This window comes from Mycobacterium palustre (assembly GCF_002101785.1).
Classification (GTDB): domain Bacteria; phylum Actinomycetota; class Actinomycetes; order Mycobacteriales; family Mycobacteriaceae; genus Mycobacterium; species Mycobacterium palustre.
Map to the genome: position 1 here is coordinate 1 of NZ_LQPJ01000151.1, position 56,460 is coordinate 56,460.

55 protein-coding genes, 1 tRNA gene and 1 pseudogene (1 of these 57 only partly in view) are annotated in these 56,460 nt (G+C 71.2%); 37 read left to right on the top strand and 20 right to left on the bottom strand.

From position 1 onward, the window contains the following. The 5 genes and pseudogenes from AWC19_RS29775 to AWC19_RS26850 form a co-directional block, all read left to right on the top strand. Positions 1-699: pseudogene (locus AWC19_RS29775) on the top strand (hypothetical protein); the annotation flags it as partial. A gap of 81 nt (positions 700-780) precedes the next feature. Next, positions 781-2,199 (top strand): PE family protein, encoded by a 1,419-nt coding sequence (locus tag AWC19_RS31330; RefSeq protein ID WP_085081108.1) that lies wholly within the window; start codon positions 781-783, stop codon positions 2,197-2,199. Positions 2,200-2,290: 91 nt separating this feature from the next. After that, positions 2,291-3,496: an 8-amino-7-oxononanoate synthase gene (locus AWC19_RS26840; RefSeq protein WP_085081109.1), complete on the top strand. Its 1,206-nt coding sequence runs from the start codon at positions 2,291-2,293 to the stop codon at positions 3,494-3,496. Next, on the top strand, positions 3,493-4,173 hold the full coding sequence (gene bioD, locus AWC19_RS26845) for a dethiobiotin synthase (protein WP_085081110.1): 681 nt from the start codon (positions 3,493-3,495) through the stop codon (positions 4,171-4,173). The genes AWC19_RS26840 and bioD overlap by 4 nt, the downstream gene beginning before the upstream one ends. After that, a complete protein-coding gene (locus AWC19_RS26850; RefSeq protein ID WP_085081111.1) occupies positions 4,173-4,682 on the top strand; it encodes a 2'-5' RNA ligase family protein in 510 nt (169 codons plus the stop codon). The genes bioD and AWC19_RS26850 overlap by 1 nt, the downstream gene beginning before the upstream one ends. A gap of 12 nt (positions 4,683-4,694) precedes the next feature. Here AWC19_RS26850 and AWC19_RS26855 read toward each other — a convergent pair whose 3' ends face one another. The 4 genes from AWC19_RS26855 to AWC19_RS26870 all read right to left on the bottom strand — a co-directional run bounded on the left by AWC19_RS26855 (position 4,695) and on the right by AWC19_RS26870 (position 8,597). Next, positions 4,695-5,987 carry a hypothetical protein gene (locus AWC19_RS26855; protein ID WP_276043476.1) on the bottom strand — a complete coding sequence of 431 codons (1,293 nt, stop codon included), beginning with the start codon at positions 5,985-5,987 and terminating at the stop codon, positions 4,695-4,697. A 68-nt stretch (positions 5,988-6,055) separates the two neighbouring features. Beyond that, a complete protein-coding gene (locus tag AWC19_RS26860) occupies positions 6,056-6,442 on the bottom strand; it encodes a hypothetical protein (RefSeq protein WP_085081113.1) in 387 nt (128 codons plus the stop codon). A 3-nt stretch (positions 6,443-6,445) separates the two neighbouring features. Further along, on the bottom strand, positions 6,446-8,299 hold the full coding sequence (locus AWC19_RS26865) for a hypothetical protein (protein ID WP_372508701.1): 1,854 nt from the start codon (positions 8,297-8,299) through the stop codon (positions 6,446-6,448). 106 nt (positions 8,300-8,405) lie between these two features. Next, the gene (locus tag AWC19_RS26870; protein WP_085081114.1) at positions 8,406-8,597 is read right to left on the bottom strand and encodes a hypothetical protein; all 192 of its coding nucleotides are present in this window, start codon (positions 8,595-8,597) and stop codon (positions 8,406-8,408) included. Positions 8,598-8,733: 136 nt separating this feature from the next. Here AWC19_RS26870 and bioB point away from each other — a divergent pair, with 136 nt between their 5' ends. Genes bioB through AWC19_RS26885 form a run of 3 tightly spaced genes read left to right on the top strand, consistent with a single transcriptional unit; the run spans position 8,734 to position 10,653 of the window. Continuing rightward, positions 8,734-9,771: a biotin synthase BioB gene (gene bioB / locus AWC19_RS26875; protein WP_085081115.1), complete on the top strand. Its 1,038-nt coding sequence runs from the start codon at positions 8,734-8,736 to the stop codon at positions 9,769-9,771. Between the two features lie 10 nt (positions 9,772-9,781). Then, positions 9,782-10,021 (top strand): biotin synthase auxiliary protein BsaP, encoded by a 240-nt coding sequence (gene bsaP / locus AWC19_RS26880; RefSeq protein ID WP_142281441.1) that lies wholly within the window; start codon positions 9,782-9,784, stop codon positions 10,019-10,021. After that, positions 10,018-10,653 carry a DUF2567 domain-containing protein gene (locus tag AWC19_RS26885; protein ID WP_211285009.1) on the top strand — a complete coding sequence of 212 codons (636 nt, stop codon included), beginning with the start codon at positions 10,018-10,020 and terminating at the stop codon, positions 10,651-10,653. The genes bsaP and AWC19_RS26885 overlap by 4 nt, the downstream gene beginning before the upstream one ends. A gap of 22 nt (positions 10,654-10,675) precedes the next feature. Here AWC19_RS26885 and AWC19_RS26890 read toward each other — a convergent pair whose 3' ends face one another. Both AWC19_RS26890 and AWC19_RS26895 read right to left on the bottom strand, forming a co-directional pair. Further along, positions 10,676-12,016 carry a lipase family protein gene (locus AWC19_RS26890; RefSeq protein ID WP_085081117.1) on the bottom strand — a complete coding sequence of 447 codons (1,341 nt, stop codon included), beginning with the start codon at positions 12,014-12,016 and terminating at the stop codon, positions 10,676-10,678. A 186-nt stretch (positions 12,017-12,202) separates the two neighbouring features. Next, positions 12,203-12,913: an NUDIX hydrolase gene (locus AWC19_RS26895; RefSeq protein WP_085081118.1), complete on the bottom strand. Its 711-nt coding sequence runs from the start codon at positions 12,911-12,913 to the stop codon at positions 12,203-12,205. Positions 12,914-12,961: 48 nt separating this feature from the next. Here AWC19_RS26895 and nadA point away from each other — a divergent pair, with 48 nt between their 5' ends. From nadA to nadC, 3 genes are read left to right on the top strand one after another with little or no spacing between them, the layout of a single operon-like run. Next, positions 12,962-14,011: a quinolinate synthase NadA gene (gene nadA / locus AWC19_RS26900; protein WP_085081119.1), complete on the top strand. Its 1,050-nt coding sequence runs from the start codon at positions 12,962-12,964 to the stop codon at positions 14,009-14,011. After that, the gene (locus tag AWC19_RS26905) at positions 14,011-15,585 is read left to right on the top strand and encodes an L-aspartate oxidase (protein WP_142281442.1); all 1,575 of its coding nucleotides are present in this window, start codon (positions 14,011-14,013) and stop codon (positions 15,583-15,585) included. Before nadA ends, AWC19_RS26905 begins: the two co-directional genes overlap by 1 nt. Beyond that, complete coding sequence (nadC, locus tag AWC19_RS26910) at positions 15,582-16,442, top strand: carboxylating nicotinate-nucleotide diphosphorylase (RefSeq protein ID WP_085081121.1); 861 nt, start codon at positions 15,582-15,584, stop codon at positions 16,440-16,442. Before AWC19_RS26905 ends, nadC begins: the two co-directional genes overlap by 4 nt. Before the next feature lie 17 nt (positions 16,443-16,459). Here nadC and AWC19_RS26915 read toward each other — a convergent pair whose 3' ends face one another. After that, the gene (locus AWC19_RS26915) at positions 16,460-17,026 is read right to left on the bottom strand and encodes a TetR/AcrR family transcriptional regulator (protein WP_085081122.1); all 567 of its coding nucleotides are present in this window, start codon (positions 17,024-17,026) and stop codon (positions 16,460-16,462) included. Positions 17,027-17,067: 41 nt separating this feature from the next. Between AWC19_RS26915 and AWC19_RS26920 the strand changes: the two genes are divergently transcribed. Beyond that, positions 17,068-18,096 carry a zinc-dependent alcohol dehydrogenase gene (locus AWC19_RS26920; protein ID WP_085081123.1) on the top strand — a complete coding sequence of 343 codons (1,029 nt, stop codon included), beginning with the start codon at positions 17,068-17,070 and terminating at the stop codon, positions 18,094-18,096. A gap of 31 nt (positions 18,097-18,127) precedes the next feature. Here AWC19_RS26920 and AWC19_RS26925 read toward each other — a convergent pair whose 3' ends face one another. After that, positions 18,128-18,550: a nitroreductase family deazaflavin-dependent oxidoreductase gene (locus AWC19_RS26925; RefSeq protein WP_085081124.1), complete on the bottom strand. Its 423-nt coding sequence runs from the start codon at positions 18,548-18,550 to the stop codon at positions 18,128-18,130. A 47-nt stretch (positions 18,551-18,597) separates the two neighbouring features. Between AWC19_RS26925 and hisD the strand changes: the two genes are divergently transcribed. From hisD to hisI, 8 genes are read left to right on the top strand one after another with little or no spacing between them, the layout of a single operon-like run. Continuing rightward, positions 18,598-19,944, top strand: a complete 1,347-nt coding sequence (gene hisD, locus AWC19_RS26930; protein WP_085081125.1) for a histidinol dehydrogenase — start codon at positions 18,598-18,600, stop codon at positions 19,942-19,944. Continuing rightward, a complete protein-coding gene (locus AWC19_RS26935; RefSeq protein ID WP_085081126.1) occupies positions 19,941-21,131 on the top strand; it encodes a histidinol-phosphate transaminase in 1,191 nt (396 codons plus the stop codon). Before hisD ends, AWC19_RS26935 begins: the two co-directional genes overlap by 4 nt. After that, positions 21,128-21,760 carry an imidazoleglycerol-phosphate dehydratase HisB gene (gene hisB, locus AWC19_RS26940; RefSeq protein WP_085081127.1) on the top strand — a complete coding sequence of 211 codons (633 nt, stop codon included), beginning with the start codon at positions 21,128-21,130 and terminating at the stop codon, positions 21,758-21,760. Before AWC19_RS26935 ends, hisB begins: the two co-directional genes overlap by 4 nt. Beyond that, on the top strand, positions 21,757-22,386 hold the full coding sequence (hisH, locus tag AWC19_RS26945) for an imidazole glycerol phosphate synthase subunit HisH (protein WP_085081128.1): 630 nt from the start codon (positions 21,757-21,759) through the stop codon (positions 22,384-22,386). Before hisB ends, hisH begins: the two co-directional genes overlap by 4 nt. A gap of 2 nt (positions 22,387-22,388) precedes the next feature. Then, a complete protein-coding gene (priA, locus tag AWC19_RS26950; RefSeq protein ID WP_085081129.1) occupies positions 22,389-23,132 on the top strand; it encodes a bifunctional 1-(5-phosphoribosyl)-5-((5-phosphoribosylamino)methylideneamino)imidazole-4-carboxamide isomerase/phosphoribosylanthranilate isomerase PriA in 744 nt (247 codons plus the stop codon). A gap of 13 nt (positions 23,133-23,145) precedes the next feature. Then, entirely contained in the window at positions 23,146-23,946 is an 801-nt protein-coding gene (locus tag AWC19_RS26955) for an inositol monophosphatase family protein (RefSeq protein ID WP_085081130.1), read from the top strand. Then, positions 23,947-24,750 (top strand): imidazole glycerol phosphate synthase subunit HisF, encoded by an 804-nt coding sequence (hisF, locus tag AWC19_RS26960; RefSeq protein ID WP_085081131.1) that lies wholly within the window; start codon positions 23,947-23,949, stop codon positions 24,748-24,750. Further along, on the top strand, positions 24,747-25,094 hold the full coding sequence (gene hisI / locus AWC19_RS26965) for a phosphoribosyl-AMP cyclohydrolase (RefSeq protein WP_085081132.1): 348 nt from the start codon (positions 24,747-24,749) through the stop codon (positions 25,092-25,094). Before hisF ends, hisI begins: the two co-directional genes overlap by 4 nt. Positions 25,095-25,101: 7 nt before the next feature. Here the strand turns inward: hisI and AWC19_RS26970 are convergent, their stop codons facing one another. Beyond that, positions 25,102-26,682 carry a serine/threonine-protein kinase gene (locus AWC19_RS26970; RefSeq protein WP_085081133.1) on the bottom strand — a complete coding sequence of 527 codons (1,581 nt, stop codon included), beginning with the start codon at positions 26,680-26,682 and terminating at the stop codon, positions 25,102-25,104. 93 nt (positions 26,683-26,775) lie between these two features. Between AWC19_RS26970 and AWC19_RS26975 the strand changes: the two genes are divergently transcribed. Next, entirely contained in the window at positions 26,776-27,870 is a 1,095-nt protein-coding gene (locus AWC19_RS26975) for a calcium:cation antiporter (protein ID WP_085081134.1), read from the top strand. A 24-nt stretch (positions 27,871-27,894) separates the two neighbouring features. Here AWC19_RS26975 and AWC19_RS26980 read toward each other — a convergent pair whose 3' ends face one another. Next, entirely contained in the window at positions 27,895-28,359 is a 465-nt protein-coding gene (locus AWC19_RS26980; RefSeq protein WP_085081135.1) for a peroxiredoxin, read from the bottom strand. A 53-nt stretch (positions 28,360-28,412) separates the two neighbouring features. On the opposite strand from AWC19_RS26980, the gene AWC19_RS26985 reads away from it, so the two are divergent. The 13 genes from AWC19_RS26985 to AWC19_RS27045 all read left to right on the top strand — a co-directional run bounded on the left by AWC19_RS26985 (position 28,413) and on the right by AWC19_RS27045 (position 41,959). Continuing rightward, on the top strand, positions 28,413-29,951 hold the full coding sequence (locus AWC19_RS26985; RefSeq protein WP_085081136.1) for an anthranilate synthase component I: 1,539 nt from the start codon (positions 28,413-28,415) through the stop codon (positions 29,949-29,951). Further along, positions 29,944-30,621: a TIGR02234 family membrane protein gene (locus AWC19_RS26990; RefSeq protein ID WP_085081137.1), complete on the top strand. Its 678-nt coding sequence runs from the start codon at positions 29,944-29,946 to the stop codon at positions 30,619-30,621. Before AWC19_RS26985 ends, AWC19_RS26990 begins: the two co-directional genes overlap by 8 nt. A 108-nt stretch (positions 30,622-30,729) precedes the next feature. Then, positions 30,730-31,548: an indole-3-glycerol phosphate synthase TrpC gene (trpC, locus tag AWC19_RS26995; RefSeq protein ID WP_085081138.1), complete on the top strand. Its 819-nt coding sequence runs from the start codon at positions 30,730-30,732 to the stop codon at positions 31,546-31,548. Positions 31,549-31,597: 49 nt separating this feature from the next. Beyond that, complete coding sequence (gene trpB, locus AWC19_RS27000; RefSeq protein ID WP_085081139.1) at positions 31,598-32,863, top strand: tryptophan synthase subunit beta; 1,266 nt, start codon at positions 31,598-31,600, stop codon at positions 32,861-32,863. Then, on the top strand, positions 32,860-33,675 hold the full coding sequence (trpA, locus tag AWC19_RS27005) for a tryptophan synthase subunit alpha (protein WP_085081140.1): 816 nt from the start codon (positions 32,860-32,862) through the stop codon (positions 33,673-33,675). Before trpB ends, trpA begins: the two co-directional genes overlap by 4 nt. Continuing rightward, positions 33,672-35,018: a prolipoprotein diacylglyceryl transferase gene (locus AWC19_RS27010; RefSeq protein ID WP_085081141.1), complete on the top strand. Its 1,347-nt coding sequence runs from the start codon at positions 33,672-33,674 to the stop codon at positions 35,016-35,018. Before trpA ends, AWC19_RS27010 begins: the two co-directional genes overlap by 4 nt. A 54-nt stretch (positions 35,019-35,072) precedes the next feature. Then, positions 35,073-35,471 (top strand): TM2 domain-containing protein, encoded by a 399-nt coding sequence (locus tag AWC19_RS27015; RefSeq protein WP_085081142.1) that lies wholly within the window; start codon positions 35,073-35,075, stop codon positions 35,469-35,471. Beyond that, complete coding sequence (locus tag AWC19_RS27020; RefSeq protein ID WP_085081143.1) at positions 35,461-35,856, top strand: DUF2752 domain-containing protein; 396 nt, start codon at positions 35,461-35,463, stop codon at positions 35,854-35,856. The genes AWC19_RS27015 and AWC19_RS27020 overlap by 11 nt, the downstream gene beginning before the upstream one ends. A gap of 52 nt (positions 35,857-35,908) precedes the next feature. Continuing rightward, positions 35,909-37,327: a pyruvate kinase gene (gene pyk / locus AWC19_RS27025; RefSeq protein ID WP_085081144.1), complete on the top strand. Its 1,419-nt coding sequence runs from the start codon at positions 35,909-35,911 to the stop codon at positions 37,325-37,327. 21 nt (positions 37,328-37,348) lie between these two features. Further along, on the top strand, positions 37,349-38,236 hold the full coding sequence (locus AWC19_RS27030; RefSeq protein WP_085081145.1) for an acyl-CoA thioesterase II: 888 nt from the start codon (positions 37,349-37,351) through the stop codon (positions 38,234-38,236). Between the two features lie 144 nt (positions 38,237-38,380). Next, positions 38,381-39,778, top strand: coding sequence for a bifunctional lysylphosphatidylglycerol flippase/synthetase MprF (locus tag AWC19_RS27035; RefSeq protein ID WP_085081165.1), 1,398 nt, complete (start codon positions 38,381-38,383; stop codon positions 39,776-39,778). Positions 39,779-39,879: 101 nt separating this feature from the next. Beyond that, positions 39,880-40,908 carry a fused (3R)-hydroxyacyl-ACP dehydratase subunits HadA/HadB gene (locus AWC19_RS27040; protein WP_085081166.1) on the top strand — a complete coding sequence of 343 codons (1,029 nt, stop codon included), beginning with the start codon at positions 39,880-39,882 and terminating at the stop codon, positions 40,906-40,908. 133 nt (positions 40,909-41,041) lie between these two features. Next, positions 41,042-41,959 carry an LLM class F420-dependent oxidoreductase gene (locus AWC19_RS27045; RefSeq protein ID WP_085081146.1) on the top strand — a complete coding sequence of 306 codons (918 nt, stop codon included), beginning with the start codon at positions 41,042-41,044 and terminating at the stop codon, positions 41,957-41,959. On the opposite strand, the gene cydC is transcribed toward AWC19_RS27045, so the two are convergent. The 8 genes from cydC to AWC19_RS27085 all read right to left on the bottom strand — a co-directional run bounded on the left by cydC (position 41,943) and on the right by AWC19_RS27085 (position 50,570). Then, positions 41,943-43,721, bottom strand: a complete 1,779-nt coding sequence (cydC, locus tag AWC19_RS27050) for a thiol reductant ABC exporter subunit CydC (RefSeq protein WP_085081147.1) — start codon at positions 43,719-43,721, stop codon at positions 41,943-41,945. The two genes, AWC19_RS27045 and cydC, sit on opposite strands and share 17 nt — an antisense overlap. Continuing rightward, on the bottom strand, positions 43,708-45,321 hold the full coding sequence (gene cydD / locus AWC19_RS27055; protein ID WP_085081148.1) for a thiol reductant ABC exporter subunit CydD: 1,614 nt from the start codon (positions 45,319-45,321) through the stop codon (positions 43,708-43,710). Before cydD ends, cydC begins: the two co-directional genes overlap by 14 nt. A 65-nt stretch (positions 45,322-45,386) precedes the next feature. After that, entirely contained in the window at positions 45,387-46,436 is a 1,050-nt protein-coding gene (cydB, locus tag AWC19_RS27060) for a cytochrome d ubiquinol oxidase subunit II (RefSeq protein WP_085081149.1), read from the bottom strand. Between the two features lie 28 nt (positions 46,437-46,464). Next, positions 46,465-47,940: a cytochrome ubiquinol oxidase subunit I gene (locus AWC19_RS27065; protein WP_085081150.1), complete on the bottom strand. Its 1,476-nt coding sequence runs from the start codon at positions 47,938-47,940 to the stop codon at positions 46,465-46,467. A gap of 77 nt (positions 47,941-48,017) precedes the next feature. Next, on the bottom strand, positions 48,018-48,608 hold the full coding sequence (locus AWC19_RS27070; RefSeq protein ID WP_372508703.1) for an HdeD family acid-resistance protein: 591 nt from the start codon (positions 48,606-48,608) through the stop codon (positions 48,018-48,020). Between the two features lie 27 nt (positions 48,609-48,635). Continuing rightward, the gene (locus AWC19_RS27075) at positions 48,636-49,964 is read right to left on the bottom strand and encodes an adenylate/guanylate cyclase domain-containing protein (RefSeq protein ID WP_085081151.1); all 1,329 of its coding nucleotides are present in this window, start codon (positions 49,962-49,964) and stop codon (positions 48,636-48,638) included. A 24-nt stretch (positions 49,965-49,988) separates the two neighbouring features. Further along, the gene (locus AWC19_RS27080; protein ID WP_085081152.1) at positions 49,989-50,486 is read right to left on the bottom strand and encodes a DUF488 domain-containing protein; all 498 of its coding nucleotides are present in this window, start codon (positions 50,484-50,486) and stop codon (positions 49,989-49,991) included. 10 nt (positions 50,487-50,496) lie between these two features. Continuing rightward, positions 50,497-50,570 (bottom strand) — tRNA-Leu (locus AWC19_RS27085). Between the two features lie 122 nt (positions 50,571-50,692). Between AWC19_RS27085 and AWC19_RS27090 the strand changes: the two genes are divergently transcribed. Next, the gene (locus tag AWC19_RS27090; RefSeq protein ID WP_085081169.1) at positions 50,693-51,316 is read left to right on the top strand and encodes an ANTAR domain-containing response regulator; all 624 of its coding nucleotides are present in this window, start codon (positions 50,693-50,695) and stop codon (positions 51,314-51,316) included. Positions 51,317-51,397: 81 nt separating this feature from the next. Here the strand turns inward: AWC19_RS27090 and AWC19_RS27095 are convergent, their stop codons facing one another. Next, positions 51,398-52,600, bottom strand: coding sequence for a lipid-transfer protein (locus AWC19_RS27095; RefSeq protein ID WP_085081168.1), 1,203 nt, complete (start codon positions 52,598-52,600; stop codon positions 51,398-51,400). Continuing rightward, positions 52,597-53,040 carry a Zn-ribbon domain-containing OB-fold protein gene (locus AWC19_RS27100; protein ID WP_085081153.1) on the bottom strand — a complete coding sequence of 148 codons (444 nt, stop codon included), beginning with the start codon at positions 53,038-53,040 and terminating at the stop codon, positions 52,597-52,599. The genes AWC19_RS27095 and AWC19_RS27100 overlap by 4 nt, the downstream gene beginning before the upstream one ends. 130 nt (positions 53,041-53,170) lie before the next feature. Between AWC19_RS27100 and polA the strand changes: the two genes are divergently transcribed. Beyond that, positions 53,171-55,834 carry a DNA polymerase I gene (gene polA / locus AWC19_RS27105; protein ID WP_142281446.1) on the top strand — a complete coding sequence of 888 codons (2,664 nt, stop codon included), beginning with the start codon at positions 53,171-53,173 and terminating at the stop codon, positions 55,832-55,834. Positions 55,835-55,988: 154 nt separating this feature from the next. Further along, positions 55,989-56,460, top strand: the 5' end (the start) of a protein-coding gene (gene rpsA, locus AWC19_RS27110; protein WP_085081155.1) for a 30S ribosomal protein S1. 977 nt of this gene lie beyond the right edge of the window; the window shows 472 of its 1,449 coding nt (coding positions 1-472); it begins with the start codon at positions 55,989-55,991; the stop codon falls past the right edge of the window.

The following is a 56,460-nucleotide window of genomic DNA, read 5'->3' on the forward strand; positions in this document are numbered from 1 at the left end:
GGGATCGGCCAGGCGGGGGTGAACGGCGGTAACGGCGGCAACGGCGGCAACGGGGGGGCCGGCGGTTTCCTGCTCGGTGACGGCGCGGCCGGCGGCGCCGGCGGGGCAAGTTCGTTCGGCAACGGCGGTAACGGCGGCGCCGGCGGCGGCGCCGGCTACGCACACCTCGGCGGGCCCACCGACTTCATGGCCAGACCCGGGAATGGGGGCAATGGCGGCGCCAGCACCAGCGCGAGCGGCACCGGCGGCGCCGGCGGCACCGGCGGGTCCGGCATCTTCCTCGCCGGCAACGGCGGCGACGGGGGCGACGGCTTCAACGGCGGTAACGGCGGCACCGGCGGATCGGTCTTCAACAACGACCTGGGCGGCTTCTTCGCCGTCAATGGCGGCACCGGCGGCGCCGGCGGGGACGGCCTCGGCGGCCACGGCGGCAACGGCGGCAACGGCGGCAACGCGTTCCTGGGCGGCTACAACTTCCTGCATCCCTTCTACGTCGAGGCCCAAGAAAGCGACAACGCGGTCAACGACCTCTTCGCCGCCATCCTCACGAACTACCTGAACGGGGGCGTCGTCACCGGTGGTGCCGGCGGTGCGGGCGGTGCCGGTGTGCCTGGTGGTGCCGGCGGTGCCGGCGGCCTGGCCATCAATTTGATGGGCGGCATCGCGATAAATGGAGCCCCGGGTGCACCGGGATTGTGAGCGATCTGCGTTTCGATCGCGTCGGGTCATGACGGCTACGCGGCGGCCTAACGGCGGCGCGGCGGCCATCGGAGGTCGACGATGGCCCTGATCGCCGCGCCAGGCGCGCTGGCCGCGGCGGCGGCGGATCTGGCGGGTTTGGGCTCGTCGATCGAAGCGGCTCACGCGGCGGCTGCGGCGGCGACGACGTCGGTGGTCGCCGCGGCGGGCGACGAGGTGTCGGCGGCGATCGCAAAGGTGTTTTCTGATGTCGGGGCGCAGTTTCAGGCGTTGAGCGCGCGGGCCGCGGCGTTTCACAGCGACTTCGTCCAGTTGTTGGCCGGTGCGGGCGGTTCGTACGCGAGCGCGGAGGCGGCGAACGTCTCGCCGCTGAATGCCGTCGCGGCCGCGATCAGCGCTCGGGCGGCCGCGGCGGATCCGATCATCGGCAACAACCTGATGGACGTGGGCATCCGGATCAACGAGATCGGCGGCGTGCTTCAACAGGGTGACCTGATCGAGCTGACCGGCGGCATGATTGGCAACGGCGCCAACGGCACGGCCGCGCACCCCAACGGCTACAACGGCGGATGGCTGTTCGGCAACGGCGGAAACGGGGTCAACGGCGGCAACGGAGGAAACGCCGGTTTCTTCGGCAACGGCGGAGCCGGGGCCCCCGGCGCCCCCGGACAGGCCGGCGGGAACGGTGGGGACGCGATTTTCATCGGCAACGGCGGGCCCGGTGGCGCCGGCGGGGCCAACGGCCTTCTCGGCGGCGGTGCCGGCGGTAACGGCGGTAACGGCGGGTTCCTGTTCGGCAACGGCGGCGCCGGTGGCGCCGGCGGCGCCGCGAGCCTGGGCAACGGCGGGGCCGGCGGCAACGGCGGCAGCATCGGCCTATTCGGCACGCCGGGCAACGGCGGCGCGGGCGGATCCAGCGCGGCCGGCATCGGCGGCGCCGGCGGGAACGGCGGCAACGGCGACTACAGCGGCGGTCATGGCGGGACCGGTGGGGACGGCTTCCTCGGCGGCGGGGCCGGCGGCAACGGCGGGAGCGCGTTCGCCGACGGCTTCGGCTTCTCTATCACCGGCGGGGACGGCGGCAACGGCGGTAACGGCACCGGCCCGGTCGCGTCCGGCGGCGCCGGCGGCAACGGTGGTGACGCGGTGATGGGAAACTATCCCTTCGGCACGCTGGGCAGCGCCACCGGCGGCGACGGCGGCACGGGCGGGATCGGCGGCACGAATGGCGGCGCCGGCAACGGGGGCCCCGGCGGCAACGGCGGCGCGGCCTTCGACTACGCCGGGGGAACGGCCACCGGCGGCCACGGCGGGGCCGGCGGCGCCTCGGCCAACGGCGGGCTGCTCGGGACGTTCGGGGTCGGCGGCAACGGCGGTACCGGCGGCAACGCCTACGCGATCTCGGGGGCGACCGCCATCGGCGGGACCGGCGGGGCCGGCGGCCAAGGCCCGAACGGCAACGGCTCCGCGGGCGCCGACGGCACCCCCGAGACGGTGTAGCGACCCGGCACCGACGGAAGCGCGTAGAGCTCGGCTGGCCGGATCACCTCGGCGACGGTCGCCGTTCGCGCGCCTCGTAGGCTGAGCGTCGATGAGGGCACCGATCGAGACTTCCCCGTTGGCCTGGCTGGAGGCGGTGGAACGGCAGCGCCGCGAGGCCGGGCTGCGCCGCTCCCTGCGGCCGCGTCCGGCGGTCGGCACCGAGCTCGACCTGGCGTCCAACGACTACCTGGGCCTCTCGCAGCACCCCGACGTGATCGAGGGTGGGGTTGCGGCGCTGCGCATGTGGGGGGCCGGCGCCACCGGGTCGCGCCTGGTCACCGGCGACACCGAGCTGCACCAGGAATTCGAGTCGGAGCTGGCCGGATACGTCGGCGCCGCCTCGGGCCTGCTGTTCTCCTCGGGATACGCCGCCAACCTCGGCGCCGTCGTCGGCTTGTCCGGGCGCGGCTCGCTGCTGGTGTCCGACGCGTACGCGCACGCCTCGCTGGTGGACGCCTGCCGGCTGTCGCGGGCCCGGGTGGTGGTGACGCCACACCGCGACGTCGCCGCGGTGGACGCGGCCCTGGCGTCGCGCGACGAGGAACGCGCCCTCGTCATCACGGAGTCGGTCTTCAGCACCGACGGTGCGCTGGCGCCGCTGCGCGAACTGCACGACGTGTGCCGCCGGCGCGGCGCGCTGCTGATCGTCGACGAGGCGCACGGCCTGGGCGTGCGGGGTGGCGGGCGCGGGCTGCTGCACGAGGCGGGGCTGGCGGGGGCCCCCGACGTCGTGATGACCACGACGCTGTCCAAGGCCCTGGGCAGCCAGGGCGGCGCGGTGCTCGGACCGGCGGCGGTGCGCGCGCACCTGATCGACGCGGCCCGGACGTTCATCTTCGACACCGGCCTGGCGCCGGCGGCGGTGGGCGCCGCGCGGGCCGCGCTCGAGGTGTTGCGCGCCGAGACGTGGCGGCCGGAGGCGGTGCTGCGGCACGCGCGGTTCCTCGCCGAGGTCTGCGATGTGGCGCGCGGCGACGATGCGGGCCGCGCAGCGGCGCGAGGCGGAGGCGGGCAATCGGGCTCCGACGCGCCGCAGTCCGCGGTGGTGTCGGTGATCCTGGGCGACCCGGGGGTGGCGGTGGCCGCCGCGACGGCCTGCCTGGACGCCGGGGTGAAGGTGGGCTGCTTCCGGCCCCCGACGGTGCCCGCCGGGACGTCGCGGCTGCGGCTCACCGCGCGGGCGTCCCTGGACGCCGCCGAACTCGAGACCGCGCGCCGGGTGCTGACGGACGTGCTCACCGCGGGTCGCCGTTGACCGTCCTCGTCGTCACCGGCACCGGCACCGGGGTCGGGAAGACGGTCGTCACCGCGGCGCTGGCCAGCCACGCCCGCCAGGCGGGCCTCGACGTGGCGGTGTGCAAACCCGTCCAGACCGGCACCGAGGCCGGCGACGACGACCTCGCCGAGGTGGCGCGGCTGTCGGGGGTCACCGAGCTATCCGGGCTGGCCCGCTACCCGCAGCCGCTGGCGCCGGCGGCCGCCGCCGAGCTCGCCGGGAGCCCGCTGCCCACCGGTGAGCAGGTGGTGCGGCTCGTCCGCGGCCTGGACCGCCCCGGCCGGCTGGCCCTGGTCGAGGGGGCCGGCGGGCTGCTGGTGGAACTCGCCGACGGCGGCGTCACGCTCCGCGACCTCGCCGTCGAGCTGCGCGCCGCCGCGCTGGTCGTCGTCGGCGCCGAGCTGGGCACCCTCAACCACACCGCCCTGACGCTGGAAGCGCTTGCGGCACAAGGTGTTCGGTCCGCCGGGCTGGTGATCGGCAGCTGGCCGACAAAGCCCGGGTTCGCGGAGTCCTCCAACCGGTCGGCGCTGGCCCGGCTGGCGCCGGTGCGGGCCGCGCTCCCGGCCGGGGCCGCGGCGCTGGACCGCGCCGCCTTCGCGGCCATGAGCGCCGCGGCGTTCGACCGCGACTGGGTCACCTCGGTGGTGCGCTGATGGTGCACTCGCTCGAGCTGGTCTTCGACGGCGATACCGAGGCGGCGATCCGCCGCATCTGGGAGGGGCTGGCCCGGGCCGGCATCCCCAGCCAGGCGCCGGCCAGCCGGCCGCACGTGACGCTGGCCGTCGCCGAGAACATCGCCCCCGACGTCGACGAGCTGCTGGGCCCGGTCGCCGCACGGTTGCCGCTGCACTGCGCGATCGGCGCGCCGGTGCTGTTCGGCCGCGCCAACGTCGTGTTCGCGCGCCTCATCGTGCCGACCAGCGGGCTGCTGGCCCTGCACGCCGAGGTGCACCGGCTGTGCGCGGCGCACCTGGCGCCGGCGCCGATGTCCAACAGCCTGCCCGGCCAGTGGACCGCGCACGTCACGCTGGCGCGCCGCGTCGGCGGCGCCCAGCTGGGGCGGGCGCTGCGCATCGCGGGCCGGCCGCCGCAGATGAACGGATGCTTCGCGGGCCTGCGCCGCTGGGACGGCAACCGGAAGGTCGAATACCTGCTGGGTTGATGGCGGCGACCGCTAGCCGCCGAACAGCAGATACAGCCCCGTGAACGTGTAGCCCACCATCACCAGCATCATCGTGAGCTGCCCGGTGAGCTGATGACCGGGCGGCAGCAGCCGCACGGCCCTGTCGTGGGCGGCGACGACCGCCACGATGTGGCCGGTGACCACGCAGGCCACCTTGATCGCGGACAGCACCGGCGGATGCATCGACAGCACATAGGCGACGTGCTGGTGCGCCAGCCCGAGCGGGTTCCAGCCGCGGCCGAACGGGTCGGCCAGCGCGAAAACCGCCTGCTGCCCGCGCTCCACCAGGTAGGTCAGGTAGTGGGCGAAGATGTAGCCCACCACGATCGGGATCAACGAATGCGCCATCTGCCCGGGCAGGGCGCGGCGCCGTTCGCGGTCCACGCCACCGGTGGCGCGCGCGGCCAGCGAAAAACTCACCCCCACAACCGAAATGAACACGATCAGCCCGACGGTGCGCAGCACCGACGACGACGTCGTCGGCGACAGGCCAAAGCCGTGGGTGAGCCGATCGGCGAACCCGCGCCACGTGGGCGAGGCCGAGAAGCTGTCGAAGGCGGTCGACCCGAGCAGCACCGCCAGCATCACGACGACGCCGGGCCGCACCGGCAGCGACGGCAGGTGGTCCAGCGGGTTGCCGATCACGACCCTGCCGGTGTCCGGGTTGCGGCGAAACGCGCACAACCGCGACACCGCCATGCTGTACACGCCGAACGGGTCGGCCCGGGCCAGCCACCGCGGCCCGCACAGCCACGCCCCGACCAGCATCACCGCGGCGTACGCCAGCAGCCACGCCTTGACCCCCGGCAGCGACGCCGAGTTCGGGCTGGCCAGCTCCATCCACACGAACGCGAACAGCCCCAGCGCCGCCGGGCGATAGCCCCACCGATCCGGATAGGACAGCCGCGGCCGCCCTAGGCGACCCGGCGCGATTCGTCGCGCCAGCAGGTACACCGAGCGCATCGGGGAGATCACCCGCCACACCGGCCCGAACGTCAGCGACAGCGCCACCAGCCCAACCCACAACAGCACGTAGAACGCGCCGAGCAGGCCGTTGGACTCCGTCTGCGGACCGAACAGGCCGGCCGCCACCACCCAGGCCGCGAACACCAGCGCCACCCCGGCGGCGACCCAGCGGGTCACCCGGGCGTCGACGAACGAGGTCACCCACCCCGGCAGCGGGTGGCCGGGCTTGGCCGGGTCGAACCGCGGCCGCCGCCACGCGAACGCCACCAGCGCGAACGTGAACGTCAACGCCCACGCGGCCCCGACCATCGCGTACATGTACGGCACCGGTAGGTCCCCCGAGCCGCCGAGGCCGTGCGCCAGCACCGCCGTCGCGCCGCGGGCGCTCACGGCTGGACGTGGATCGTCGCGATCGTGCGGTCCAGGTGGTGCAGCTCGACCTCGACGTTGCCGGGGACGTCGACGCTGAACTGGAAGGTTTGGTTGGGCGCGGCCGCGACCTGGAACTTGTGGTCGGGCGTGGAATGCACGTGCAGCTCGTCGGTGGCGTCGCTGGTGACCCGCAGGGTGATCGGCTGGCCCACCCTGGCCTGCAGCGTGGCATTGGTCGGACTCACCTGCCCCTTGGCGACGGTGACGTCGATCGTCGGGCCGGCGGCCGGGGCCTGGCCCTGCGGCTGGCCCTGCGGCTGGTTGTGCGAACCGCCGCACGCGATCGGGGCCCACAGGAGCGCCACGACCCACGCGGCGGCGAGGGCGCTACGAATCCTCATCCGCTACGCCGCCCTGGGAGCGCCCGGCAGTGGCTGCTTTTCCTCGACCGGCTCCGGCTCGCCCACGGCGTTGTTCAGGCGACCGGCACCCCAGGTCAGCGCCGAGATCACCATCAGCGTCAGGACGAGCACCACGATCCCGCCGGCGGTGAACAGCCAGGCCGGCGCGCTCTGGTCGCGTTCGCGCTGCAGGATGGTGACCTCCAGGACGAAGGGCCGGGTGCTGGACGCCAACGCGGGGGCCTCGGGCGCGGGGATGGCGTCGTCGGCCGGCTCGTAGATCGGCACCGCCGTCAACGTGTAGCCGTCCTGAACCCGCAGCAGCGTCTTCCACGATCCCCAGACCGGCACCGGCTGGGTGGACCGATAATGGCCCGGGCCGACCTTGTCGAGCCGGTCGATCGCCAGGCCGCGGTTGTTCTCCATCCGTCCCTGCCAGGACAGGATCGTCAGCCAGTCCGGGTCGTCGCTGACCATGCCCGCCGGGGCGAGCTGCACGTCCGCAGACACCATGCGCTGACCCGGGGGACCGGGCTGGTCCGTCAACGTGACCGCCGCGGAGTTGTGTTGCGGCACGACGATGTGCAGCCCGTTGGCCACCGCGCCGCCGATCACCACGACGGTCAGCGCCACGGCCGCGATGCCGAGCCGGCGCCCGGGCAGCCGCTGCCCGGTGAGCACCATGCCGAACATCGCGCCGCATACCCCGGTCAGCACCGCCACCGGGATCGACATCGCCAGCGCCTCGCCCCACATCCGCGTGGGCCAGGGGTAGTGGTAGACCGCGCCGATCCACAGCGACTCGAGCCACAGCCCGACGGTGGCGACGGCGAGCCCGGACACGGCGCCGAACGCGATCGGGCGCTTGATCAACGGGGTCAGCGCCACCAGCTCGACGACGAGCGCGGGACCGAGGTACAGCGGGAACCAGTTGATCGGGGCGCCCAGGATGGGCCCGACCAGCAGCGCGACGATGCCCCGCAGCGCGATCGCGAACACGGCCGCGACGATCGCGGCGCCGCGGCCCATGGTGATCCGGGCGGCGACGGCGGCAAGCGCGGCCGCCGCGGCGATCAGCATCGGCTGGAACACCAGCCGGAATTGCGGGACGCCGAAGTCGAATTCGATCTGGTAGACCGACAAGCCGATGAACAGCCCGCCGAAGGACAGGTAGCGCAGGAAGGTGATGAACGCGCCGTGGAACACCTCACCGGCCCCGGCATGCTGCGCCTCGCCCTCGCGCTCCAGCATCAGCACCGCGAACAGCGAAAAGCAGGCGCCCCCGATCATCATCAGATGCGTTGGGCCCCAAAGGGTTACGTCCTGCCCGAAGATCCGGTGCCAGATGTCGTCGAGGGGGAACCCGATCATCGCGTACATCCCGCAGCCGGCCATCAGCACGCCGCCGACCGGCGCGTGCCAGTTGCTCGTGATGCGCACCGCGGCCGGGCCCGGTTTGTCGAACGGCAGCACGATCGACAACATGCCCGCCAGGAAGATGCCGAACAGGCCGATGATGATGAAGTAGTGCGCCGGATTGGCCAGCGGGCCGGGATCGCGGCCATTGCCGATGTGCCAGCTGACGTCCCAGATGAATCCGAACAGCGCGCAGATGATGGAAGTGGTGAAGACCAGCACCGGCAGCGCCACCCAATTGGGGCGGTGGAATTTCTCGCCGAACTTGTCGGCGGCCCGGGTCAACCACTGGATCCGGTGCGTGCGGTGCGCGTGGCCGACCCACAGGATCACCGCGGCGATCACGACGGCGGCGATCGACAGCCCGATCACCTGATTGAGGCCGGCGCCGCGCGCCGACGGTTCGGCCAGATACACCATTTCGGTTGCACTCATCGTCATGCCCTCTCAACCGCGCCGGGCCGTCCCGGGACATTGGATCCGACGATCGCTCCTTACTTGGAGGTAAGGTCGCGACCGAGTTGATGATGCCCCGATTCGGCGCTCGTCAATCACGCTTTTCGTCGGCGGCGGCGCTGCGCCGCGCCTTGTCGGGGTCGCCGCCGTCGCGGCGGTCTTTGAGCGCGACGTAGAGGATCACCGCGACGACCACGACCGCGGGCAAGAAGGCGGGGATCGCCAGCAGCAGCATGTGGTGCGCCAGGTACTCGACGTGCGGTTGCGTCTCCCAAGCGGTCATTGTGCTGGCATACCCCGCTGGCGCCGTGTTGTGCGGCCGTTACCCTACTTTGAACACCGTTTCATTCAGGCTGCCACGGTCACGTGGCGGGCGCGGTCGCGTGCGGCCGCGGAACAGACATGCAGGGGAGCACCTGGTGACTCAAGCGGCAACTCGACCGGCGGCCGGCGCCGACCACGACGCGGACATCCTTCAGGTCGCCCGGCGGCAGGTGCTGGAAGGCGGCGAAGGGTTGGGCCGCGAGCAGGTGCTGCAGGTGCTGCAGCTGCCCGACGACCGCCTCGACGAGCTGCTGGCGCTGGCCCACGAGGTGCGGATGCGCTGGTGCGGCCCGGAGGTCGAGGTCGAGGGGATCATCAGCCTCAAGACCGGCGGCTGCCCGGAGGACTGCCACTTCTGCTCGCAGTCCGGCCTTTTCGCGTCGCCGGTGCGCAGCGCCCGGCTGGACATCCCGAGCCTGGTGGAGGCGGCCAAGCAGACCGCGAAGTCGGGCGCCACGGAATTTTGCATCGTGGCCGCGGTGCGCGGCCCCGACGAGCGGCTGATGGCGCAGGTGGCGGCCGGCATCGAGGCGATCCGCGACGAGGTGGAGATCAACATCGCCTGCTCGCTGGGGATGCTGACCGCCGAGCAGGTGGAGCAGCTGTCGGCGATGGGGGTGCACCGTTACAACCACAACCTGGAGACCGCCCGCTCGTACTTCCCCAACGTCGTCACCACGCACACCTGGGAGGAGCGCTGGCAGACGCTGTCGATGGTGCGTGACGCCGGCATGGAGGTGTGCTGCGGCGGCATCCTCGGCATGGGCGAGACGCTCGAGCAGCGCGCCGAATTCGCCGCCGACCTGGCCGAGCTGGGGCCCGACGAGGTGCCGCTGAACTTCCTCAACCCGCGGCCCGGCACCCCGTTCGGTGACCTGGAGGTGCTGCCGGCCAGCGAGGCGCTGAAGGCGGTGGCCGCATTCCGGCTGGCGCTGCCGCGCACCATGTTGCGCTTCGCCGGGGGCCGCGAGATCACCCTCGGAGACCTGGGCGCCAAGCAGGGCATCCTGGGCGGCATCAACGCCGTCATCGTCGGGAACTACCTGACCACGCTCGGGCGGCCGGCCGAGGCGGACCTGGAGCTGCTCGAGGACCTGCAGATGCCGCTCAAGGCGCTCAACGCCAGCTTGTAGAACACTGGGAATCGTGGCCGAAAAGGTGGGCGATCGGGGGGCCCCGGTGACCGCGGGCGTCTACAACGTCTACACCGGGGAATTGGGCGGCACCGCCGTCCCGACGGCGGCCCAGCTGGGCCTGGAGCCGCCCCGGTTCTGCGCGGAATGCGGCCGCCGGATGGTGGTCCAGGTGCGTCCCGACGGCTGGCGGGCCCGGTGCTCGCGGCACGGCGAGGTCGACTCGGTCGACGTGGAGGCGCAGCGATGACGTCAGAGGTGGCCGCTGCCCGCGGGAGCGGGGCCCGCGCCGTCGTCCTCGCGGCGCTGGGTGTGGCCCTGACCGGCGCGGCGCTCGGCGGGCTGTGGGCCTGGATCGCCCCGCCGATCCACGCGGTGGTGGCGATCACCCGCGCGGGCGAACGCGTCCACGACTACCTGGGCACCGAATCGTCGCACTTCTTCGACGCGCCGTGCCTGCTGCTGGGGCTGCTGACGGTGCTGGCGGTGGTGGCGGCGGTGCTGGTCTGGCAGTGGCGCGGGCGCCGCGGGCCGGCGATGGTGATCGCGCTGTCCGTCGGCATGGTGGTCGCGGCCGCGGCGGCGGCGGGCACCGGGGCGCTGCTGGTGTGGCTGGGCTACGGCGCGGTGAACTTCGACGCGGTGCCCCTGGTGGGAAAGCCGTCGGTGGCCTATGTCGTCCAGGCGCCGCCGGTGTTCTTCTCCCGCGGGCCGCTGCAGGTGGCGGTGACGCTGCTGTGGCCCGCCGGCATCGCGGCGCTGATGTACGCCGTGCTGGCGGCCGCCGACGCCCGCGACGACCTCGGGGTGATCCCGGGGGCCGACCGGCCGTCACCAGCGGCGCCGGTGGAGCCGGAGGCCCCGGAAGCCGCGGTGTCCTAGCCGTGGGCGCTCACAGGGGCCCTCACAAAGGGCGATGCGGGATCTTCCTGCCGGTGATCACCTTGGCGGCGATCTTGACCAGCCGCGCCATGCCGACGTAGGTCATCGGGTTGAACATCGTCGGCCACGTGGTCCTGATCAGGTGCTCGGTCAGCGGCCGGCGCGCGAACCGGTCGGTGAGCCAGCGCAGCGCCATCGGCGCCGACAGCGGGTGCAGGCAGATGTGCTCGTTGAACGAGTCGCGGTGGTAGGTGACGCTGGCGCCGCCGGCCGAATAGGCGTGCGCGAGCTGGTCGATGTCGTGCACGTCGATCAGGTAGTCGTGCACGGCCTGCACGATCAGCACCGGCGGGGTCGGCACCGCCGCGCCCAGCTTGATGCTGTCGAAGACGTGGGTGATCTCCGCCGTCGACAGGATGTCTTCGAGCGGCTCGTCCAGGTAGTCGCCCATGTTCTTGCCGGCCATCCGTAGGACCGCCTCCACGGTGGTCATCTTCGCCAGCGAGTCGAGCAGGGCGCGCCCCTCGTCGTTGGTGTGCTCCTTGATGATCCGGTCCAGGTCCGGGTAGATGCGGGCCAGCGCGGCGACGACCAGCGCGGGCAGCCCGGCCAAAAAGGTGCCGTTGAGCCGGCGAAACGTGTGGCCGAGGTCGCCGACGGGCGAGCCCAGCACCGCCCCGACGACGTCGAGTTCGGGCGCGTAGTCCGCGCACATCTCGGCGGCCCACGCGCTGGCCAGCCCGCCGCCGGAATAACCCCACAGCCCGGTCGGCGCCGACGGGTCCAAACCGAGCCGCTCGGAGCTCAGCGCGGCCCGGATCCCGTCCAGGACGCGGTAGCCGGGCTCGTACGGCGCGCCCCAGGAGCCGCGGAGGCCCTCGTGGTCGGGCACCGACACGACCCAGCCCTCGGCGGCCGCGGCGCTGATCAGCAAGTACTCGAACTGGCTCAGCGCCCCGAGCGCCTTGGCCCGGCGCCGCAGCGCATAGGACGGAAAACAGCGCGACGTCATCGCGTCGATCGCGCACTGGTAGGACAGCAGCGGGCAACTCTGGCCGGGGGCCATCCCGGCCGGGACGATCACCGTCGTCACCGTCGCCTCCGGCTCGCCGTCCATGTCCGACGTGCGGTAGAGCAGCTGAACCGCGGTCGTCGGCTGCGGGATCAGGCCCAAAAACGCCAGCTCGACCTCCCGCGAGCGCAAAACGGTGCCCGGCTCGGCATGCTGGTAGCCCGGTGGCGGCTGGTAGAACGGGTCGTCCGAGGGCAGCAGCGGGCGGACCTTGCGCTGCAGTTCCTCGTGCGGCGGCCGAGCGATCCACTGCGCGCCGCGCGTCCCCGCCAGATTGCCGAGCTCAACCATTCAGGTTCCCTTCTTGGCCATCCGGCATTGTCGCGTATGAACGGGCGGTGGCCAAAACGTGATCGCCGCATTGTGAGCCGGTTCTCGTCGGTCCGTGCAGCTCACCGGCGCGTGTGGTGCCAATCTACCGGCGTGTCCCCGGCGGCGTGTCCGCTTCTGCCCAGCCGGGCGCCATTCGAAGCGGGCTCACAGCGGGCCGGGCGGCCGGAACGCGGCGAATTCATCGGTGACCCGCAGCCGGGAGTCGGTGAAGTGATACAGCGCCGCGGGCCGGCCCCCGCTGCGGCCGGACTGCGCCATGGTGCCGGTCTGGGTGATGACGCCGCGGCGGGCCAGGACGCGCTGCAGGTTGGTCGCGTCGACCTGGTAACCCAGCGCGGCGCCGTAGATGTCCCGCAGCGTCGAGAGCGCGAATTCCTTTGGCGCCAAGGCGAACCCGATGTTGGTGTAGGACATCTTGGCCACCAGCCGGGCGCGCGCGTGCTCCACCATCGGGCCGTGGTCGAACGCCATCGGCGGCAGCGAGTTAACCGGATGCCAGCGGGTGTCGGGCGGCAGCTCGGGGGTGGCGGGGGAGGGCACCAGCCCCAAAAACGTCGACGCGATCACCCGGGCGCCCGGGACCCGGTGCGGGTCGGAGAACACCGCCAGCTGTTCCAGGTGGGCCAGCTCTCTCAGGTCGACCTTTTCGGCCAACTGGCGCCGAACCGACGTGGTCAAATCCTCGTCGCTGCGCAGCCGCCCGCCGGGCAGCGCCCACGCGCCGCGCTGCGGCTCGCGGGCGCGTTGCCATAACAGCGCGTTCAACTGCGGTTTTCCCTTCCGGGTGGCGGGCGTCACCTCGCGAACCTGAAACACGACGGCGAGCACTTCGTGTTCAGTGCTAGTATGGCCCATGTTTTCGATTCTAAGTCGAAAACCTTCGGGCGCGAAAGGAGCCGCCGCATGACGGTTTTGGATCGCATGGACACGCTCGCGAACGACATGGCTGCTCGCATTGCCAACACCCCCACCGGCTATGCCGGCGTGGACGGCGACGAACGGTGGGCGGCCGAAATCCGCCGGCTGGCCACGCTGCGCGGGGCCACCGTGCTCGCCCACAACTACCAACTGCCCGCGATCCAGGACGTTGCCGACCACGTGGGCGATTCGCTGGCGCTGTCGCGGATCGCCGCCGAGGCACCCGAGGACACCATCGTGTTCTGCGGGGTGCATTTCATGGCCGAGACCGCCAAGATCCTCAGCCCGGACAAGACCGTGCTGATCCCGGATCAGCGGGCCGGCTGCTCGCTGGCCGACTCGATCACCCCCGACGAGCTGCGCGCCTGGAAGGACGAACACCCCGGCGCCGTCGTCGTCTCCTACGTCAACACCACGGCCGCGGTGAAGGCGCTCACCGACATCTGCTGCACCTCGTCCAACGCCGTCGAGGTCGTCGAGTCCATCGACCCCGACCGCGAGGTGCTGTTCTGCCCGGACCAGTTCCTCGGCGCGCACGTGCGCCGCGTGACCGGCCGGAAAAACCTGCACGTGTGGGCCGGCGAATGCCACGTGCACGCCGGCATCAACGGCGACGAGCTGTCCGACCAGGCCCGCGCCAACCCCGACGCCGAGCTCTACGTGCACCCCGAATGCGGTTGCGCCACTTCGGCTTTGTACCTCGCCGGCGAGGGCTCCTTCCCGGCCGAGCGGGTCAAGATCCTGTCCACCGGCGGCATGCTCGACGCGGCCCACGAGACGCGCGCCCGCAAGGTGCTGGTCGCCACCGAGGTCGGCATGCTGCACCAATTGCGCCGGGCCGCACCACAAGTCGACTTCCAGGCGGTCAACGACCGCGCCTCCTGCAGGTACATGAAGATGATCACCCCCGCGGCGCTGCTGCGCTGCCTGGTCGAGGGCGCCGACGAGGTTCACGTCGACGCCGACATCGCGGCCGCGGGCCGGCGCAGCGTGCAGCGCATGATCGCGATCGGCCAACCGGGCGGCGGCGAATGATGGCCCGTCCCACCTGGAGCGACGACGCCGACGTCGTCGTCGTCGGCACCGGCGTCGCCGGGTTGGCCGCCGCGCTGGCCGCCCACCGCGCCGGGCGCACCGTCGTGGTGCTGAGCAAGGCGGACCAGGCCCGCGGCGCGACCGCAACGCACTACGCGCAGGGCGGCATCGCGGTCGTGCTGCCCGGCAACGACGACTCGGTCGAGGCCCACGTCGCCGACACGCTGGCCGCCGGCGCGGGCCTGTGCGATCCCGACGCGGTGTGCTCGATCGTCGCCGACGGCTACCGTGCGGTGTCCGAATTGGTCGGTGCCGGAGCGCGTTTCGACGAGGCCGCCCCCGGCCGCTGGGACGTCACGAGGGAGGGCGGCCACTCGCGCCGCCGCATCGTGCACGCCGGGGGCGACGCCACCGGCGCCGAGGTGCAGCGCGCGCTCGACCACGCCGCGGCGGCCCTGGACATCCGCACCGGCCACGTCGCGCTGCGGGTGCTGCACGACGGCTGCGCGGTGACCGGGGTGCTGGTCGGCAACCCCGACGGGTACGGGATCGTCAGCGCGCCGTCGGTGATCCTGGCCTCGGGCGGCATCGGGCACCTCTACGGCGCGACCACCAACCCGGAGGGCTCCACCGGCGACGGGATCGCGCTGGCGCTGTGGGCGGGCGTCGCCGTCAGCGACCTCGAGTTCATCCAGTTCCACCCCACGATGCTGTTCGCCGGCGCCGCCGGCGGGCGGCGTCCTCTCGTGACCGAGGCCATCCGCGGGGAGGGCGCGAAACTGGTTGACCGCCACGGTAATTCGGTGACCGCCGGCGTTCACCCGATGGGCGACCTGGCACCGCGCGACGTCGTGGCGGGGGCGATCGACGCGCGCCTGCGGGCCACCGGCGACCCGTGCGTCTTCCTCGACGCGCGCGGCATCACGGGCTTCGCGGCGCGGTTCCCCACCGTGACGGCCGCCTGCCGGGCCGCCGGCATCGACCCCGTCCGCCAACCCATCCCGGTGGTCCCCGGCGCGCACTACAGCTGCGGCGGCGTCGTCACCGACGTGCACGGCCAGACGGAGCTGCCGGGCCTGTTCGCCGCGGGCGAGGTGGCACGCACCGGCATGCACGGCGCAAACCGCTTGGCGTCCAACAGCTTGCTGGAGGGCTTGGTGGTGGGGGGCCGCGCCGGAAGGGCGGCGGCCGAGCACGCGGCGGCGGCGGGGCGGGCGCGCGCGGTGGCGTTCGAGCCCCTGGCCTGCGCCGCGCTGGAGCGCGCCGAGCTGCAGCGGGCGATGAGCCGTGACGCCTCGGTGCTGCGCGAGGCCGCCGGTCTGAACCGGTTGGCGGACAGGCTTTCTCGCGCGCCGGTGCGCCCCGTCGCCGGCCGCCGGGATTTCGAGGACGTCGCGTTGACGGTCACCGCACGGGCGGTGACCGCGGCGGCCTTGGCGCGCACCGAAAGCCGCGGATGCCATCACCGCGCCGAATTCCCCGACCCCGCGCCGGACCAGGCGCGCAGCAGCGTGCTGCGGCTGGCCGACGACCGGTGCTCGGTGCTGGTGGAGGCGCTGGCGGCGGTGGGATGACGATGCTGTCCGACGTTGAACTCGAGGCCGCGCGCGACGTGGTCCGCCGCGGCCTGGCCGAGGACCTGCAATACGGCCTCGACGTCACCACGCTGGCCACGGTGCCCGACGGCGCGGTGGCCACGGCGTCGATGGTGTCCCGGGAGCCCGGCGTCATCGCCGGGGTGGACGTCGCGTTGCTGGTGCTCGACGAGGTGCTCGGCGCCGGCGATTACCAGGTGCTCGACCGTGTGGAGGACGGCGTCCGGGTGCGCCCCGGCGGGTCGTTGTTGACGGTGCGTGCGCAGACCCGCGGCCTGCTGATCGCGGAGCGGACCATGCTGAACCTGATCTGCCACCTGTCGGGGATCGCCACCGCCACCGCGGCCTGGGTCGACGCGGTCCAGGGCACCAAGGCCAAGGTCCGCGACACCCGCAAGACCCTGCCCGGGCTGCGACTGCTGCAGAAATACGCGGTGCGCGTCGGCGGTGGCGTCAACCACCGGATGGGGTTGGGCGACGCGGCGCTGATCAAGGACAACCACGTCGCGGCCGCCGGATCGGTCGTCGACGCGCTGCGCGCGGTGCGCGACGCCGCGCCCGACGTGCCATGCGAGGTCGAGGTCGACTCGCTCGAGCAGCTCGACGAGCTGCTGCCCGAGAAGCCGGAGCTCGTGCTGCTCGACAACTTTCCGGTGTGGCAGACGCAGATGGCCGTGCAGCGCCGCGACGCCCGCGCGCCGTCGGTGCTGCTGGAGTCGTCGGGCGGGCTCACCCTGGACAACGCGGCGACCTACGCCGCCACCGGCGTCGACTACCTGGCCGTCGGCGCGCTGACGCATTCGGTGCGGGTGCTCGACATCGGCCTGGATGTGTAGCGCGGGAACCGGATCCGTCAGCCGCGAAGCAGGGTCCGCGCGGCCGGCTTGGCGGCGTCGAGCGCACCCGCGTCGCCGGAAATCCGGGACAGGATCAGCGCGCCCTCGATCAGCGAGATAACCGCTAACGCAACGGCTTTCGCGTCATCGTCGGGCCAGCCGTCAACGCGCAGCCGCTCTTCGATCGCGGCACACCAGCCGGCGAAGGCGCGCGCCGACGCCGCGCGCACCAGCGGGCTGGCGTTCACCGACTCGGTGGCGATCGGTTCGATGGGGCAGCCGTCGCGCTGGTCGCCGGCCAGCCGGGCGGCCAGCAGGTCGACCCAGCGGTCGACGATGTCGGCCACCGGCCTGCCCGTCGCCAAAAACCGGCGCAACAGTTGCTCGATGCCGGCCCCCTGGCTGTGCACGACCGCGGCGGCCAACTGCTGTTTGCCCTGCGGGAAGTGGTGATACAGCGAGCCGGGTTTGACGCCGGCCTCTTCGAGGATCTGGTTGAGCCCGGTCGCCGCGTAGCCCTGGCGCCGGAACAAGGTCGCGGCGCTGTCGATCAGCGCCGCGCGGCTGCGATCTGGTCTCGGCACGCTATTGACTTTACTTGAGTGATCACTCAAGAATGCTGGGTATGAGGCAGTTGACGTACGAAGAGGTCGGGCGATACGCGTGGCGTGAGGTCCCCGAACCGCAGATCACCGCGCCACAGCAGGCGCTCGTCCGGCCGCTGATGGTGGCCTGCTGCGACCTCGACGTCGCGGTCGCCAACGGGCGGTTGCCGTTGCCGCCGGGGTACGCGGTCGGCCACGAAGGGCTGGCCGAGGTCGTCGCGGTCGGCGACGACGTCACGGGCGTTCGGGTGGGCGACCGCGTCGTGGTGCCGTTCCAAATCAACTGCGGCACCTGCCGCGCGTGCCGCCGCGGCGTGACCGGCACGTGCGGCTCGGGACCGCTCATGGCGATGTACGGAATGGCACCGATCGCCGGCCTGGACGGCGGCGGCTTCATGTCCGATCTGGTGCTGGTGCCGTATGCGGACGCGATGCTGATCCCGGTTCCCGATGCCGTCGACCCCGTTTCGATCGCGTCGCTGTCGGACAACATTCCGGACGGCTGGCGGGCGGTCGGGCCGTTCCGCGACGAGCTGGGCGGGCTTGATCCCGTCGATCGCCGCGTCCTGGTCGTCGGGCGGCTGTCGATCGGGCTCTATTCGGTGGCCTTCGCGGCGGCGCTGGGCGCGCACGTCGACTACGTCGACACCGACCCGCGGCGGCTGGCCGCCGCCGAAAAGCTCGGCGCGGTGGTGCACGACGTCGCCACGCCCGACAAGTCGTGGGACCCCTATCCGGTCACCGTGCACACCACCGGCGATCCGGCGTTGCTGTCCGCCACACTGCGCGCCACCTGGCCGGACGGCGTGTGCACCGACACCGGGATCTACCCCGAATACAAGGTCGAGATGCCGCTGTTGCCGATGTACACCCGTGGAGTGCGGTTCGTCACCGGGCGGGTGAACGCGCGCGCCGCCATCCCGGCGGTGCTCGACCTGCTGTCCGGCGGCTGCGACCTGTCGCCGGCCGTCGACCGGGTGGTCGCGTGGGAGGACGCGCCCTCGGCGTGGCCGGCGATGACCGGCAAGACCGTCTTCACGCGGTCGTAGCCGCCACCCCTCGCCGCCGTCGGAGCGTGCGTCAGGCGATGTCGCCGACGAAAATCCCGATTCGGCGCAGCTGGGCGCGCGCCATGACCGGCAGGTTCTGCACCTCGGGGCCGTCGTAGCCGGCCGGCAGGATCCGCGGGTTGGTGACGTGCACCACGCGGTTGCGGCTGTACGCCACGTCGGCCTCGCCGGCGGCCAGGACGTTCTTCACCCAGTTGGTCTTGCCGTGGGCCAGCGCGACCGCCAGCACGTTTCCCTTGCGCAACGGGGTGATGATGGTCTCGTACGGCGTGCCCGACGTGCGGCCGCGGTGCCTGATGGTCGCGGTTCCGGGCAGAAAGCGGGCGAACGGCTTGACGGCCCGGTTGAAGTACTTGATCTGGAAACGCTCGAACCAGACCGGGAGCACCATCGGGACACCCGGGGCGTTGTTCGGGTGATCCTTCGTCGACATGCCGGCCAGACTACCGGGCCGATATCCACTTGAGCTGCTCTGGGAGAATGGGAAACGTGAACCCCACGCAAACGTCGCCGCTGGCCCGCATTGACCTGCGGGGCGCGGAGCTGACGGGCGCCCGCTTGCGGGCGGCGCTGCCGCGTGGGGGCGCCGACGTGGAGTCCGTGCTGCCCCGGGTGCGCCCGATCGTGGCGGCCGTCGCCGAGCGCGGCGCCGACGCCGCGCTGGAGTTCGGGGCGTCGTTCGACGGGGTGCGGCCCGCGGCGGTGCGGGTGCCCGTGGCGGCGCTGGAGGCGGCGCTGGCCGGCCTGGACCGCGAGGTGGTCGAGGCGCTGCGGGTGATGATCGAGCGCGCCCGCGCCGTGCACGCCGACCAGCGCCGCGCCGACGTCACCACCACGCTCGGCCCGGGCGCGACGGTCACCGAGCGGTGGGTCCCCGTCGAGCGGGTGGGCCTGTACGCGCCCGGCGGCAACGCCGTGTACCCGTCGAGCGTGGTGATGAACGTGGTGCCGGCGCAGGCGGCCGGCGTCGGCTCGCTGGTGGTGGCCAGCCCGCCGCAGGCGCGCTATGACGGCCTGCCGCATCCCACGATCCTGGCCGCGGCCCGGCTGCTGGGCGTCGACGAGGTGTGGGCCGTCGGCGGCGCGCAGGCGGTCGCGCTGCTCGCCCACGGCGGCACCGACACCGACGGCTCGGAGCTGGCGCCCGTCGACATGATCACCGGACCGGGCAACATCTACGTCACCGCCGCCAAGCGGCTGTGTCGCTCGCGGGTGGGCATCGACGCCGAGGCCGGACCGACCGAGATCGCCATCCTCGCCGACCACACCGCCGACCCCGCGCACGTGGCCGCCGACCTGATCAGCCAGGCCGAACACGACGAGCTGGCCGGCAGCGTGCTGGTGACCCCGAGCGAAAACCTGGCCGCGGCCACCGAGGCCGAACTGGCCGCCCAGCTGGCGACCACCGTGCACCGCGAGCGGGTGACCGCCGCGCTGGGCGGTCCGCAGTCGGCGATCATCCTGGTCGACGACCTGGACGCCGGCGTCCGGGTGGTCAACGCCTACGCCGCCGAACACCTGGAGATCCAGACCGAGGACGCGGCGCGCGTCGCCGGCCAGATACGTTCGGCGGGAGCGATTTTCGTCGGGCCGTGGTCGCCGGTGAGCCTGGGGGACTACTGCGCCGGCTCCAACCACGTGCTGCCGACCGCGGGCAGTGCCCGGCACTCCAGCGGGCTTTCGGTGCAGACCTTTCTGCGCGGCATCCACATCGTCGACTACACCGAGGCCGCGCTCAAAGACGTGTCCGGGCACGTGGTCACGCTGGCCAAGGCCGAGGACCTGCCGGCGCACGGCGAGGCGGTGCGGCGGAGGTTCGAGCGATGACCGCCAAGCCGAGGCCGACGCTGGACGACCTGCCGTTGCGCGATGACCTGCGGGGCAAATCCCCTTACGGGGCACCGCAATTGGCCGTGCCGGTGAGGCTGAACACCAACGAGAACCCGCACCCACCGTCCCGCGCGCTGGTCGACGACGTCGTGCGGTCGGTCGCCGAGGCCGCCGCCGACCTGCACCGCTACCCCGACCGCGACGCCGTCGCCCTGCGCCGCGACCTGGCGGCCTACCTGACCATCCAGACCGGCACCCCGGTCGGCATCGAAAACCTGTGGGCCGCCAACGGTTCCAACGAGATCCTGCAGCAGCTGCTGCAGGCGTTCGGCGGTCCGGGGCGCACCGCGATCGGGTTCGTCCCGTCGTACTCGATGCACCCGATCATCGCCGACGGCACCCGCACCGAATGGCTGCAAGCCGCCCGCGCCGACGACTTCGGCCTGGACGCCGACGTCGCCGTCGCCGCCATCGCCGCGCGCCGGCCCGACGTGGTGTTCGTCGCCAGCCCCAACAACCCGTCGGGACAAAGCGTTTCGCTGCCGGATCTGCGCCGGCTGCTCGACGCGACGCCCGGCATCCTGATCGTCGACGAGGCCTACGGAGAGTTCTCCTCGCAGCCCAGCGCCGTCTCGCTGGTCGAGGAGTATCCGGCCAAGCTCGTCGTCACCCGCACCATGAGCAAGGCGTTCGCGTTCGCCGGCGGCCGGCTCGGCTACCTGGTCGCCACCCCGGCGTTGATCGACGCGATGCTGCTGGTGCGGCTGCCGTATCACCTGTCGTCTCTCACCCAGGCCGCGGCCCGGGCCGCGCTGCGGCACGCCGACGACACGCTGGGCAGCGTGGCCACGCTGATCGCCGAACGCGAGCGGGTGTCGACGGCCCTGAGCGGCATGGGTTTTCGGGTGATCCCGAGCGACGCGAACTTCGTGTTGTTCGGGGAGTTCGCCGACGCGCCGGGCACCTGGCAGCGCTACCTGGACGCCGGCGTCCTGATCCGCGACGTCGGCATCCCGGGCTACCTGCGCGCCACCACCGGACTCGCCGAGGAGAACGACGCGTTCCTGCGGGCCAGCGCCCAGATCGCGGCCACCGACCTGGCATCAGCGACCCCCATAGGAGCGATCGCAAGCGCGGCGAGGCCGGGCGCAGCGGGTCGCGACCATGTCTTAGGAGCCCCGTGACCACCACCGACACCGGGAAAGCGACCCGCCGCGCCCGTATCGAACGCCGCACCAAGGAATCCGACATCGTCGTCGAGCTCGACCTCGACGGGACCGGGCAGGTTCACGTCGACACCGGCGTGCCGTTCTACGACCACATGCTGACCGCGCTGGGCAGCCACGCCAGCTTCGATTTGACCGTGCACACCAGGGGCGACGTCGAGATCGAGGGCCACCACACCATCGAGGACACCGCGATCGCGCTGGGTCAGGCGCTCGGGCAGGCCCTGGGCGACAAGAAAGGCATCCGCCGGTTCGGGGACGCCTTCATCCCGATGGACGAGGCGCTGGCGCACGCCGCCGTCGACGTGTCGGGCCGGCCCTATTGCGTGCACACCGGTGAGCCGGATCATCTGCAGCACACCACGATCAGCGGCAGCTCGGTGCCGTACCACACGGTCGTCAACCGGCACGTGTTCGAAACCCTCGCCTCCAACGCCCGCATCGCGCTGCACGTGCGGGTGCTCTACGGCCGCGACCCGCACCACGTGACGGAGGCGGAGTACAAGGCCGTGGCCCGCGCGCTGCGTCAGGCGGTCGAGCCCGACCCGCGGGTGTCGGGCGTGCCATCCACCAAAGGTGTTCTATGACAGCCAAATCGGTGGTTGTCCTCGACTACGGCTCGGGCAACCTGCGGTCGGCGCAGCGTGCGCTGCAGCGCGTCGGCGCGTCGGTCGAGGTGACCGCCGACGCCGGCGCCGCGGCGGCCGCCGACGGTCTGGTGGTGCCGGGCGTCGGCGCGTTCGAGGCGTGCATGACGGGCCTTCGCAAGATCGCGGGGGAGCGGATCATCGCCGAGCGGGTGGCGGCCGGGCGCCCGGTGCTGGGCGTGTGCGTCGGGATGCAGATCCTGTTCGCCCGCGGGGTGGAGTTCGGGGTGGAGACCACGGGCTGCGGGCAGTGGCCGGGCGCGGTCACCCGGCTGGACGCCCCGGTGATCCCGCACATGGGCTGGAACGTCGTGCAACCCGGGCCCGGCAGCGCGCTGTTCGCGGGCCTCGAGGACCTGGATCCCCCGGCCCGGTTCTACTTCGTGCACTCCTACGCCGCCCAGCGCTGGGAGGGATCGCCGCAGGCGGTGCTGACGTGGGCGACCCACCGGGTGCCGTTCCTGGCCGCCGTCGAGGACGGGCCGCTGTCGGCCACCCAGTTTCACCCCGAAAAGAGCGGAGATGCCGGTGCGGCCGTGTTGAGCAACTGGGTCGGGGGGCTGTAGCGATGCCGTTGATTCTGTTGCCCGCCGTCGACGTGGTCGACGGGCGCGCCGTGCGCCTGGTGCAGGGAAAGCCCGGCAGCGAAACCGAATACGGCTCGGCGCTCGACGCCGCGCTGGGCTGGCAGCGCGACGGGGCCGAGTGGGTCCACCTGGTGGACCTGGACGCCGCGTTCGGGCGCGGCTCCAATCGCGAGCTGCTCGCCGAGGTGGTCGGCAAGCTCGACGTGCAGGTGGAGCTCTCGGGGGGCATCCGCGACGACGAATCGTTGGCCGCGGCGTTGGCGACCGGCTGCGCGCGGGTCAATCTGGGCACCGCGGCGCTGGAGAACCCGCAGTGGTGCGCGCGGGCGATCGCCGAGCACGGCGACAAGGTCGCCGTCGGCCTGGACGTGCAGATACTCGAAGGGCAGCACCGGCTGCGCGGCCGCGGCTGGGAGACCGACGGCGGCGACCTGTGGGAGGTGCTGGAACGCCTTGACGGCCAAGGATGTTCGCGATACGTCGTCACCGACGTCACCAAGGACGGCACGCTGGGCGGCCCCAACCTCGAGCTGCTGGGGGCCGTGGCCGAGCGCACCGAGGCTCCGGTGATCGCGTCGGGCGGCGTGTCCAGCCTCGACGACCTGCGCGCCTTGAACAATTTGGCGACGCCGTCCGGCCGCGGCGTCGAGGGCGCCATCGTCGGCAAGGCCCTCTACGCCGGGCGGTTCACGCTGCCGCAGGCCTTGGCCGCGGTGCAGCGGTGAAGGCCGGGGCGCGATGGATCTGAACGCACTGGTGTCGGTGGCATCGTCGATCCTCGACGCCGCCGTGCCGCGGTTTTTGGAGGGCCACCGCGCCGAATCCGCGGTTTCCAAGAAGGGCAACGACTTCGCCACCGAGATCGACCTGGCGATCGAGCGTCAGGTGGTGGCGGCGCTGCAGGCCACCACCGGCATCGGCGTGCACGGCGAGGAGTTCGGCGGCACCGACGTCGACTCCCCGTGGGTGTGGGTCCTGGATCCCGTCGACGGCACCTTCAACTACGCCGCCGGATCGCCGATGGCCGCGATGCTGCTGGCCCTGATGCACGACGGCGACCCGGTGGCGGGCCTGACCTGGCTGCCCTTCGTCAACGAGCGCTACACCGCCGTCGCGGGCGGGCCGCTGATGAAAAACGGTGCGCCGCAACCGGGTTTGGGCACCACCGAGCTGGCGGACAGCCTCGTCGCGGTCGGCACCTTCAGCGCCGACTCGCGCGGCCGGTACCCGGGACGCTTCCGGATGGCGTTTCTGGAGAGCCTCAGCCGGGTGTCGTCACGGCTGCGCATGCACGGCTCCACGGGCATCGACCTGGTCTACGTCGCGGACGGAATCCTCGGCGCGGCCGCCAGCTTCGGCGGCCACATCTGGGACCACGCCGCCGGTGTCGCGCAGGTGCGCTCGGCCGGCGGCATCGTGACCGACCTGGCCGGTAAGCCCTGGACGCCGGCGTCCGACTCGGTGCTGGCCGCGGCGCCCGGCGCGCACGGCGAGATCCTGGAGATCCTGCGCGGCGTCGGCGACCCGGAGGACTACTAAATGTTCTGCGGGACCAACCTTGCCGTCCGCGTGATCCCCTGCCTGGACGTCGACGCCGGACGGGTGGTCAAGGGCGTCAACTTCGAGAACCTCAGGGACGCCGGCGATCCGGTGGAGCTGGCCGCGGCGTACGACGCCGAGGGCGCCGACGAGCTGACGTTTCTCGACGTGACCGCGTCGTCGTCGGGCAGGGCGACGATGCTCGAGGTGGTGCGCCGCACCGCCGAGCAGGTGTTCATCCCGCTCACGGTGGGCGGCGGGGTGCGTACGGTCGCCGACGTCGACACGCTGCTGCGCGCGGGCGCCGACAAGGTCTCGGTCAACACCGCCGCGATCGCGCGCCCCGAGCTGTTGGCCGAGATGGCAACGCAATTCGGCTCGCAGTGCATCGTGTTGTCCGTCGACGCCCGCAGGGTGCCCGACGGGCCCGGGGGGCCCGGGGGGCCCAAGTCCACGCCGTCGGGCTGGGAGGTCACCACCCACGGGGGCCGGCGCGGCACCGGGATCGACGCCGTCGAGTGGGCGGCGCGCGGCGCCGAACTCGGTGTGGGGGAGATCCTGCTGAACTCGATGGACGCCGACGGCACCAAGGCCGGGTTCGACCTGCCGATGCTGCGCGCGGTCCGCGCCGCCGTGTCGGTGCCCGTGATCGCGAGCGGCGGCGCCGGTGCGGTGGAGCACTTTGCGCCCGCCGTCGCCGCGGGTGCCGATGCGGTGTTGGCGGCCAGCGTGTTTCACTTCCGCGAGCTGACCATCGGCCAGGTCAAGGCCGCCATGGCGGCAGAGCGGATCACGGTGCGATGAGCCTCGACCCCGGCATCGCCAAGCGCCTGAAACGCAACGCCGACGGGCTGTTCACCGCCGTCGTGCAGGAGCGCGGCAGCGGCGACGTGCTGATGGTCGCCTGGATGGACGACGCGGCGCTGGCGCGCACCCTGGAAACCCGTGAGGCGACGTATTATTCGCGCTCGCGTGCGCAGCAGTGGGTCAAGGGGGCGACGTCCGGGCACACCCAGCGCGTGCACTCGGTGCGGCTGGACTGCGACGGCGACGCGGTGCTGCTGACGGTCGACCAGGTCGGCGGCGCCTGCCACACCGGCGACCACAGCTGCTTCGACGCCGACGTGCTGCTGGAACCCGAAAGCTAGCCGGGGATCAGCCGGGCGCGACGTCCAAACCCTGCGCGGCGGCGATGGCCGCGCGGGCCCACTCGTGGCGTAGCACCGCCGGCGCGATGCGGTCGCGGCGGATGAGTTCCAGATCGATGGCCTTGCCGGTGAGGATCGCGTTGGGCACCCGGAACGAGAAGGCCGGCCCGTCGGTGGCCACGGCCAGGATCGCGTCGCTGTCGGTGAAGTTGTTGGCGCGCATCGCGTTTTCGGCCCACTTGAACGGCTTGAGGCCGCCGAAGCTGTCGACGTAGACCACCCAAAGCCGGGTGCCGCGGCCGTTGTAGAGGTTGGTGACGGCCCGGTTCACCGCGTCGCGCTCGAGGGGGCCGAGCACTCCGGCCTGGTCGGTGATCTGGCCGGACAGCGTGATCGCCCGCGGTGACGGTGTGGGTGCCGGGGCCACGGGCTGGCTGCTCGGCGCCGCCACCGACGACGGCGCGCGCCCGCCGTGCGGTTGTTTGGGGTTTTCGCCCTGCAGCCGGACCACGACCAGCACCGCGAGGCCGACCAGGGCGGCCGCGACGATCGCCCCCACCGCGATCGCGGTGCGCCGCGTGCCGCCGCCCGCCTTGGGCGCCGCCGGGGGAGGGGGGTTGCCGGGTGCGGCGGCGGGCGCGCTCGCGGGCTCGACCGCGGCTTGCGTCGGCGCCGCGATGACCTCCGTCGGGCCGGCCGCCACTTCGCTCGCGGCCGTGTCGAGCCGACTGGCCAGCGCCGCCGCGAACTCCGAGCAGGTGGCGTAGCGGTCGCCGGGCGCCTTGGCGAGGGCCTTGGCGATGGGGCCGTCGAGGTCGGCCAGCTCCGGGCGCCGCTCGCTGATGTGCGGCGGCGGCGCCGACAGGTGCTGGGTGATGACCACCGCCGGATTGGAGTGGCGGAACGGGGCCGAGCCGGTCAGCAGGTCGAATGCGGTGCAGCCGAGCGCGTATTGGTCGGCCCGCCCGTCCAAATCGGCGCCCTGCAGTTGTTCGGGCGCGCAGTAGGCGGTGGTGCCCACCAGCATGTTGGTGGCGGTCAGGCCGCTGATCTCACCCAGCTCGCGGGCGATGCCGAAATCGGCGAGCAGGATCCGCCGCCGGGGGTTGGGCTCGGTGAGCAAGATGTTGGCCGGCTTGACGTCACGATGCAGCAGCCCGCGCGCGTGGGCGTAGTCCAGAGCGTCGGCGACCGCCGAAACGATCTGCAGCACAACGCTTTTCGGCATGCCGGACGGATACTGGGTGCGCAGCAGGTGGGCGGCGTCGGTGCCCTCGACGTAGTCCATCGAGATCCACAGCTGCCCTTCGTATTCGCCGCGGTCGTGGATGCCGACGATGTGCTCGTGATACAGGCTCCCGGCAACGTCGGCCTCGCGGTTGAAGCGTTGCCGAAACTCGTCGTTGCCGGTCAGCTCGACGGGCAGGATCTTCAGGGCGTCGCGGCGGGGCAGCCGCGGGTGCTGGGCCAGGTACACCTGGCCCATGCCGCCGGTACCGAGTCGCCGGATGATGGTGTATCCGGCGAACACCTGGCCCTCGCGCAGGCCCTCCGCGAGGCCTCCGCCGCGCGCATCGGTTTCCGGCATGTGAGCATGCTACTGAGCTGCCGCGGCGGCAACGGCGTATTTGCCCGAGCGGGGCGCCGACGTTCGCTATGGGCCTTCGACGGAATTGGGGCGATGTTGAAACGCGTGTCGTGGACCCTGGTGGTGCCGCTGGCTGCCGTCGCCCTGCTGGCGGTGACGTGGGGCGGGCCGTCCGGACCCGCGGTGGTCACGGTCCAGGCGGTGTTCTTGATCGGCGCGGTGCTCGCGGCGGTCAACCACGCCGAGGTGGTCGCGCACCGCGTCGGCGAGCCGTTCGGGTCGCTGGTGCTGGCGGGCGCGGTGACAATCATCGAGGTGGCCCTCATCGTCGAGCTGATGGCCTCCGGCGGCAACGAGGCGGCCACGCTGGCGCGCGACACCGCGTTCGCCGCGCTGATGATCACCACCAACGGCATCGCAGGCCTGTCGCTGCTGTGGGGCTCGCGGCGCTACGGCGTGACCGTCTTCAACGCCGAAGGCAGCGGGGCGGCGCTGGCCACGGTCACGACGCTGGCGACGCTGAGTTTGGTGCTGCCGGCGTTCACGACCAGCCACCCGGGCAAGGAGTTCTCGCCCGGTCAGCTGACCTTCGCCGCGATCGGTTCGCTGCTGCTCTACCTGCTGTTCGTCTTCACCCAGACCGTGCGGCATCGCGACTTTTTCCTGCCCATCGCCCAGCGCGGCCAGCCGCGGCTGTTCGACGACGAGGAGAGCCACGCCGAGCCGCCCAGCGGTCGGGCGGCGCTGATCAGCCTCGCCGTGCTGCTGATCTCGCTGCTCGCGGTCGTGGGGCTGGCCGAGGAGGAATCGCCGGCGATCGAGCGCGTGGTGACCGCGGCCGGCTTCCCGCAGACGTTCGTCGGGGTGGTGATCGCGACGCTGGTGCTGCTGCCCGAGACGTTTGCGGCGGTGCGCGCGGCGCGCCGCGGCCGGATCCAGACCAGCCTGAACCTGGCGTACGGCTCGGCGATGGCCAGCATCGGGTTGACCATCCCGGCCATCGCGGCGGCCAGCATCTGGCTGAAAGGCCCGCTGGTGCTCGGGCTGGGGCCCACCCAGCTGGTGCTGCTCGCGGTGACGGTCGCGATCAGCACGCTGACCGTGGTGCCGGGCCGGGCCACCCGGCTGCAGGGCGAGGTGCACCTGGTGCTGCTCGCCGCGTACGTGTTCCTGGCGCTCGTGCCCTGACACGGCGCGCGCAGCGCGACGGGCCTAGGCCGACGACCGGGCCCGCAGCGTCGCCAGCGCCTTGTCGGCGTGGGCGTCCATGTTGAATTCGCTGGAGATCACGTCGAGCACCTTGCGGTCGGTGTCGATGACGAACGTGGTGCGCTTGACCGGCATCAGCTTGCCGAGCAGGCCGCGCTTGACGCCGAACTGCGCGGCGACGGTGCCGTCGGTGTCCGACAGCAGCGGGTAGTCGAACTTGCGCAGGTCGGCGAACTTGGCCTGCTTGTCGACGGGGTCGGCGCTGATGCCGACCCGGTTGGCGCCGACGGCAGCGAATTCGGCGGCCAGGTCGCGGAAGTGGCAGGCCTCCTTGGTGCAGCCGGGCGTCATGGCGGCGGGGTAGAAGAACAGGACGACGGGCCCGTCGGCCAGCAGGGCGCTAAGCCTGCGGGGCGTGCCGGTCTGGTCGGGAAGTTCGAAGTCGGCCACGGTGTCACCACGTTTCATGGGCGTCACGCTACGCCCGATCGCCGCCGCACCCCATCTGCGAGGATGGGTCGGTGCACGCCCACCTCGCCGCCACCACCTCACGGGAGGACTTCCGCCTGCTCGCCGCGGAGCACCGCGTGGTTCCGGTGACCCGCAAGGTCCTGGCCGACACCGAGACCCCCCTCTCGGCGTACCGCAAACTCGGCGCCAACCGGCCCGGCACGTTCCTGCTGGAGTCCGCCGAGAACGGCCGGTCCTGGTCGAGGTGGTCGTTCATCGGCGCCGGGGCCCCGTCGGCGCTGACGGTGCGCGACGGCGAGGCGGTGTGGCTGGGCGCCGTGCCGCGGGACGCGCCCACCGGGGGCGACCCGCTGCGGGCCCTGCGGGACACCCTGGAGTTGCTGGCCACCGCGGCGTTGCCGGGGCTGCCGCCGCTGTCGGGCGGCATGGTCGGCTTCTTCGCCTACGACCTGGTCCGGCGCCTGGAACGGCTGCCCGAGCTCACGGTCGACGACCTGCACCTGCCCGACATGCTGCTGCTGCTGGCCACCGACGTGGCCGCCGTCGACCATCACGAGGGCACCATCACGCTGATCGCCAACGCCGTGAACTGGAACGGCACCGACGAGCGGGTCGACGAGGCCTACGACGACGCGGTCGCCCGACTCGACGTGATGACCGCGGCGCTGGGCCAGCCGCTGCCGTCGACGGTCGCCACCTTCAGCAGGCCCGAGCCCCGCCACCGCGCGCAGCGCACCGTCGAGGAGTACGGCAAAATCGTCGACTACCTCGTCGAGCAGATCGCGGCCGGCGAGGCCTTCCAGGTGGTGCCCTCCCAGCGCTTCGAGATGGACACCGACGTCGATCCCATCGACGTGTACCGGATGCTGCGGGCCACCAACCCGAGCCCCTACATGTACCTGCTGCACGTGCCGAATGACGCTGGGGCGACGGACTTTTCGATCGTCGGCTCCAGCCCCGAGGCGCTGGTGACCGTCGCCGACGGCTGGGCCAAGACGCATCCGATCGCCGGCACCCGGTGGCGCGGGCAAACCGACGAAGAGGACCAGCTGCTGGAAAAGGAGCTGCTGGCCGACGAGAAGGAACGCGCCGAGCACCTGATGCTGGTGGATTTGGGCCGCAACGACCTCGGCCGGGTCTGCACGCCGGGCACCGTGCGGGTCGAGGACTACAGCCACATCGAGCGCTACAGCCACGTGATGCACCTGGTGTCGACGGTGACCGGGATGCTCGGCGCGGGCCGCACCGCCCTGGACGCGGTGACCGCCTGCTTCCCGGCCGGCACCCTGTCGGGCGCGCCGAAGGTGCGGGCCATGGAGCTGATCGAAGAGGTCGAGAAGACCCGCCGCGGGCTCTACGGCGGCGTGGTCGGCTACCTCGACTTCGCCGGCAACGCCGACTTCGCGATCGCCATCCGCACCGCCCTGATGCGCGACGGCACCGCCTACGTGCAGGCCGGCGGCGGGGTGGTGGCCGACTCGAACGGCCCCTACGAATACACCGAGGCGTCCAACAAGGCCCGCGCGGTGCTCAACGCCATCGCCGCCGCCGAGACGCTGACCGCGCCGGATTCCGGCCGACATGACTGACGCCCGGCCGAAGCGGCGGGCGCGGTTGACCATCGGCGCGGCCCAGGCGTTGCTGGTGGTATCCGCCGCCGCCCTGTGGGCGGCGTCGCGGATGCCGTGGGTGGTCATCGCCTCGTTCGACGGGCTGGGGCCGCCCAAAACGGTGACGCTGGCGGGCGCGACGTGGTCGACGGCGCTGCTGCCGCTGGCGCTGCTCATGCTGGCCGCGGCGGTGGCGGCGCTCGCGGTGCGCGGCTGGCCGCTGCGCGCGCTGGCCGGCCTGCTGGCGGCGGCGAGCCTCGCGGTCGGCTACCTGGGCATCAGCCTGTGGGCGGTCCCCGACGTGGCGGTGCGCGGCGCCGAACTGGCGCACGTGTCGCTGATGACGTTGGTGGGAAGCGAGCGGCGGTACTGGGGAGCGGGCATCGCCGTGGCCGCCGCGATCTGCACGTTGGCCGCGGCCGTCCTGCTGATGCGGTCGGCCTCGGACACACGGGCGGCCCGCCAGAGCGCCGCGCGATACGCGGCCCCGGCGACGCGCCGATCGAATGCGCGACGCGACGGCGCCGACGGCGCGATGCTTGAGGAGCGAAAGACACCGGAGATTTCGGAGCGGATGATTTGGGATGCGCTTGACGAGGGCCGCGACCCTACCGATCGGCCGGGCGGGTCCGACACCGAGGGTCGGTGAGCGGACGTCAGCTCACGGCGGCTACCCTTCATTGACGTCATCGAAACCGACTGAGCGACGGCGGTGGCGCGGTGACAGCGGGATGGCAGTGGGAAGGAAGTCACAGGCATGAGTCCGGCATCCGTGCTTGACTCCATCCTCGAGGGAGTCCGGGCCGACGTTGCCGCGCGCGAAGCGCTCATCAGCCTTTCGGAGATCAAAGAGGCCGCCGCCGCGGCGCCGCCCCCACGCGACGTGATGGCCGCCCTGCGCGAGCCCGGCATCGGCGTCATCGCCGAGGTGAAACGCGCCAGCCCCTCGGCGGGTGCCCTGGCGACCATTGCCGATCCGGCGAAATTGGCCCGCGCCTACGAAGACGGTGGCGCCCGCATCATCAGCGTCCTGACCGAGGAACGGCGGTTCAACGGCTCGCTCGACGACCTCGACGCGGTCCGCGCGACCGTCTCAATTCCGGTGCTGCGCAAGGATTTTGTGGTAAAGCCCTACCAGATCCACGAGGCGCGCGCGCACGGCGCCGACATGTTGCTGCTCATCGTCGCCGCGTTGGAACAGTCGGCGCTGGTGTCGATGCTGGACCGCACCGAATCGCTGGGCATGACGGCCCTCGTCGAGGTGCACACCGAGGAAGAGGCCGATCGCGCACTCACGGCCGGCGCCAAGGTGATTGGCGTCAACGCCCGCGACCTTGCGACCCTCGAGGTGGACCGGGATTGCTTTGCGCGCATCGCTCCGGGCCTGCCCAGCAACGTGATCCGGATCGCCGAGTCAGGTGTGCGCGGCACCGCCGACCTGCTGGCCTACGCCGGCGCGGGAGCCGACGCCGTGCTGGTCGGTGAAGGCCTGGTGAAAAGCGGTGACCCGCGCGCGGCGGTGGCCGATTTGGTCACCGCCGGCACCCACCCGTCCTGTCCCAAACCGTCGCGCTAGGCGTTGGAAGCTTGAACCCGATCAGCCGCCCCCGCGTTGAGCATTGGTGATGGTAGAGCTGTCTCGCCAGGAGCTTCCGCTTTCGAGTGCGGCCATCGCGGAACCCACCCGTCACGACCCCGACCAGGGTGGTCATTTCGGCGTGTACGGGGGCCGCTACGTCGCCGAGGCGCTGATGGCGGTGATCGAAGAGGTCACCGCGGCCTACGAGAAGGAACGCGTCAACCCGGATTTCCTGGACACCCTCGACGAGTTGCAGGCCAACTATGCGGGCCGGCCGTCGCCGCTGTACGAGGCGGCGCGGCTGTCCGAGCACGCCGGCTCGGCCCGCATCTTCCTCAAGCGAGAAGACCTGAACCACACGGGTTCTCACAAGATCAACAACGTGCTCGGCCAGGCCTTGCTGGCCAAGAGAATGGGAAAGCGCCGGGTGATCGCCGAGACCGGCGCCGGCCAGCACGGCGTCGCGACGGCCACCGTGTGCGCGTTGCTCGGCCTAAAGTGCGTGGTCTACATGGGCGCGGTCGACACCGCGCGCCAGGCGCTCAACGTCGCGCGGATGCGGTTGCTGGGCGCCGAAGTCGTCTCGGTCGACACCGGCTCCCAGACGCTGAAGGACGCCATCAACGAGGCGTTCCGCGACTGGGTCACCAACGCCGACAACACGTATTACTGCTTCGGCACCGCGGCGGGCCCCCACCCGTTCCCGACCATGGTGCGCGACTTCCAGCGGGTCATCGGCCTCGAGACGCGCGCGCAGATCCAGGCGCAGGCGGGCCGGCTGCCCGACGCCGTCACCGCCTGCATCGGCGGCGGCTCCAACGCCATCGGGATCTTCCACGCGTTCATCGACGATCCGGGCGTGCGGCTGATCGGCTACGAGGCCGCCGGCGACGGCGTCGAAACCGGCAGGCACGCCGCGACATTCACCGGCGGTTCGCCCGGGGCATTCCAGGGATCGTTCTCCTACCTGCTGCAGGACGAGGACGGTCAGACCATCGAATCCCATTCGATCTCAGCGGGTTTGGACTACCCCGGGGTGGGGCCCGAACACGCGTGGCTCAAGGAAACCGGACGCGCCGAATACCGGCCCATCACCGACACCGAGGCGATGGACGCCTTCCGCCTGCTGTGCCGCACCGAAGGCATCATCCCCGCGATCGAATCCGCGCACGCGGTGGCCGGCGCGCTCAAGCTCGGTGCGGAGCTGGGGCGCGGCGCGATCATCGTGGTGAACCTGTCGGGTCGCGGCGATAAGGACGTCGCGACGGCCGCGAAGTGGTTCGGGCTGCTTGGCGACGAGGGCGCGCGGTGACCGTGGAACAGAGCGCGGCGAGCCGGCTCGGTCCCGCGTTCGACGCGTGCCGCACCGACAATCGCGCGGCGCTGATCGGTTACCTGCCCACCGGCTACCCCGACGTGCCCACGTCGGTGGACGCGATGATCGCGCTGGTCGAATCCGGTTGCGACGTCGTCGAAGTCGGTGTGCCGTATTCGGATCCGGGGATGGACGGGCCGACGATCGCCCGTGCGACGGAGGCCGCGCTGCGCGGGGGCGTGCGGGTGCGCGACACGCTGGCCGCGGTCGAGGCGATCAGCGGGGCCGGCGGGCGGGCCGTGGTGATGACTTACTGGAATCCGGTGCTGCGCTACGGGGTTGACGCGTTCGCGCGGGACCTGGCGGCGGCCGGAGGGCACGGCCTGATCACTCCCGACCTCATCCCCGACGAAGCCGGGCAGTGGCTGGCGGCATCGGAGGAGCACGGCTTGGATCGGATCTTTCTGGTGGCGCCGTCCTCGACGCCGCAGCGCCTGGCGATGACGGTCGAGGCGTCGCGGGGGTTCGTCTACGCCGCATCCACGATGGGCGTGACCGGCGCCCGCGACGCGGTGTCGCACGCGGCTCCGGAGTTGGTGCGCAGGGTCAAAGATGTCTCCGACATACCCGTCGGGGTCGGCCTCGGCGTGCGGTCGCGCGAGCAGGCCGCGCAGATCGGCAGCTACGCCGACGGCGTCATCGTCGGGTCCGCCTTGGTGTCGGCGCTGGGCGACGGTGGGCTGCCCGCGTTGCGCGCGCTGACCGAGGAGCTGGCCGCCGGCGTTCGGCAACGGGCGGCCGCGTCGTGACCCGGCTGCTGGCCTACTTCCCCAGCCCGCCGCAAGGCGTGTGGCACCTCGGGCCGCTGCCGATTCGCGCCTACGCGCTGTTCATCATCGCCGGCATCGTGGCGTGCCTGGTGATCGGCGACCGCCGCTGGGAGGCCCGAGGAGGCCGGCGCGGCGTGATCTACGACATCGCGCTGTGGGCGGTGCCGTTCGGGTTGGTGGGCGGGCGGCTGTATCACCTGGCCACCGACTGGCGCACCTACTGGGGCCCGGGCGGCGCCGGTTTCGGCGCGGCGCTGCGGGTCTGGGACGGCGGCCTGGGCATCTGGGGTGCGATCGCCCTCGGCGGCGTCGGCGCCTGGATCGCGTGCCGGCGACGCGAAATCCCGCTGCCGGCCTTCGGCGACGCGATCGCGCCGGGAATCGTGTTGGCGCAGGCCATCGGTCGGCTGGGGAACTACTTCAACCAGGAACTCTACGGCCGGGAGACCACGCTGCCGTGGGGCCTGGAGATCTTTTACCGGCGGGATCCGTCGGGATACGTCGACCCGCACTCGCTCGACGGAGTCTCCACCGGGCAGGTGGCGTTCGTCGTGCAACCGACGTTTCTGTACGAATTGATTTGGAACGTCTTGGTTTTCGCCGCGTTGATCTACGTGGACCGGCGGTTCAAGCTCGGCCACGGCCGGCTGTTTGCGCTCTACGTGGCGGCCTACTGCGTGGGCCGGTTCGGTGTCGAGCTGTTGCGCAACGACACGGCCACACTGATCGCCGGCATCCGGATCAACGTCTTCACTTCGACTTTCGTGTTCATCGGGGCCGTGGTCTACATCATGTCGGCGCCCAAGGGGCGCGAGGACCCCGAGAGCCTGCGGGGCCGCTACGTCGACGAGGATTCGTACGTGCCCGAGCCGGCGACCGCGGCGACCACAGTTTCGGCGACGCCGGCGAGCGAGGTGGTCTCGGCCGGACCGGACGGCGACGGCGCCGAGTCCGCGGAAGCCGAAGCGGAGGAACCCGAGGCGGACGAACCCGAAGCCGACGAGCCCGAAACCGCCGAAACCGCCGAAGCCGCCGAAGCCGCCGAAACCGACGAAGCCGACGAGCCGGAAGTGGCGGACGCGGAGGCCGCCGTGGCCGACGAGGCTGACGAGGCCGACGAGGACAAAGCCGACCAGGCCGGAGAAGATGAGGCGACCGAGGCCGCAGAAGACGGGGAGGCCGAAGCCGAGGAGCCGGACGGCGAGGAGCAGCAGGGCGTGGAACTGACCGCCCCCACGGCCACCGCGGACACCACGTCGCCGGACGCGCCGGAGCCCAGCCGGCGGCGGATGGGTTTCCGGCTGGGGCGCCGGGGCCGCTAGACGTATCTGCCGCAACCTGTCGACGTCAGGCCAGCGGTGGGGCATGCTGACAGCGTGACCGACCAGCCGTGGAACGACGCCGCAGGGCCCGGCCCGCCGTCGCAGCCGCCCCCGCCGCCGGGCTACTCGCGCCCACCGCCGATTCCGCCGTACCCCGCGCCGGGCCCATACGCGCCCGATCCGGGCGCGCCGTTTGGCCGCCACCCGGTGACAGGCCAGCCCTATTCGGACAAATCCAAGACGGTCGCCGGCCTGCTGCAGCTGCTCAGCCTGGTCGGCGTCGGCGGCATCGGTCGCTTCTACATCGGCGACATCGGGGTCGGCGTCGCCCAGCTGCTGGTGGGCTGGCTCACCTGCGGGTTTGGCCTGATCTGGAGCGTCGTCGACGCGATCCTCATCCTGACCGACAAGGTCCCCGATTCGCAGGGGCGCCCGCTGCGCGATGGCACCTAGCCCGGCCCGGTGCACGGCGCTCGGCACCGGCGCCGTGCTGGCCGGCGCGCTGGGCTACGTCGGCCTGGTCGACCCGCACAACGTCAATTCGGCGTATCCGCTGTGCCCCTTCAAGTGGTTCACCGGCTGGAACTGCCCCCTCTGCGGCGGCCTGCGGATGACCCACGACCTGCTGCACGGCGACCTCGCGGCGAGCGTCAACGACAACGTCTTCCTGCTGCTCGGCATCCCGCTGCTGGCCGGATGGATCCTGCTGCGCCGCCGCCGCGGCCACGCCTCGCTGCCGATACCGGCGATGGTGGCCGTCGTCGTCGCGGCGGCGGCGTGGACGGTGCTGCGCAATCTCCCTGGCTTCCCGCTGATTCCGGCCGTGGTCGGCGGATAGCGCGGCCGTGCAACCCGACCGTCCCCGGGCCGCGCGACTATGCTGAGTCGTCGTGAGTAGACGCGGGAAGATCGTCTGCACCCTCGGCCCTGCAACCAACTCCGACGAGCTGATTCTGGCGCTGGTAGAGGCCGGAATGGACGTCGCCCGAATGAACTTCAGCCACGGCGACTACGCCGATCACAAAGCCGCCTACGACCGGGTGCGGGCGGCTTCGGACGCCACCGGCCGCGCGGTCGGGGTCCTCGCCGACCTGCAAGGCCCCAAGATCCGGCTCGGGCGCTTCGCCACCGGCTCCACCTACTGGGCCGACGGCGAGACGGTGCGGATCACCGTCGCCGACTGCCAAGGCACCCACGACCGGGTGTCGACGACGTACAAGAAGCTGGCCAGCGACGCCACCGTGGGCGACCGCATCTTGATCGACGACGGCAAGGTCGGGCTGGTGATCGACGACATCGACGGCGACGACGTCGTCTGCACCGTCGTCGAAGGCGGCCCGGTCAGCAACAACAAGGGCATGTCGCTGCCCGGCATGAACGTCTCCGCCCCCGCCCTGTCCGAGAAGGACGTCGAGGATTTGACCTTCGCACTGAACCTGGGCGTCGACCTGGTCGCGCTGTCGTTCGTGCGCTCGCCCTCCGACGTCGAGCTGGTGCACGAGGTGATGGACCGGATCGGGCGGCGGGTGCCGGTGATCGCCAAGCTCGAAAAGCCCGAAGCCGTCGACAACCTGGAAGCCATCGTGCTGGCGTTCGACGCCATCATGGTGGCCCGTGGCGACCTGGGCGTCGAGCTGCCGCTCGAAGAGGTGCCGCTCGTGCAGAAGCGGGCCATCCAAATGGCCCGGGAGAACGCCAAACCCGTCATCGTGGCGACCCAGATGCTCGACTCCATGATCGAGAATTCGCGGCCGACGCGCGCCGAGGCGTCCGACGTCGCCAACGCCGTGCTCGACGGCGCCGACGCCGTGATGCTGTCCGGGGAGACCTCGGTGGGCAAGCACCCGCTGGCGGCCGTCCGGACCATGTCGCGGATCATCTGCGCCGTCGAGGACAACTCCACCGCCGCGCCGCCGCTGACGCACGTGCCGCGCACCAAGCGCGGGGTGATCTCCTACGCCGCCCGCGACATCGGCGAGCGGCTCGACGCCAAGGCGCTGGTCGCCTTCACGCAGTCCGGCGACACCGTCAAGCGGCTCGCGCGGCTGCACACCCCGCTGCCGCTGCTGGCTTTCACCGCGTGGCCCGAGGTGCGCAGCCAGCTGGCCATGACCTGGGGCACCGAGACGTTCATCGTCCCGATGATGACGTCCACCGATGGCATGATCCGCCAGGTCGACAAGTCGCTGCTGGAACTGGGGCGCTACAAGCGCGGTGACCTGGTGGTCATCGTCGCCGGCGCGCCGCCGGGCACAGTAGGCTCGACCAACCTGATCCATGTGCACCGGATCGGGGAGGACGACGTCTAGCACGTAGGCAGAGGAGCGCTTGTGCCGGTCGGCAAGCAGCCGGGTTCCGACTTCGACCAGCTGCTGGAGATATTCGACCTCAACCGGGTCGGCGACGACGTGTTCATCGGGTCGCACCCCACCAAGAACCCGATGCGCACCTTCGGCGGCCAGCTGATGGCGCAGTCGTTCGTCGCCAGCAGCCGCACCCTGGTTCACGAGAACCTGCCGCCCAGCGCGCTGTCGGTGCACTTCATCAACGGCGGAGACACCGCCAAGGACATCGAGTTTCGCGTGGTGCGGCTGCGCGACGAGCGGCGCTTCGCCAACCGGCGGGTCGACGCCGTGCAGGACGGCACGCTGTTGTCCACGGCGATGATCGCCTACATGGCCGGCGGCCGCGGCCTCGAGCACGCCGTCGACGCGCCGCGGGTGCCCGACCCCGAGACGCGTCCGCCGGTCAAGGAGCTGCTGCGGGGCTACGAGGAGACGGTCCCGCACTTCGTCAACGCCCTGCAGCCGATCGAATGGCGCTACACCAACGACCCCGCCTGGGTGATGCGCGACAAGGGTGAGCGGCTTTCCCACAACCGGGTCTGGGTCAAGGCGCTGGGGCAGATGCCCGACGACCCCGTGCTGCACACCGCGGCCTTGGTGTACTCATCGGACACCACGGTGCTGGACTCCGTCATCACCACCCACGGGCTGTCGTGGGGTTTCGACCGCATCTTCGCCGCCTCGGCCAACCACTCCGTGTGGTTTCACCGGCAGGTCGATTTCGACGACTGGGTGCTGTATTCGACGTCGTCCCCGGTGGCCGCCGATTCCCGCGGCCTGGGCACCGGGCATTTCTTCGACCGCTCCGGGCAGGTCGTCGCCACGGTGGTGCAGGAAGGCCTGCTGAAATACTTTCCGCCCGCGCGCCGATAGACAGGGCACGAAGACCCGGGAAACGCGCGCGTGATTTTGCCCCAGCAGGGCGCTGATCAGGCGTAAGTTGCTGTCAGCCGGGTATTCGGTGCAGAGGCGGCGACACGCCGCCCAGCTGTTTTTCAGCGCATCGGGGAGGTGAGCATGAGCGGATCGCCGGTCGGCGTCGCGGCCAAGCCACGCGCGCGCGAACGCGTTGTCGTCCATGTCGATACCGTCGCGGCGCGTTGGATCGGGGCCCTGGCGCTGCTCTGCGCGGCGGGCTGGTTCGTCGTCGTTTTGGTCCACCACCATCAGAATCCCGGCTGGTACTACGCCGACCGGTTGGGATGGTCGCTGACGGTCCTGGGCGCGGCGGCGTTCATCGCCCGCGGCATCTTTCTGGGCCGCCCGGTGACGGCCATGCACGCCGCCACCGCCGCGTTTTTCGTCCTGGCCGGCCTGGGCGCGCACGTCCTGTCGTTCGACCTGCTCGGTGACCTGCTGATCTTCGGCTCCGGGATGGTGCTGATGTGGCCGACGTCGACGCATCCGCGGCCCGAGGACCTGCTGCGGGTGTGGGCGTTGATCGACGCGACCCGCGACGACCCGCTGGCGCCGTTCGCCATGCAGACCGGCAAGTGCTACCACTTCACCGCCGACGGCACCGCCGCGCTGGCCTACCGCACCCGGATCGGGTACGCGGTGGTCGGCGGGGATCCCGTCGGCGACGAGGCGAAATTCCCCGAGCTGGTCGCCGACTTCGCCGCCATGTGCCACGCGCACGGGTGGCGCATCGCGGTGGTCGGCTGCAGCGAGCGGCGCGTGCCGCTGTGGACCGACCCGGCGGTGATCGGGCAGTCGCTGCGGCCCGTCCCGATCGGCCGCGACGTCGTCGTCGACGTGGCGAACTTCGAGATGGTGGGCCGCAAGTTCCGCAACCTGCGCCAGGCCGTCAAGCGCACCCACAACTTTGGCATCACCACCGAGATCGTCGCCGAGCGGGAGCTCGACGACGGCCTGCTCGCCGAGCTGATAGACGTGGTGCGGGCCTCGCCCAGCGGGGCGCACGCGGACCGCGGCTTCTACATGAACCTCGACGGCGTGCTGGAGGGCCGGTTCCCCGGCACAAAGCTGATCATCGCCCGCGACGCGTCGGGGCGGGTGCAGGGTTTCCACCGGTACGCCACGGCCGGCGGCGGTAGCGACATCACCCTCGACGTCCCGTGGCGGCGCCGCGGATCGCCCAACGGCATCGACGAACGGCTCAGTGTCGACATGATCATGGCCGGCAAAGAGGCTGGGGCACAGCGGGTTTCGCTGTCGTTCGCGGCGTTCCCCGAGATCTTCGAGGACAAGGAGCGCGGGCTGCTGCAGCGGATCTTCTACCGGTTGATCCACGTGCTGGACCCGCTGATCGCGCTCGAATCGTTGTACCGGTACGTGCGCAAGTTCCACGCGCTGGACGCGCGGCGCTACGCGCTGATCTCGATGACGCAGCTGATTCCGCTGCTGTTCGTGCTGTTGACGCTGGAGTTCATGCCGCGCCGGCGTCACTTGTGAATCGCGGCTCGGCGCGCGTCCGCGCATGTCGGCTCGAACCCGCGCGCTAGTGTGCTGTGGTCGGCTCAGCGAAGAAGCCGATAGAACAGTTGAGCGAATTCATGACGACAGCAGCAGACGCGCCGGCGATCGAGTCCCGGGTCGGCCATTACTACCAGCTGGGCTACCCCTACCTGGTCGGCCGCGAGAAGGTCCGCGAATACGCCCGCGCCGTGCAGGACTACCACCCGGTGCACTGGGACGAGGCCGCCGCGGCCAAGCTGGGCTATTCGGGGCTGGTCGCGCCGCTGACCTTCACGTCGGTCCCGGGCATGACCTGCAATCGGCGCATGTTCGAATCGGTGGTCGTCGGCTACGACACCTACCTGCAGACCGAAGAGGTCTTCGAGCAGCACCGCCCGATCGTGGCCGGCGACGAACTGCTCATCGACGTCGAGCTGACGGCGGTGCGCAGGACCGCGGGCCGGGACTTCATCACCGTCACCAACACCTTCACCGACACGGCCGGCGAGCGCGTGCACACCCTGCACACCACGGTGGTCGGGCTGACCGCCGAGGACGTCGATCCGGCGATCAAGGTTGCCGCGCAGAACGCGATGATGCACGACGTCGACATCTCGGCGGTCGGTGACGACGACGGCGGCTACCGCAAGACGGTGCGCCCCGAGGGCGAAATCCGCATCGCCGACGGCACCACCCGCACGCCCGGGACGCCGCGCTTCGAGGACGTGGCGGTCGGCGACGAGCTACCGGTGCGCCACGCCCGGCTGTCCCGCGGTGACCTGGTGAACTACGCCGGCGTGGCCGGCGACGCCAACCCGATTCACTGGGACGAAAACCTCGCCAGGTTGGCCGGGCTGCCCGACGTGATCGCCCACGGGATGCTCACCATGGGACTGGGCGCCGGGTTCGCCTCCGCGTGGTCGGGTGATCCCGGCGCGGTGACGCGCTACACGGTGCGACTGTCGCAGCCCGCGATCGTGCCGGCGGCCGAAGGCGCCGACATCGAGTTCAGCGGCCGGATCAAGTCCCTGGACCCGGCAACCCGCACCGGTGTCGTCATCGTCGCCGCCAAGTCCGGGGGCCGGAAGATCTTCGGAATGGCGACGCTCAACGTCCGGTTCCGCTGAGCCCCAACGGCGTCCGCTGCGATGCCGCAAAACCGCTGGCTTGTCGCCGGTAACTGAGCTGCGGCGCCCCTGTGGTCGGGCGGTCGGGTGACCGGCGCGGAATGGCCGCCGGGCCGGCGGTGTTGATGGCGGCATGGCCACCGGAATCATCATCAATCCACGCTCGAGCGCCCGCAACCTCGTCGACGACGTGATCGAACAGGCCACGCGCGCACACGACCTCGGCGTCGGTCAGGTCTGGCTGCCCCAGCGCGTCAACTACGACGCGATTTCGTTGGCGGGGCTGGTCGGGGCGGCCGTGCCGGGGCTCGGCGTCGGCACCTCGGTGGTGCCGATCAACCCGCGACACCCGCTGATCGTGGCGTCGCTGGCGCAGACCGCGCAGGCCGCCTCGCACGGCCGCTTCAGCCTCGGGATCGGGTTGGGGGCCCGCCGGATTGAACACCGGACGTTCGGCGTCGACTGGTCGAACACGGTCGAGCGGCTGCGGGACCATCTGACGATCCTGCGCTCTGTCTTCGACGCCGGTCGCGTCGACTTCCAGGGCAGGGAGCTGAGCGCCAGTCCCGCGTGGCCGGCGGGCGTCGCCGGCGGCACACCGGTGCCGGTGTATGTGGCCGCGATGGGGCCCAAGGCGTTACGCGTCACCGGCGAGCTCGCCGACGGCACGCTGCCATACCTGGCCGGCCCTCGGACCATCGGCGAATTCATCGCCCCGGCGATCACCGAAGCGGCCGCCGGCGCGGGCCGCCCCGCGCCGCGCATCATCGCCGCGGTGCCGGTCGTGTTGTCCGGCGACGCCGACGCCGCGCGCACCCGCGCCGCCGAGCAGCTGAGCTTCTATCAGACCATCCCGTCGTATCAAAAGGTCATCGCCCGGGAGGGCGTCGACAGCGTGACCGAGCTCGCCGCGCTCGGGTCGGAGGATGCGGTGGCCAAGCAGTTGCGCCGCTACCTGGACGCCGGGGCGACGGACCTGGTCCTCAGCCCGTTGGACGACTCCGAATCCCTTGACCGCGAAGCGCTTTGGAGGCTCACCGCCTCGGTGTGAGCCCTTCCGGTGCCGGGTCGGTGACGCGTAGTTCGCGACAGCCGATACCGCGTGGTAGGTGGTGGGTGGCCACCACCACGGTCCGCCCCGCCGAGAACAGCCGCGGGTCCGGGCCCAGCAGGTCACGCAGGATCGCTTCGGCGTCGGTCGCGTCGAGGTGCTCGGTGGGCTCGTCGAGCAGCACGACGCGGGCCGGGGAGATCACCGCCCGCGCCAGCAGCAGCCGCCTTCGCTGACCCGCCGAAACCGCCTGCGCGCCACCGGTCAACACGGTGGACAGGCCGTCCGGCAGGCTCGCGAGCCACCCCCCGAGGCCGACCGCGTCTAGCGCCGCGGTGAGTTCGTCGTCGCGGCAGTCGCCGCGGGCCACCAACAGATTGTCGCGCACGGTCGTGGCGAACAGGTGCGCGTCCTCGGCGAAAAAGCCGACCGCGCTGTGCAATTCGTCTTCGTCGAGGCCACCGACGTCGGCCCCGTCCAGCAGCACGCGTCCCCGCAGCGGCGGCAGCAGCCCGGCGAGCGTCATCAGCAGCGTCGTCTTGCCCGAACCGCTGGCCCCGGTGACGGCCAGCCGGGCGCCCGGCGCCAGGTCGAGCGCCACCCGGATGGGCCGCGCCGCGTCGGGGTGACCGGCCACGGCATCGGCCGACAGCCGGCCGGCGCCGGCCGGTACCGGCCGGCCGCGCGCACCCGTTGCGCCGGGTGGGGCGAGCTCGAGCAGGCGCCGCGCGGCGATCCGCGACCGCGTCAACTGCACCGCGGCGGCCGGGAGGGCCGTCGTCGCCTCGAACGCCGACAGCGGCAACAACATCAGCACGGCCAGCGTGGTGGGGGCGACCGTCTGGGCCAACCCGATCCCGGCCACCACCGCGCCGAGCACGCTGGCACCGATCGCCGCGGTCGGCATGGCCTCGGCGATCGCGGCGGGCCGGGCCGCCGCGTCCAGGGCATCGCCCCAGGCCCGTTGGCGCCGTCGCGATTCGGCGATGATGCCGGGCAACGCACCGGCGACGCGAAGCTCCGGCGCGTGCTCGAGGGCGATCATCGCCGCGGTGTCGCGCTCGGAATGATGTTGGCGCGCAACCATTTCCTGCCTCGCGGCGGCCCTGCCGGCCAGCCGGGGCGCGACGTAGCCGGCGATCAGCAGGCACGCGGCGAGCACCGCGGCGGCCGGTGGCGAGATCGCCGCGATCGTCGCCGTCGCCGCCAGCGCCAGAATCGTCGCGACGCCGATCGGCACGAGGGCGCGCACCACGACGTTGGCCAGTTCGTCGACGTCGGCGCCCACCCGCGCCACCAGCTCGCCGCTGTGCAGCCGGACCGCGGCCGCGGCCGGTCCGCGGGTCAGCCGGTGATAGATCTGGGCCCGCGCGGTGCCGGCCGCGCGCAGCGCGGTGTCGTGGGTGGCCAGCCGCTCGCAGTAGTGCAGCACGCCGCGGGAGATCGCGAGGGTGCGCACCGCGACGACCGCGACCGACAGGTCGAGCACCGGCGGCATCTGCCAGGCCCGCGTGATCAGCCACGCCGACACCCCGGCAAGGGCCAGCGCGCTGCCGAGCGACAGCGCCCCGAGCGCGACCGCCGCCACGACCCGGGGCAGCCGCGGGCGCAGGAGGCCGATCGCCGCGAGGTTTGTCGCGCGGCGACCCGCTACGCCCGGCTTCGCCGCGCTTGCGATCGCCGCGAGGTTTGTCGCGCGGCGACCCGCTACGCCCGGCTTCGCCGCGCTTGCGATCGCCGCGAGGGCATCAGACCGGCGCATGACGCACCTGGCTGTCCGCGGCCACCTCCACCACCTCGTCTGCGATGGCGAGGACGGCCTCGCGGTGCCCGACGACCACCACCGTCGCGCCGGCGCGGGCGCGCTCGACAATGGCCCGCAGCACCCGTCGTTCGGTGCCGGCGTCCAGATGCGCGGTGGGCTCGTCGAGCAGCAGCACCGGGGCCGGCGAACCGAGAGCGCGGGCAAGCCCGAGCCGTTGCCGCTGGCCCAGCGACAGCCCGACCCCCCCGCGGCCGAGCGCGGTGTCCATCCCGTCCGGCAGCTCGGCCAGAACCGCATCGAAACCCGAAGCGGCACAAGCCGATTCCATATCCGCCACCTTGCCGAACAGCGCGAGGTTGTCGCGCACGGTGCCGGGCACCAGCGCCGGTCGTTGGGGCAGCCACGACAGCTGGCGCCACCACGCCGCCGGGTCCAGGTCGGCGACGTCGACCCCAGCGACGGTGACGCGGCCCGACGACGCCGCGGTGAGCCCGGCGATCGCCTGCAGCGTGGTGCTCTTGCCGGCGCCGTTGCGCCCGGTCAGCACCGTGACCAGGCCGGGCTCGAGCACCGCGGTGAGGTCGCGCGGCGCGCGGCCGTCGCGGCCCAGCACGCTGAGGCCCTCGAGGCGGATCTCCGCGCCGCGCGCGACGACCGTCCGGGTGCGCTCCGCCGGGGCGGCCGGCTCCCCGATGAGGGCGAACGCCTTGTCGGCGGCGGTCCTGCCGTCCTGGGCCGCATGGAATTCCACGCCGACGCGCCGCAGCGGCCAGTACACGTCCGGTGCCAGCAACAGCACGGTCAGGCCCGTCGCCAACGTCATCTGACCGAACACCAGGCGCAGGCCGATGCCGACCGCGATCAGCGCCACCCCCAGCGTGGCCAGCAGCTCGAGCACCAGCGCCGACAGGAACGCGATCCGCAGCGTCGCCATCGCCGAACGCCGGTGCGCCGCAGCGAGTTCGGCGATGCGGTGTTCGGGGCCGCGGGCGCGCCCGAGCGCCCGCAGCGTCGGGATGCCCGCGATCAGGTCCAGCAGCCGCGCCTGCAGCGTGGTCATCGCCTCCAGCGCGGCCGCCGAACGCTCGGCCGTGGCCAGCCCGATCAGCACCATGAACATCGGGATCAGCGGCAGGGTGATCACCACGATCAGCGTGGACTTCAGGTCGTAGGCGGCGATCACGGCGACGGTGGCCGGGGTCAGGATCGCGGCGAGCAGCAGCGTGGGCAGGTAGCCGGTGAAGTAGGGCCGCAGCCCGTCCAGGCCGCGGGTGACCACCACCGCGGCGGCGTCGCGCTGCGCGGCCAGCTCGGCGGGTTGGCGGGCGGTCACCGCCGTCAGCACCTGACCGCTCAGCTCGGCGATCACCGCGCTGGCGCCGCGCTGGCCCAGCCGCGCCTGCAGCCAGTGCGTCACGGTGCGGATCGCCCACAGCGCCACCAGGATCGACAGCGGCGCCAGCCACGCCCGCACGTCGCGCGCCGCGCGGTCGCCGACGACACCCGCGACGATCCCCGCCAGCACGATCGCCGAGCCGATCGCGCAGCCCGAGATGACGACCCCGCAGCCCACCGCGGCGACCAGGTAGCGGCGCAACGCGGCCGACGCCCGCCACAGTCGCGGGTCCAGGGGAGCCCGCGTGCCGGTGCGGTCCTCGGCGCTCAGGAGGCACGCCTCGCCAGGCCGATCGGGGGCGGTATCCGCTCGGCCGAAATCCGTTGCCGGAACACCCAATACGTCCACGCCTGGTACACCACCGTCAGTGGGGCCATGAAGGCCGTCACCCACGTCATGATCTTCAGGGTGTAGGGCGTCGACGAGGCGTTGTAGATCGTCACGCTCCACTGGTGGTTCAGCGTCGAGGGCACCAGGTTGGGATACAGCGCGCCGAACAACAGAACCACCACCGCCGCCACCACTACCGCGGTGCAGGCGAACGCCCAGCCGTCGGGTCCGCGCCGCCACACCAGCAGCACCGCGGCCAGCTGCGCCACCACCGCGACGCCGAGCGCCAGCCACGTCCAGTCCTTGCCGTGCGCCAGCTGCGTCCAAAGTCCAAATGCCGCAACGAGTCCGGTGGCCGGAAGGGACAACCACACCGCGAACCGGTGCGCGTCGTCGCGGATCGCGTCGGAGGTCTTCAGCGAGACGAACACCGCGCCGTAGAACAAGAACAGCCCGGCGGTGGCCAGACCGCCCAGCAGGGTGTAGGCGTTGAGTACGTCGGTGACCGAAAGGTGGACGCGGCCGGCGGCGTCCACCGGAAGCCCGCGGACCAGGATGGCGAACGCCACCCCCCACAGCACGGCGGGCAGCCACGACCCGGCGGCGATCCCGAGATCGGCCCAGCCGCGCCACTTGGTGTCGTCGACCTTGCCGCGCCATTCGATCGCCACGGCGCGCACGATCATGCCGAACAGGATGGCCAGCAGCGGCAGGTACAGGGTCGAGAACACGGTGGCATACCACCCGGGAAACGCGGCGAACATTGACGCGCCCGCGGTGATCAGCCAGACCTCGTTGCCGTCCCAGACCGGCCCGATGGTGTTGAGCGCGGTGCGGCGGTGCAGCTCGGGATCGCTTATGCCCGAACGATGCACGCGGGCGAACGGCTCCATGAGCATGCCGACGCCAAAGTCAAAGCCCTCGAGGATGAAGAAACCGAGGAACAGCATGCCGATGATGCCGAACCACAACTGTTGCAGTCCCACCGGTCAGCTCCTTTCCCGGACGGCCATTTCAGTACGCGAACGACAGCGGCGCGACCTCGGCGTCGCTGGGGTCGTGCGGGGCAGCCGGTTCCGCGTCGTGTTCTTGCGGCCCCTCGACGACGTAGCGCTTGAGCAACCAGAACCAGATCACGGCGAGCACGGCGTACACCAGGGTGAAGGTCACCAGCGAGGTGACGACCATCGCCGGCGTGTGGTCGGAGACGCCTTGGGCCACGGTCAGCCGAACCTGTTGGTCGCCGGTCGGGTTCGGCACGACAATCCATGGCTGGCGGCCCATTTCGGTGAACACCCAGCCCGCGCTGTTGGCCAGGAACGGCGTGGGAATCGTGAGCAGCGCCAGCCGGGAGAACCAGCGCTGATCGGGGATCCGGCCGCCGCGGGTGAGCCACAACGCGACCAGGGCGAACAGCACGGGCACCGCGAGCAGGCCGATCATCGCGCGGAACGACCAGTAGGTGACGAACAGGTTGGGCCGGTAATCGTTTGGCCCGAACCGCTGTTCGTCCTGCTGCTGAATGTTGCGCACGCCCTGCAACGTCACGCCGCTGAACAACGTCACGCCGCTGAACCGGCTCTCGGCCAGAAACGGCAGCACGTAGGGCACCTCGATGACGCGGGTGATGCTTTCGCAGTTGTTGTGCGTGCCGACGGTCAGGATGGAGAAGTCGGGGTCGGTTTCGGTGTCGCACAACGATTCCGCCGACGCCATCTTCATCGGTTGCTGAACGAACATCAGCTTGCCCTGGGTGTCGCCGGTGAAGAACAAACCGGCGGCGGCGATCAGCGCCACCCAACATCCCAGGATGGCCGCCGGGCGAAACATGGTCCGGGCCTCCGGGTTGGCCGCGGCGCTGTGGGAACGCACCAGCCACCACGCGCTGACGGCGGCGACGAACGTGCCGGCGGTCAGCAGCGACCCCGTCACCGCGTGCGAAAACGCGGCGCGCGCGGTGTTATTGCTCAGCAGGGCGCCGATGCTGGTCAACTCGGCGCGCCGGGTGGCGGGATTGAAGTGCGCGCCGACCGGGTGCTGCATGAACGAATTCGCCGCGATGATGAAGAACGCCGACGCGTTCACACCGATCGCGACGACCCAGATGCATGCCAGGTGCACCAGCCGCGGCAGCCGGCTCCAGCCGAAGATCCACAGGCCGATGAAGGTGGACTCGAAGAAGAACGCGGCCAGGCCTTCCATCGCGAGCGGCGCGCCGAAGATGTCGCCCACGAACCGCGAGTACTGGCTCCAGTTCATGCCGAACTGGAACTCCTGGACGATCCCGGTTGCCACGCCGATGGCGAAGTTGATCAGGAACAACTTGCCGAAAAACTTCGTGAGGCGATACCACGCGGCGTTGCCGGTGGCCACCCACACCGTCTGCATGACCGCGAGCAGGGGGGCCAGACCGATGGTCAGCGGCACGAAGATGAAGTGGTAGACGGTCGTTATACCGAACTGCCACCGCGAAATATCGACGACATTCATGTGTCATCTCCCAAACTGCGGCCGACTACGACACAGTGTAGTAGTCCGGCGGGGCCAGCGCTACGGCGTTTTGCGGACTAACGGGCCAGGTCTTTCGACGCCTTGCGGATGCGGAACGACGACACGATCTCGAAGACGCCGATGACGACGAACCAGACGCCGACCACGATCGCCAGGGTGACGATCGACGCGATCGGCGACGCCATGACGACGATGCCGGCGAGCAGGCTGATCACGCCGACGAAGATCGACCAGCCCCGGCCCGGCAGGGTCGGGTCGCTGATGGCCGACACCGTCGTGGCCACGCCGCGGAAGATGAAACCGACGCCAATCCAGATGGCCAGCAGCAGGACCGCGTTGCCGAAATGGCGAAAAGCTAACACGGCCAAAATGAGTGACGCCGCCCCGCTGATGAACAACAGGACCCGGCTGCCCGCCGAGACGTGCAGGCTGAACGCGAAGACGACCTGTGCGGCGCCGGTGATCAACAGGTAGACGCCGAACGCGATGGCCGCGGCCAGGACCGAAATGCCCGGCCACGCCAGGACGACAGCGCCGACGATCAGCGACAGGATTCCCGACGCCAGCGTGGATTTCCACAAGTGCGGCAACAGGCTTGGAACGGCGGTGGTCCCACTGGAGGTTGTCATGGCCGCAGTCTGGCACAAGCGACGTGGCCACAACAGGGTCTTTGGTCAGACGCGTGCCGTGCGCGGTTCGTCGGCGAGCACGGCGGCGGCGTCGTCGGCTGCCTTGCGCCCGATCAGGTACCAGGTGCGCATCGGGCCCTTGCCCTTGACCTCGATGTGACCACGCTCCTGCAGCACGAACTCGTCCTTGAGGCGTTCGTACATCGCCTCGGGCACCTGGATTCGTCCGACCGAATCGGTGGTTTCCATCCGCGACGCGACGTTGACCGCGTCCCCCCAGACGTCGTAGAAGAATCGGCGGGAACCGACCACGCCGGCGACCACCGGCCCGCACGCCATGCCCACCCGCAGCGAGACGGGGTGGCCGTGCGGATCTTTCGCTCTCGCGGCGACATCGGCCATGTCGAGCGCGAGGTCCGCCAGCGCGCGGGCGTGGTCGGGCCGCGGCCGCGGCACCCCGCTGACCACCATGTAGCAGTCGCCGCTGACTTTGATCTTTTCCAGGCCGTGCTGGTCGACGAGCTCATCAAAGGCGCCGTACAGCCGGTCGAGGAAGCGCACCAGGTCGGCCGGTGGTGTGCCGGTGGCCCGTTCGGTGAACCCGACGATGTCGGCGAACAGGACCGAGGCCTCGTCGTACTTGTCGGCGATGACGCTGCGGTCGGGCTCCTTGAGCCGCTCGGCGACGCTGGCGGGCAACATGTTGGCCAGCAGCGTTTCCGACCGTTCGTACTGCGCCTCCATGACGGCCTCGGCGCGCGCGGTGTCGCGCAGGGCGAACCAGACCGTCACGACGACCAACACGACGCTGGAGACCGTGGTGATGACGAAGCCCGCCGACTGCGCCCAGGCCGGCTGCAGGCCGGTGTTGCGCGGCACCAGGAATTCCACCGCGATGATCAGCCCGGCGGCCACGGCCGCCACCATCGACGCCAACACGATGTGTTCGATGCCGAGCAACAGGACCACCAGGCAGGCACCAACCAGGAAGAAGAACTGGGATCCCGAGCCCGTCCCCATGTCCACGCAGCTGGCGAACACCGAGGCATAGGCCGCGGCGAGGAAGGTGAGCGGGGCTACCAGTTCGCCGAACCGCTGCAACCACGGCACGAACGCGAAGACCATCGCGCCGACGACGTTGATCGAGCTGACCTGCCACATCCAGGATCCGCTGACGATTTGCACGAGCACGAAGATCGCGCTGACCGCCACGGCCAGCCACGCGGTGATGGTCAGGATTCGGGCTCGGCGGGCGGCGCTGGCCGCGTAGTGCTGGTTGCGGTCGCGGTCTTGCGCCCGTACCGCCGCTACGCAGTCCGGGCTTTTCGACGAGCCGGCCGTCTTGGGTGGGGCGCCGCACTTCTTAGCCGCCACATAGCGAGCGTAGCCGTTTCCGGCTCAGGGTGGGTTGCTGGCGAGCCAGTCGGATACGCGGTGTGGTGCCAGCGAGCCGTTGGGCATGATGTGCTGCACGGGGTGCCCGTCCCGGGTGGCCAGGTCGGCGATCATCCGCCGATGGCATCGCCACCAGGTGGGTTCGCCGCACATGACGGCCACGTCGGCCGTTTCGGCGTCGGCCAGCAGCCGCCGGTAGGCCGCCTGGAACGCGGGCGTGCGGGTATGGCCCGCGTAATTGGCGAAGGCCGCGTTCTCCCACCACCGATCGCTTGGCAGCGGGTCGGCCGGCGGCTTGCGCCGGCCACCGAGGTCCGGCTCGTGGCGGTAGGCGATCCCCGCGGCCCCCAGCCAGTCCGGCATCGCCTCTTTGGAGACGTCGGGGTTGCGCCGCGAGCCGGGGAAGCTGCGCACGTCCACGAGCAGCGTGACGCGGTGCCGGCGCAGGTCGTCGGTGAGTTCCTGGGCGGTCTTCGCGCCATGGCCGATGGTGAACAGCATGATCCGAGGGTGCCCTCGGTGGGATTCGAACCCACACTGGACGGGTTTTGAGTCCGTTTCCTCTGCCAGTTGGGATACGAGGGCTCGCAAGGAGGGGTCCGACCCCTACCTTAAAGCAGCCTCCCACCATAGATGATCGGCGCGGGCGCGGATTCTCACCGCCCCCGAGTTCGCTGGTCGCGGGCGTTCACGAGACAATGTCGGTCATGACAGGCCCCACGACCGACACCGACGCCGCTGTGCCGCGCCGGGTCCTGATCGCCGAAGACGAAGCCCTCATCCGCCTCGACCTGGCCGAGATGCTGCGCGAGGAGGGTTACGAAATCGTCGGCGAGGCCGGCGATGGCCAAGAGGCCGTCGAACTTGCCGAGCACCACAAGCCCGACCTGGTGATCATGGACGTGAAGATGCCGCGCCGCGACGGCATCGACGCGGCGTCGGAGATCGCCGCCAAACGCATCGCCCCGATCGTGGTGCTGACCGCGTTCAGCCAGCGCGACCTCGTCGAGCGTGCCCGGGACGCCGGGGCGATGGCCTACCTGGTGAAGCCGTTCACGATCAGCGACCTGATCCCGGCCATCGAGTTGGCGGTCAGCCGGTTCAGCGAGATCACCGAGCTGGAGCGCGAGGTGGCCACGCTGAACGACCGGCTGGAGACCCGCAAGCTCGTCGAGCGCGCCAAGGGCCTGCTGCAGGCCAAACAGGGCATGACCGAGCCCGAGGCGTTCAAGTGGATCCAGCGCGCCGCGATGGATCGGCGCACCACCATGAAGCGGGTGGCCGAGGTGGTGCTGGAAACCCTCGACACGCCGAAGGGCGACTCGGCCTAGCCGCGAGCGTGCGCGTCTGTGCGGCGACACGCCGCCAGACGCGTACAACTGCGCACGCTCGCGCGGGGCACGCGAGACCGCCTAGCGCGCGACGATCACCGACGAGCCGTGGCCGAACAGGCCCTGGTTGGCCGTCACGCCGACCGTGGCGTTCTCCACCTGCCGGCCGGTGGCCCGGCCGCGCAGCTGCCAGTTGAGCTCGCACACCTGGGCGATGGCCTGGGCGGGGATGGCCTCGCCGAAGCAGGCCAGCCCGCCCGACGGGTTGACCGGCACCTTGCCGCCGATGGTGGTCGCGCCGCTGCGCAGCAGCCCCTCGGCCTCGCCCTTGGCGCACAGCCCGAGGTGCTCGTACCAGTCGAGCTCCAGCGCGGTGGACAGGTCGTAAACCTCGGCGAGGCTGACGTCCTCGGGCCCGATGCCGGCCTCGGCGTAGGCCGCGTCGAGGATCTGGTCCTTGAACACGCGGTCAGGGGCGGGCACCGCGGCGGTGGAATCCGTTGCGATGTCGGGCAATTCGGGCAGGTGCTGCGGGTAGCGCGGGGTCACCGTGCTGACCGCGCGCACCGAGGGCACGCCGTCGAGGGAGCCGAGGTGCTTGCGGGCGAACTCGGCGCTGGCCACGATCAAGGCCGCCGCCCCGTCGGAGGTGGCGCAGATGTCGAGCTGCCGCAGCGGGTCGGCCACCACCGGGCTGGCCAACACGTCGTCGACCGAGGCCTCCTTGCGGTAGCGGGCGTTCGGGTTCTGCAGCCCGTGCCGGGAGTTCTTCACCTTCACCTGGGCGAAGTCCTCGGACGTCGCTCCGTAGAGGTCCATCCGGCGGCGCGCCAGCAGCGCGAAGTACACCGGGTTCATCGCGCCGATCAGGTGGAACCGCTGCCAGTCGGGGTCGTTCTTGCGCTCCCCGCCGACTGGAGCGAACGCGCCCTTCGGGGTGGTGTCGGCGCCGATCACCAGCGCGACGTCGCAGAAGCCGGCCAGGATGTGGGCGCGCGCGCTCTGCAGGGCCTGCGACCCGCTGGCGCAGGCGGCGTAGCTCGAGCTCACCGGCACGCCGTTCCAGCCGAGCTTCTGCGCGAACGTCGACCCGGCGATGAACCCCGGGTAGCCGTTGCGGATGGTGTCCGCGCCGGCGACCAGTTGGATCTGCTTCCAGTCCAGACCGGCCTCGGCCAGCGCGGCCCGGGCGGCGACCACCCCGTATTCGGTGAAGTCGCGGCCCCACTTGCCCCACGGGTGCATGCCGGCGCCGAGGATGTACAACGGCTCTGGGGTGCTCACGAGGCGCGCCTCCACGCGTGCACGATGCGCTCCACGCCGTCATCGTCGGTGAACAGCGGCATCGTGGTCAGCTCCATCTCCATGCCGACCTTCAAATCGGCGGCCAGCGTGCCCTCGACCACCTTGCCCAGCACGATCAGCCCCTCCTCGGCCAGCTCGACCGCGGCGATCGCGAACGGCTCGAACGGATCCGGGGCGGGGTAGGGCGGCGGTGGGGGATAACGGTTTTCGGTGTAGCTCCACAGCGTGCCGCGGGTGGACAGCGCGACGGGCGCCAGCGCGTCGCTGTCGCAGCCCGGGTTGGGGCAGTTGTTCTCGCGGGGCGGAAAGACGTAGGTGCCGCACTGCGGGCACTTGCTGCCGATCAGGTGCGGCACGCCGGCCTCGTCGGTGGCGAACCAACCCTCGATCGCGGGTTGTTGGCTGGTGACCTCAGGCACCCGCCCACACTACCAAGCGCTTGTTTGGGCGCGCCAGGGCTCGTCACACCGAGTGCCTAGAGTTGAAGCCGTGCCTGCCGCGCCCACCGCCACACCCGCCACCGCCCCGGAACACACCAAGCCGACGCTGATGCTGTTGGACGGCAATTCGCTGGCGTTCCGGGCGTTCTACGCGCTGCCCGCCGAGAACTTCAAGACCCGCGGCGGGCTGACCACCAACGCGGTGTACGGCTTCACCGCAATGCTGATCAACCTGCTGCGCGACGAGGCGCCGACGCACATCGCCGCCGCGTTCGACGTGTCGCGGCAGACGTTCCGCTCGGAGCGCTACCCGGAGTACAAGGCCAACCGGTCGTCGACGCCCGACGAGTTCCACGGCCAGATCGACATCACCAAGGAGGTGCTCAACGCGCTGGGCATCACCGTGCTCTCCGAGCCGGGGTTCGAGGCCGACGACCTGATCGCGACGCTGGCCACCCAGGCCGAGAACGAGGGTTACCGCGTGCTGGTGGTCACCGGGGACCGCGACGCGCTGCAGCTGGTCAGCGACGACGTGACCGTGCTGTACCCGCGCAAGGGTGTCAGCGAGCTGACCCGCTTCACCCCGGAGGCCGTCGTCGAAAAGTACGGGCTGACCCCCAAGCAGTACCCCGACTTCGCGGCGTTGCGCGGCGATCCCAGTGACAACCTGCCCGGCATCCCGGGGGTGGGGGAGAAGACGGCCGCCAAGTGGATCGCCGAATACGGCTCGCTGCAGGGGCTCGTCGACAACGTCGACGCGGTGCGCGGCAAGGTGGGCGACGCGCTGCGGGCGCACGTCGCCAGCGTGGTACTCAACCGCGACCTCACCGAACTGGTCAAAGACGTGCCGCTGGCGCAGACGCCGGACACGCTGCGGCTGCAGCCCTGGGACCGCGACCAGATCCACCGGCTGTTCGACGACCTCGAGTTCCGCGTGCTGCGGGACCGGCTGTTCGAGACCCTGGCCGCCGTCGAGCCCGAGGTCGACGAGGGCTTCGACGTGCGCGGGGGCGCGCTGGACCCCGGCACGGTCGGGCAGTGGCTGGCCGCGCACGCCGCCGACGGGCGCCGCGCCGGGCTGGCCGTCGCCGGCACGCACCTGCCGCACGGCGGGGACGCCACGGCGCTGGCCATCGCCGCGGCCGACGGCGACGGCGCGTACATCGACACCGCCACCCTGACCCCGGAGGACGACGCGGCGCTGGCGCAGTGGCTGGCCGATCCGGCGAAACCCAAAGCGCTGCACGAGGCCAAGCTCGCCATGCATGACGTGGCGGGCCGCGGGTGGACGCTGAACGGCGTCACCTCCGACACCGCGCTGGCGGCCTACCTGGTGCGGCCCGGGCAGCGCAGCTTCACCCTCGACGACCTGTCGCTGCGGTACTTGCGTCGCGAGCTGCGCGCGGAATCGCCTGAGCAGCAACAGCTTTCGCTGCTCGACGACATGGAGGGGGTGGACGAGCAGGCCGTCCAGACCTTGATCCTGCGCGCCCGCGCCGTGGTGGACCTGGCCGACGCGCTGGACGCCGAGTTGCAGCGCATCGACTCCAGCGCGCTGCTGGTGGAGATGGAACTGCCCGTCCAGCAGGCGCTGGCCAACATGGAAAGCGCCGGCATCGCGGTCGATTTGCAGCGGCTGAGCGAGCTGCAAAGCCAATTCGCCGACCAGATCCGCGACGCCGCCGAGGCCGCCTACGCCGTCATCGGCAAGCAGATCAACCTGGGCTCGCCCAAGCAGCTGCAGGTGGTGTTGTTCGACGAGCTCGGGATGCCCAAGACTAAGCGCACCAAGACCGGCTACACCACCGACGCCGACGCCCTGCAGTCGCTGTTCGACAAGACCGGGCACCCGTTCCTGCAGCACCTGCTGGCCCACCGCGACGTCACCCGGCTCAAGGTCACCGTCGACGGGCTGCTGAACTCGGTGGCCCCCGACGGCCGCATCCACACCACGTTCAACCAGACGATCGCGGCCACCGGCCGGCTGTCGTCGACCGAACCCAACCTGCAGAACATCCCGATCCGCACCGAGGAAGGCCGCCAGATCCGCGACGCGTTCGTCGTCGGCGACGGTTATGCCGAGCTGATGACCGCCGACTACAGCCAGATCGAGATGCGGATCATGGCGCACTTGTCCCGCGACGAGGGTCTCATCGAGGCGTTCAACACCGGCGAGGACCTGCACTCGTTCGTCGCCTCGCGGGCGTTCGGCGTGCCGATCGAGGAGGTCACCCCCGAGCTGCGGCGCCGGGTCAAGGCGATGTCCTACGGGCTGGCCTACGGGCTCAGCGCGTACGGGCTGGCCGCGCAGCTGAAGATCTCGACCGAAGAGGCGAAGGATCAGATGGACCAGTACTTCGCCCGGTTCGGCGGGGTGCGTGACTACCTGATGGCCGTCGTCGAACAGGCCCGCAAGGACGGCTACACCTCCACGGTCTTCGGCCGCCGCCGGTACCTGCCCGAGCTGGACAGCAGCAACCGCCAGGTCCGCGAGGCCGCCGAGCGGGCGGCGCTCAACGCGCCGATCCAGGGCAGCGCGGCCGACATCATCAAGGTCGCGATGATCGAGGTGGACAAGGCGCTCAAGGAGGCCAAGCTGGCGTCGCGGATGCTGCTGCAGGTCCACGACGAACTGTTGTTCGAAATCGCGCCGGGCGAGCGGGAGCGGGTCGAGGCGCTGGCGCGCGAGAAAATGGGCGGGGCCTACCCGCTCGACGTCCCGCTCGAGGTGTCGGTCGGCTACGGCCGCTCCTGGGACGCCGCCGCGCATTAGCGGCGATTTGGCACCCGGAATTCGCCGTGCCGTCACGTTTGAGTCAGATATGCACGCGGGGCGAGTTTGGCCAGCGTGTGCCCCGTCGAGTAGCCTCGATGGGTAAATCCCGAATTGTCCCTACGACCCAACCTGTCCGGAGCAACCCAACAACATGCCGAGTCCCACCGTCACCTCGCCGCAAGTAGCCGTCAACGACATAGGCTCGAGCGAGGACTTTCTCGCCGCCATCGATAAGACCATCAAATACTTCAACGATGGCGACATCGTGGAAGGCACCATTGTCAAAGTGGACCGGGACGAGGTGCTCCTCGACATCGGCTACAAGACCGAAGGGGTCATCCCCGCTCGCGAGCTCTCCATCAAGCACGACGTCGACCCCAACGAGGTCGTTTCCGTCGGTGACGTGGTCGAGGCCCTGGTCCTCACCAAGGAGGACAAAGAGGGCCGCCTGATCCTGTCCAAGAAGCGCGCCCAGTACGAGCGCGCTTGGGGCACCATCGAGGCGCTCAAGGAGAAGGACGAGGCCGTCAAGGGCACCGTCATCGAGGTCGTCAAGGGCGGCCTGATCCTCGACATTGGGCTGCGCGGCTTTTTGCCCGCCTCGCTGGTCGAGATGCGCCGTG

Coding starts and splice junctions, on each gene's coding strand:
- AWC19_RS26885 (WP_211285009.1), top strand. CDS start 10,018: ATGACGTCAGAGGTGGCCGCTGCCCGCGGGAGCGGGGCCCGCGCCGTC.
- AWC19_RS26990 (WP_085081137.1), top strand. CDS start 29,944: ATGACTGACGCCCGGCCGAAGCGGCGGGCGCGGTTGACCATCGGCGCG.
- AWC19_RS27040 (WP_085081166.1), top strand. CDS start 39,880: ATGACGACAGCAGCAGACGCGCCGGCGATCGAGTCCCGGGTCGGCCAT.
- AWC19_RS27065 (WP_085081150.1), bottom strand. CDS start 47,940: ATGAATGTCGTCGATATTTCGCGGTGGCAGTTCGGTATAACGACCGTC.
- nadA (WP_085081119.1), top strand. CDS start 12,962: ATGACGGTTTTGGATCGCATGGACACGCTCGCGAACGACATGGCTGCT.
- AWC19_RS27035 (WP_085081165.1), top strand. CDS start 38,381: ATGAGCGGATCGCCGGTCGGCGTCGCGGCCAAGCCACGCGCGCGCGAA.
- AWC19_RS26895 (WP_085081118.1), bottom strand. CDS start 12,913: ATGGGCCATACTAGCACTGAACACGAAGTGCTCGCCGTCGTGTTTCAG.
- AWC19_RS26855 (WP_276043476.1), bottom strand. CDS start 5,987: ATGTACGCGATGGTCGGGGCCGCGTGGGCGTTGACGTTCACGTTCGCG.
- trpB (WP_085081139.1), top strand. CDS start 31,598: ATGGTAGAGCTGTCTCGCCAGGAGCTTCCGCTTTCGAGTGCGGCCATC.
- AWC19_RS26890 (WP_085081117.1), bottom strand. CDS start 12,016: ATGGTTGAGCTCGGCAATCTGGCGGGGACGCGCGGCGCGCAGTGGATC.
- AWC19_RS26925 (WP_085081124.1), bottom strand. CDS start 18,550: ATGTCGACGAAGGATCACCCGAACAACGCCCCGGGTGTCCCGATGGTG.
- AWC19_RS26935 (WP_085081126.1), top strand. CDS start 19,941: ATGACCGCCAAGCCGAGGCCGACGCTGGACGACCTGCCGTTGCGCGAT.
- priA (WP_085081129.1), top strand. CDS start 22,389: ATGCCGTTGATTCTGTTGCCCGCCGTCGACGTGGTCGACGGGCGCGCC.
- AWC19_RS27090 (WP_085081169.1), top strand. CDS start 50,693: ATGACAGGCCCCACGACCGACACCGACGCCGCTGTGCCGCGCCGGGTC.
- nadC (WP_085081121.1), top strand. CDS start 15,582: ATGACGATGCTGTCCGACGTTGAACTCGAGGCCGCGCGCGACGTGGTC.
- AWC19_RS26975 (WP_085081134.1), top strand. CDS start 26,776: ATGTTGAAACGCGTGTCGTGGACCCTGGTGGTGCCGCTGGCTGCCGTC.
- AWC19_RS27080 (WP_085081152.1), bottom strand. CDS start 50,486: ATGCTGTTCACCATCGGCCATGGCGCGAAGACCGCCCAGGAACTCACC.
- AWC19_RS26970 (WP_085081133.1), bottom strand. CDS start 26,682: ATGCCGGAAACCGATGCGCGCGGCGGAGGCCTCGCGGAGGGCCTGCGC.
- AWC19_RS26850 (WP_085081111.1), top strand. CDS start 4,173: ATGGTGCACTCGCTCGAGCTGGTCTTCGACGGCGATACCGAGGCGGCG.
- AWC19_RS31330 (WP_085081108.1), top strand. CDS start 781: ATGGCCCTGATCGCCGCGCCAGGCGCGCTGGCCGCGGCGGCGGCGGAT.
- AWC19_RS26920 (WP_085081123.1), top strand. CDS start 17,068: ATGAGGCAGTTGACGTACGAAGAGGTCGGGCGATACGCGTGGCGTGAG.
- AWC19_RS26865 (WP_372508701.1), bottom strand. CDS start 8,299: ATGACGATGAGTGCAACCGAAATGGTGTATCTGGCCGAACCGTCGGCG.
- hisH (WP_085081128.1), top strand. CDS start 21,757: ATGACAGCCAAATCGGTGGTTGTCCTCGACTACGGCTCGGGCAACCTG.
- AWC19_RS27020 (WP_085081143.1), top strand. CDS start 35,461: ATGGCACCTAGCCCGGCCCGGTGCACGGCGCTCGGCACCGGCGCCGTG.
- AWC19_RS26905 (WP_142281442.1), top strand. CDS start 14,011: ATGGCCCGTCCCACCTGGAGCGACGACGCCGACGTCGTCGTCGTCGGC.
- AWC19_RS26870 (WP_085081114.1), bottom strand. CDS start 8,597: ATGACCGCTTGGGAGACGCAACCGCACGTCGAGTACCTGGCGCACCAC.
- AWC19_RS26955 (WP_085081130.1), top strand. CDS start 23,146: ATGGATCTGAACGCACTGGTGTCGGTGGCATCGTCGATCCTCGACGCC.
- hisD (WP_085081125.1), top strand. CDS start 18,598: ATGGGAAACGTGAACCCCACGCAAACGTCGCCGCTGGCCCGCATTGAC.
- AWC19_RS26980 (WP_085081135.1), bottom strand. CDS start 28,359: ATGAAACGTGGTGACACCGTGGCCGACTTCGAACTTCCCGACCAGACC.
- cydC (WP_085081147.1), bottom strand. CDS start 43,721: ATGCGCCGGTCTGATGCCCTCGCGGCGATCGCAAGCGCGGCGAAGCCG.
- AWC19_RS27045 (WP_085081146.1), top strand. CDS start 41,042: ATGGCCACCGGAATCATCATCAATCCACGCTCGAGCGCCCGCAACCTC.
- polA (WP_142281446.1), top strand. CDS start 53,171: ATGCTGTTGGACGGCAATTCGCTGGCGTTCCGGGCGTTCTACGCGCTG.
- trpC (WP_085081138.1), top strand. CDS start 30,730: ATGAGTCCGGCATCCGTGCTTGACTCCATCCTCGAGGGAGTCCGGGCC.
- AWC19_RS26860 (WP_085081113.1), bottom strand. CDS start 6,442: ATGAGGATTCGTAGCGCCCTCGCCGCCGCGTGGGTCGTGGCGCTCCTG.
- hisI (WP_085081132.1), top strand. CDS start 24,747: ATGAGCCTCGACCCCGGCATCGCCAAGCGCCTGAAACGCAACGCCGAC.
- AWC19_RS26840 (WP_085081109.1), top strand. CDS start 2,291: ATGAGGGCACCGATCGAGACTTCCCCGTTGGCCTGGCTGGAGGCGGTG.
- hisF (WP_085081131.1), top strand. CDS start 23,947: ATGTTCTGCGGGACCAACCTTGCCGTCCGCGTGATCCCCTGCCTGGAC.